The 57105-nt window shown below is 55.2% G+C and carries 55 protein-coding genes and 1 other RNA gene (1 of these 56 only partly in view); 12 read left to right on the top strand and 44 right to left on the bottom strand.

Annotated elements, in window-relative coordinates; translation table 11 throughout:
- Window positions 1–931, bottom strand: the 5' portion of a protein-coding gene (locus DOQ08_RS00280) for an HDOD domain-containing protein (protein ID WP_114332919.1). 323 nt of this gene lie to the left of the window's left edge; the window shows 931 of its 1254 coding nt (coding positions 1–931); its start codon is at window positions 929–931; its stop codon lies off the left edge, out of view.
- Between the two features lie 152 nt (window positions 932–1083).
- Here DOQ08_RS00280 and ilvD point away from each other — a divergent pair, with 152 nt between their 5' ends.
- Window positions 1084–2919: a dihydroxy-acid dehydratase gene (ilvD, locus tag DOQ08_RS00275; RefSeq protein WP_114332918.1), complete on the top strand. Its 1836-nt coding sequence runs from the start codon at window positions 1084–1086 to the stop codon at window positions 2917–2919.
- 65 nt (window positions 2920–2984) lie between these two features.
- Here the strand turns inward: ilvD and DOQ08_RS00270 are convergent, their stop codons facing one another.
- Both DOQ08_RS00270 and DOQ08_RS00265 read right to left on the bottom strand, forming a co-directional pair.
- Window positions 2985–3392 (bottom strand): peptidoglycan-binding domain-containing protein, encoded by a 408-nt coding sequence (locus DOQ08_RS00270; protein ID WP_114332917.1) that lies wholly within the window; start codon window positions 3390–3392, stop codon window positions 2985–2987.
- A gap of 98 nt (window positions 3393–3490) precedes the next feature.
- Complete coding sequence (locus DOQ08_RS00265) at window positions 3491–4582, bottom strand: AI-2E family transporter (RefSeq protein ID WP_114332916.1); 1092 nt, start codon at window positions 4580–4582, stop codon at window positions 3491–3493.
- A gap of 118 nt (window positions 4583–4700) precedes the next feature.
- Here DOQ08_RS00265 and DOQ08_RS00260 point away from each other — a divergent pair, with 118 nt between their 5' ends.
- Together DOQ08_RS00260 and DOQ08_RS00255 are read left to right on the top strand one after the other, a co-directional pair.
- Window positions 4701–5060: a hypothetical protein gene (locus DOQ08_RS00260; RefSeq protein WP_114332915.1), complete on the top strand. Its 360-nt coding sequence runs from the start codon at window positions 4701–4703 to the stop codon at window positions 5058–5060.
- Window positions 5061–5222: 162 nt separating this feature from the next.
- Window positions 5223–6122 carry a haloalkane dehalogenase gene (locus DOQ08_RS00255; protein ID WP_114332914.1) on the top strand — a complete coding sequence of 300 codons (900 nt, stop codon included), beginning with the start codon at window positions 5223–5225 and terminating at the stop codon, window positions 6120–6122.
- A 17-nt stretch (window positions 6123–6139) separates the two neighbouring features.
- Here DOQ08_RS00255 and DOQ08_RS00250 read toward each other — a convergent pair whose 3' ends face one another.
- Complete coding sequence (locus tag DOQ08_RS00250; protein ID WP_114332913.1) at window positions 6140–6928, bottom strand: acyl-CoA thioesterase; 789 nt, start codon at window positions 6926–6928, stop codon at window positions 6140–6142.
- A 195-nt stretch (window positions 6929–7123) separates the two neighbouring features.
- Here DOQ08_RS00250 and DOQ08_RS00245 point away from each other — a divergent pair, with 195 nt between their 5' ends.
- Window positions 7124–8647 carry a DEAD/DEAH box helicase gene (locus DOQ08_RS00245; RefSeq protein WP_114332912.1) on the top strand — a complete coding sequence of 508 codons (1524 nt, stop codon included), beginning with the start codon at window positions 7124–7126 and terminating at the stop codon, window positions 8645–8647.
- An 18-nt stretch (window positions 8648–8665) separates the two neighbouring features.
- Here DOQ08_RS00245 and DOQ08_RS00240 read toward each other — a convergent pair whose 3' ends face one another.
- From DOQ08_RS00240 to DOQ08_RS00225, 4 genes are all read right to left on the bottom strand, one after another.
- The gene (locus DOQ08_RS00240) at window positions 8666–9181 is read right to left on the bottom strand and encodes a dihydrofolate reductase (RefSeq protein WP_114332911.1); all 516 of its coding nucleotides are present in this window, start codon (window positions 9179–9181) and stop codon (window positions 8666–8668) included.
- A gap of 146 nt (window positions 9182–9327) precedes the next feature.
- The gene (locus DOQ08_RS00235; RefSeq protein ID WP_114332910.1) at window positions 9328–10167 is read right to left on the bottom strand and encodes a thymidylate synthase; all 840 of its coding nucleotides are present in this window, start codon (window positions 10165–10167) and stop codon (window positions 9328–9330) included.
- Window positions 10164–10952 (bottom strand): prolipoprotein diacylglyceryl transferase, encoded by a 789-nt coding sequence (lgt, locus tag DOQ08_RS00230; protein ID WP_114332909.1) that lies wholly within the window; start codon window positions 10950–10952, stop codon window positions 10164–10166. The genes DOQ08_RS00235 and lgt overlap by 4 nt, the downstream gene beginning before the upstream one ends.
- 10 nt (window positions 10953–10962) lie before the next feature.
- Complete coding sequence (locus tag DOQ08_RS00225; RefSeq protein ID WP_114332908.1) at window positions 10963–11760, bottom strand: sulfite exporter TauE/SafE family protein; 798 nt, start codon at window positions 11758–11760, stop codon at window positions 10963–10965.
- A 90-nt stretch (window positions 11761–11850) separates the two neighbouring features.
- On the opposite strand from DOQ08_RS00225, the gene DOQ08_RS00220 reads away from it, so the two are divergent.
- From DOQ08_RS00220 to dxs, 4 genes are all read left to right on the top strand, one after another.
- Complete coding sequence (locus DOQ08_RS00220; RefSeq protein ID WP_114332907.1) at window positions 11851–12624, top strand: NRDE family protein; 774 nt, start codon at window positions 11851–11853, stop codon at window positions 12622–12624.
- Between the two features lie 57 nt (window positions 12625–12681).
- Entirely contained in the window at window positions 12682–12936 is a 255-nt protein-coding gene (locus DOQ08_RS00215; RefSeq protein WP_114332906.1) for an exodeoxyribonuclease VII small subunit, read from the top strand.
- Window positions 12936–13832, top strand: a complete 897-nt coding sequence (gene ispA / locus DOQ08_RS00210) for a (2E,6E)-farnesyl diphosphate synthase (protein ID WP_114332905.1) — start codon at window positions 12936–12938, stop codon at window positions 13830–13832. The genes DOQ08_RS00215 and ispA overlap by 1 nt, the downstream gene beginning before the upstream one ends.
- Before the next feature lie 126 nt (window positions 13833–13958).
- Window positions 13959–15890: a 1-deoxy-D-xylulose-5-phosphate synthase gene (gene dxs / locus DOQ08_RS00205; RefSeq protein ID WP_114332904.1), complete on the top strand. Its 1932-nt coding sequence runs from the start codon at window positions 13959–13961 to the stop codon at window positions 15888–15890.
- 42 nt (window positions 15891–15932) lie between these two features.
- On the opposite strand, the gene ribA is transcribed toward dxs, so the two are convergent.
- The 6 genes from ribA to DOQ08_RS00175 form a co-directional block, all read right to left on the bottom strand.
- On the bottom strand, window positions 15933–16544 hold the full coding sequence (gene ribA / locus DOQ08_RS00200) for a GTP cyclohydrolase II (protein ID WP_114332903.1): 612 nt from the start codon (window positions 16542–16544) through the stop codon (window positions 15933–15935).
- Between the two features lie 52 nt (window positions 16545–16596).
- Entirely contained in the window at window positions 16597–17085 is a 489-nt protein-coding gene (gene moaC / locus DOQ08_RS00195) for a cyclic pyranopterin monophosphate synthase MoaC (RefSeq protein WP_114332902.1), read from the bottom strand.
- A gap of 29 nt (window positions 17086–17114) precedes the next feature.
- Window positions 17115–18107 carry a Nudix family hydrolase gene (locus DOQ08_RS00190; protein ID WP_114332901.1) on the bottom strand — a complete coding sequence of 331 codons (993 nt, stop codon included), beginning with the start codon at window positions 18105–18107 and terminating at the stop codon, window positions 17115–17117.
- A complete protein-coding gene (argJ, locus tag DOQ08_RS00185) occupies window positions 18088–19305 on the bottom strand; it encodes a bifunctional glutamate N-acetyltransferase/amino-acid acetyltransferase ArgJ (protein ID WP_114332900.1) in 1218 nt (405 codons plus the stop codon). The genes DOQ08_RS00190 and argJ overlap by 20 nt, the downstream gene beginning before the upstream one ends.
- Before the next feature lie 102 nt (window positions 19306–19407).
- Window positions 19408–22140 carry a preprotein translocase subunit SecA gene (secA, locus tag DOQ08_RS00180; protein ID WP_114332899.1) on the bottom strand — a complete coding sequence of 911 codons (2733 nt, stop codon included), beginning with the start codon at window positions 22138–22140 and terminating at the stop codon, window positions 19408–19410.
- A gap of 89 nt (window positions 22141–22229) precedes the next feature.
- The gene (locus tag DOQ08_RS00175; protein WP_114333852.1) at window positions 22230–23186 is read right to left on the bottom strand and encodes a M23 family metallopeptidase; all 957 of its coding nucleotides are present in this window, start codon (window positions 23184–23186) and stop codon (window positions 22230–22232) included.
- A 216-nt stretch (window positions 23187–23402) separates the two neighbouring features.
- On the opposite strand from DOQ08_RS00175, the gene DOQ08_RS00170 reads away from it, so the two are divergent.
- Window positions 23403–23855: a DUF721 domain-containing protein gene (locus tag DOQ08_RS00170; protein WP_114332898.1), complete on the top strand. Its 453-nt coding sequence runs from the start codon at window positions 23403–23405 to the stop codon at window positions 23853–23855.
- 11 nt (window positions 23856–23866) lie between these two features.
- On the opposite strand, the gene lpxC is transcribed toward DOQ08_RS00170, so the two are convergent.
- From lpxC to rsmI, 18 genes are all read right to left on the bottom strand, one after another.
- Window positions 23867–24784 carry a UDP-3-O-acyl-N-acetylglucosamine deacetylase gene (lpxC, locus tag DOQ08_RS00165; protein WP_114332897.1) on the bottom strand — a complete coding sequence of 306 codons (918 nt, stop codon included), beginning with the start codon at window positions 24782–24784 and terminating at the stop codon, window positions 23867–23869.
- Between the two features lie 213 nt (window positions 24785–24997).
- Window positions 24998–26155, bottom strand: a complete 1158-nt coding sequence (gene ftsZ / locus DOQ08_RS00160) for a cell division protein FtsZ (protein ID WP_114332896.1) — start codon at window positions 26153–26155, stop codon at window positions 24998–25000.
- Between the two features lie 99 nt (window positions 26156–26254).
- Entirely contained in the window at window positions 26255–27490 is a 1236-nt protein-coding gene (ftsA, locus tag DOQ08_RS00155; protein ID WP_114332895.1) for a cell division protein FtsA, read from the bottom strand.
- A 36-nt stretch (window positions 27491–27526) separates the two neighbouring features.
- Window positions 27527–28366: a cell division protein FtsQ/DivIB gene (locus DOQ08_RS00150; RefSeq protein WP_114332894.1), complete on the bottom strand. Its 840-nt coding sequence runs from the start codon at window positions 28364–28366 to the stop codon at window positions 27527–27529.
- Complete coding sequence (locus tag DOQ08_RS00145) at window positions 28359–29327, bottom strand: D-alanine--D-alanine ligase (protein ID WP_114332893.1); 969 nt, start codon at window positions 29325–29327, stop codon at window positions 28359–28361. The genes DOQ08_RS00150 and DOQ08_RS00145 overlap by 8 nt, the downstream gene beginning before the upstream one ends.
- Window position 29328: 1 nt before the next feature.
- Window positions 29329–30774, bottom strand: coding sequence for a UDP-N-acetylmuramate--L-alanine ligase (murC, locus tag DOQ08_RS00140; protein ID WP_114332892.1), 1446 nt, complete (start codon window positions 30772–30774; stop codon window positions 29329–29331).
- Window positions 30767–31852 carry an undecaprenyldiphospho-muramoylpentapeptide beta-N-acetylglucosaminyltransferase gene (murG, locus tag DOQ08_RS00135; RefSeq protein WP_114332891.1) on the bottom strand — a complete coding sequence of 362 codons (1086 nt, stop codon included), beginning with the start codon at window positions 31850–31852 and terminating at the stop codon, window positions 30767–30769. Before murG ends, murC begins: the two co-directional genes overlap by 8 nt.
- Window positions 31845–33044 (bottom strand): putative lipid II flippase FtsW, encoded by a 1200-nt coding sequence (gene ftsW / locus DOQ08_RS00130; RefSeq protein WP_114332890.1) that lies wholly within the window; start codon window positions 33042–33044, stop codon window positions 31845–31847. The genes murG and ftsW overlap by 8 nt, the downstream gene beginning before the upstream one ends.
- Entirely contained in the window at window positions 33044–34384 is a 1341-nt protein-coding gene (murD, locus tag DOQ08_RS00125; RefSeq protein ID WP_114332889.1) for a UDP-N-acetylmuramoyl-L-alanine--D-glutamate ligase, read from the bottom strand. The genes ftsW and murD overlap by 1 nt, the downstream gene beginning before the upstream one ends.
- A gap of 15 nt (window positions 34385–34399) precedes the next feature.
- The gene (gene mraY, locus DOQ08_RS00120; RefSeq protein WP_114332888.1) at window positions 34400–35485 is read right to left on the bottom strand and encodes a phospho-N-acetylmuramoyl-pentapeptide-transferase; all 1086 of its coding nucleotides are present in this window, start codon (window positions 35483–35485) and stop codon (window positions 34400–34402) included.
- Window positions 35470–36867, bottom strand: coding sequence for a UDP-N-acetylmuramoyl-tripeptide--D-alanyl-D-alanine ligase (locus tag DOQ08_RS00115; protein ID WP_114332887.1), 1398 nt, complete (start codon window positions 36865–36867; stop codon window positions 35470–35472). Before DOQ08_RS00115 ends, mraY begins: the two co-directional genes overlap by 16 nt.
- Entirely contained in the window at window positions 36864–38348 is a 1485-nt protein-coding gene (locus DOQ08_RS00110) for a UDP-N-acetylmuramoyl-L-alanyl-D-glutamate--2,6-diaminopimelate ligase (protein WP_114332886.1), read from the bottom strand. The genes DOQ08_RS00115 and DOQ08_RS00110 overlap by 4 nt, the downstream gene beginning before the upstream one ends.
- Before the next feature lie 2 nt (window positions 38349–38350).
- A complete protein-coding gene (locus DOQ08_RS00105) occupies window positions 38351–40093 on the bottom strand; it encodes a peptidoglycan D,D-transpeptidase FtsI family protein (protein ID WP_114332885.1) in 1743 nt (580 codons plus the stop codon).
- A 27-nt stretch (window positions 40094–40120) separates the two neighbouring features.
- Window positions 40121–40525, bottom strand: coding sequence for a cell division protein FtsL (gene ftsL / locus DOQ08_RS00100; RefSeq protein ID WP_114332884.1), 405 nt, complete (start codon window positions 40523–40525; stop codon window positions 40121–40123).
- Window positions 40526–40552: 27 nt separating this feature from the next.
- Entirely contained in the window at window positions 40553–41509 is a 957-nt protein-coding gene (gene rsmH, locus DOQ08_RS00095; RefSeq protein WP_114332883.1) for a 16S rRNA (cytosine(1402)-N(4))-methyltransferase RsmH, read from the bottom strand.
- Window positions 41506–41964 (bottom strand): division/cell wall cluster transcriptional repressor MraZ, encoded by a 459-nt coding sequence (mraZ, locus tag DOQ08_RS00090; RefSeq protein WP_114332882.1) that lies wholly within the window; start codon window positions 41962–41964, stop codon window positions 41506–41508. Before mraZ ends, rsmH begins: the two co-directional genes overlap by 4 nt.
- A 303-nt stretch (window positions 41965–42267) precedes the next feature.
- Window positions 42268–42617: RNase P RNA component class A (gene rnpB / locus DOQ08_RS00085), an RNA gene on the bottom strand.
- A gap of 40 nt (window positions 42618–42657) precedes the next feature.
- A complete protein-coding gene (rsmI, locus tag DOQ08_RS00080; protein ID WP_114332881.1) occupies window positions 42658–43527 on the bottom strand; it encodes a 16S rRNA (cytidine(1402)-2'-O)-methyltransferase in 870 nt (289 codons plus the stop codon).
- Window positions 43528–43669: 142 nt separating this feature from the next.
- On the opposite strand from rsmI, the gene DOQ08_RS00075 reads away from it, so the two are divergent.
- From DOQ08_RS00075 to DOQ08_RS00065, 3 genes are read left to right on the top strand one after another with little or no spacing between them, the layout of a single operon-like run.
- Window positions 43670–45511, top strand: coding sequence for a penicillin-binding protein activator (locus DOQ08_RS00075; RefSeq protein WP_227537426.1), 1842 nt, complete (start codon window positions 43670–43672; stop codon window positions 45509–45511).
- Window positions 45512–45531: 20 nt separating this feature from the next.
- The gene (locus DOQ08_RS00070) at window positions 45532–45903 is read left to right on the top strand and encodes a YraN family protein (RefSeq protein WP_114332880.1); all 372 of its coding nucleotides are present in this window, start codon (window positions 45532–45534) and stop codon (window positions 45901–45903) included.
- A 10-nt stretch (window positions 45904–45913) separates the two neighbouring features.
- Complete coding sequence (locus DOQ08_RS00065) at window positions 45914–46504, top strand: SIS domain-containing protein (protein ID WP_114333850.1); 591 nt, start codon at window positions 45914–45916, stop codon at window positions 46502–46504.
- A 28-nt stretch (window positions 46505–46532) separates the two neighbouring features.
- Here the strand turns inward: DOQ08_RS00065 and DOQ08_RS00060 are convergent, their stop codons facing one another.
- The 12 genes from DOQ08_RS00060 to DOQ08_RS00005 form a co-directional block, all read right to left on the bottom strand.
- Window positions 46533–46937: a ClpXP protease specificity-enhancing factor gene (locus tag DOQ08_RS00060; RefSeq protein WP_227537496.1), complete on the bottom strand. Its 405-nt coding sequence runs from the start codon at window positions 46935–46937 to the stop codon at window positions 46533–46535.
- 59 nt (window positions 46938–46996) lie between these two features.
- Window positions 46997–47632: a glutathione S-transferase N-terminal domain-containing protein gene (locus DOQ08_RS00055; protein ID WP_114332878.1), complete on the bottom strand. Its 636-nt coding sequence runs from the start codon at window positions 47630–47632 to the stop codon at window positions 46997–46999.
- A 107-nt stretch (window positions 47633–47739) separates the two neighbouring features.
- Window positions 47740–48495 carry a cytochrome c1 gene (locus tag DOQ08_RS00050; protein WP_114332877.1) on the bottom strand — a complete coding sequence of 252 codons (756 nt, stop codon included), beginning with the start codon at window positions 48493–48495 and terminating at the stop codon, window positions 47740–47742.
- Window positions 48495–49727 carry a cytochrome b gene (locus DOQ08_RS00045; RefSeq protein ID WP_114332876.1) on the bottom strand — a complete coding sequence of 411 codons (1233 nt, stop codon included), beginning with the start codon at window positions 49725–49727 and terminating at the stop codon, window positions 48495–48497. The genes DOQ08_RS00050 and DOQ08_RS00045 overlap by 1 nt, the downstream gene beginning before the upstream one ends.
- Entirely contained in the window at window positions 49727–50323 is a 597-nt protein-coding gene (petA, locus tag DOQ08_RS00040) for a ubiquinol-cytochrome c reductase iron-sulfur subunit (protein WP_114332875.1), read from the bottom strand. Before petA ends, DOQ08_RS00045 begins: the two co-directional genes overlap by 1 nt.
- A gap of 238 nt (window positions 50324–50561) precedes the next feature.
- Window positions 50562–50954: a 30S ribosomal protein S9 gene (gene rpsI / locus DOQ08_RS00035; RefSeq protein WP_114332874.1), complete on the bottom strand. Its 393-nt coding sequence runs from the start codon at window positions 50952–50954 to the stop codon at window positions 50562–50564.
- A gap of 12 nt (window positions 50955–50966) precedes the next feature.
- The gene (gene rplM, locus DOQ08_RS00030) at window positions 50967–51395 is read right to left on the bottom strand and encodes a 50S ribosomal protein L13 (protein WP_114333849.1); all 429 of its coding nucleotides are present in this window, start codon (window positions 51393–51395) and stop codon (window positions 50967–50969) included.
- 209 nt (window positions 51396–51604) lie between these two features.
- Window positions 51605–52393 (bottom strand): TatD family hydrolase, encoded by a 789-nt coding sequence (locus tag DOQ08_RS00025; RefSeq protein ID WP_114332873.1) that lies wholly within the window; start codon window positions 52391–52393, stop codon window positions 51605–51607.
- Window positions 52394–52414: 21 nt separating this feature from the next.
- Window positions 52415–53995, bottom strand: a complete 1581-nt coding sequence (gene prfC, locus DOQ08_RS00020) for a peptide chain release factor 3 (RefSeq protein ID WP_114332872.1) — start codon at window positions 53993–53995, stop codon at window positions 52415–52417.
- A gap of 59 nt (window positions 53996–54054) precedes the next feature.
- The gene (gene rimI, locus DOQ08_RS00015) at window positions 54055–54537 is read right to left on the bottom strand and encodes a ribosomal protein S18-alanine N-acetyltransferase (RefSeq protein WP_114332871.1); all 483 of its coding nucleotides are present in this window, start codon (window positions 54535–54537) and stop codon (window positions 54055–54057) included.
- Window positions 54534–55328 carry a hypothetical protein gene (locus DOQ08_RS00010; protein ID WP_133297149.1) on the bottom strand — a complete coding sequence of 265 codons (795 nt, stop codon included), beginning with the start codon at window positions 55326–55328 and terminating at the stop codon, window positions 54534–54536. The genes rimI and DOQ08_RS00010 overlap by 4 nt, the downstream gene beginning before the upstream one ends.
- A gap of 44 nt (window positions 55329–55372) precedes the next feature.
- Window positions 55373–56923 carry a 2-isopropylmalate synthase gene (locus tag DOQ08_RS00005; protein WP_114332869.1) on the bottom strand — a complete coding sequence of 517 codons (1551 nt, stop codon included), beginning with the start codon at window positions 56921–56923 and terminating at the stop codon, window positions 55373–55375.
- Window positions 56924–57105 lie beyond the last annotated feature (182 nt).

Below are 57105 nucleotides of genomic sequence, written 5' to 3'. Positions count from 1 at the left end.
CAGCATGCTGTAGGTTCTTTTCATCTGCAAACAAATTGACATGCTTTTCAGCCTGCACCAGCACCGGCACCACACCCACATCGTGCAATAACCCCGCCAGCATCGCTTCTTCCGGATTTACACCGGTTGCATGATCTGCCAGCACCCAACATAAAGCAGCCACCTCGCGCGAATGCTGCCAAAGTGCTTCCATTTCTTTCTTTAACGTTGGCTGCTGGGATTTAAAGACCTCACGCATGGCAAACACCGTCACCAACTGCCGCGTTGTTCGCATCCCCAATCGGATCACCGTTTCCTGCACGCTACGAACGTCACTAAAGCCGCGGTATAACGGACTATTGCAGGCGCGAACCAGTTTCGCAGCCATGGCCGGGTCAGCCGACACGGCTCCGGCCACCTCGGTTGCACCAGTATCCTCACGCTCAACAAGTCGGCGCACTTTCCAGGCAACATCCGGCACACTTGGCAGTTGCAACTGGTTGGACCGAAGCTCCGCATAGAACTCCATTAACAATTGGTGCTCTTCGCTCTGCCCAACTTCATCGACCGTTGATGCCATGCCATCCTGAGCCACTGGCGCATCACGCAAAAGCTGATTGAGGGTTTCCTGCTCAACCACCAGAAACTCACACGGCTCCAATGCTTTGACGTCATACATTCTGGGCTGAAGCCGGGCAATCGGGTTAACCGCCTTGTCTGTCCCGGCCTGAATTTCCGAATGCCGGCCATCATGAGACGCCAACTGCACCGAGCCGGAAATCAAAAAGTAATCCAACCCGTCCCGCACGCCACGTTCGAGGATTTTCGCCCCCCGTTTAAAGGCGCGGCGCTCGGCGCGGTTGGCCAATACCACCAACTGCCCGTCTGTCAGCCGGCCAAGGGGGTTGAAGTCTTTCAATCGACGAAGCGTTAGCCGTTCCTGGCTTCCCATAAACAAACTCTCGAAATAATGAATACCGTTGTTACACATTGTAATCACACACGGCCAAAACAGCCATGCGAACGCGCCGAATCTGGTATCCTCTGGTATCTACTGCGTTAACTATAGTCTCAACAAGATCAATCGGGAGAGAAAAGCACATCATGCCCCAGTATCGTTCGCACACATCGACAGCCGGCCGAAACATGGCCGGAGCTCGCGCCCTATGGCGTGCAACCGGTATGAAAAACGAGGATTTCGGCAAACCCATCATTGCCGTTGTGAACTCTTTTACCCAATTTGTGCCGGGCCATGTTCACTTGAAGGATCTGGGCCAGTTGGTCTGCCGTGAAATTGAAGAGGCCGGCGGTGTTGCCAAAGAATTTAACACCATCGCGGTTGATGATGGCATCGCCATGGGTCACGACGGCATGCTGTATTCTTTACCGTCCCGTGAAATCATCGCCGACTCAGTCGAGTATATGGCCAACGCGCACTGTGCCGATGCGCTGGTGTGCATTTCCAACTGCGACAAGATCACCCCGGGCATGCTGATGGCTGCCCTGCGCCTGAACATTCCCGCTATTTTTGTTTCCGGTGGCCCAATGGAAGCGGGTAAAACCAAGCTGTCCGAGAACAAGCTCGACTTGGTCGATGCCATGGTGATCGCCGCCGACCCAACCGCCAGCGACGAGAAGGTGGCCGAATACGAGCGCAGCGCCTGCCCGACTTGCGGCTCCTGCTCTGGCATGTTCACCGCTAACTCCATGAACTGTCTGGCCGAAGCCATTGGTTTGGCACTGCCGGGTAATGGATCTATGCTGGCAACCCACGCCGACCGCGAGCAATTGTTCCTGAAAGCCGGCCGCCAGATTGTGGAAAACACCCGGCGCTACTACGAGCAGGATGACGACAGCGTATTGCCGCGCAGCATTGCGTCACTCGAATCGTTCAAGAACGCGATGGTGATGGATATCGCCATGGGTGGTTCCACCAACACTATTCTGCACCTGCTTGCTGCGGCCCAAGAAGGCGAAGTGAACTTCGACCTGGCAGACATCGACCGTTTGTCCCGGGAAGTTCCTCAATTGTGTAAAGTGGCGCCAAACTCGCCGAAATACCACATGGAAGACGTGCACCGCGCGGGCGGCATCATGGGTATTCTGGGCGAACTGGACCGCGGAGGGTTGATCAACACTAACCTGCCAACCGTCCACAGCAAGACCATGAAAGAAGCTCTCCAGACTTGGGACATCATGCAGTCGCCCACGCCTGAAGTGATCGAATTCTACAAAGCTGGCCCTGCGGGTATCCCGACCCAGACCGCGTTCAGCCAGAGCACTCGCTGGCCAAGCCTCGACGGTGACCGCGAAAACGGCTGCATCCGCTCGGTTGAAAACGCCTACTCATCCGAAGGCGGCCTTGCTGTGCTTTACGGCAACATCGCACTGGACGGATGCGTGGTGAAAACGGCAGGCGTTGATGAAAGCATCTTTGTCTTCGAAGGTAAGGCCAAGGTGTTTGAAAGTCAGGACTCTGCCGTCGCCGGCATTCTCAACGATGAAGTGAAATCGGGCGATGTGGTTATCATTCGCTACGAAGGGCCTCGCGGTGGCCCTGGCATGCAGGAAATGCTGTACCCCACCAGTTACCTGAAATCCAAAGGGCTGGGTAAAGAGTGTGCCTTATTGACCGATGGCCGGTTCTCGGGCGGCACCTCAGGCCTGTCTATTGGCCACGCCTCACCCGAAGCCGCAGCCGGCGGCGCGATTGGCCTGATCGAAGACGGTGACACCATTCTGATCGACATCCCGAACCGCTCGATCAACGTGCAGCTCAGCGATGACGAGCTAAGTGAGCGTCGCCGTCAACGTGACGCAAAAGGCTGGAAGCCGGATCAGCCCAGAGAGCGCAAAGTTTCAACAGCACTCAAGGCCTATGCTCTGTTGGCAACCAGTGCAGACAAAGGCGCGGTCAGAGATACGTCCAAACTGGACTGACCCGCCCCGACAACAAAAAAGCCCGACTCATTCAGAGCCGGGCTTTTTTATTTCGAGCGGGCCACTCACCAGAGCGACCAGGTATCGTCGTCTTCCGATTTTCCGGATTTCTCGGTAGCCGGTTTAGCATCTGCTTTTTCGGGCTTGGCGGTTGTAGCCGGGGCCGGAGCCGCCGCGCTGCTGGCAGTTGCTGAGGCAGCCTGCTGGACAGGGACCATTCCCAGCACTTTTTTCGTTTCCTCAGTGACCATGCCGCTGGCTTTCAACCCTTGATCTTCTTGAAAGCGAACCAACTCAGCACGCGTACTGTCATCCATGGTTGGGCTAACATTGGTGATGTTATAGCCAGCTCCATAAAGCGCATGTTTGAGGGCAATCGTATCGTTGGCCTGAGCCGCCGAAGCCAGCCCCGCCATTGTGATGGCTCCCACCAACAGCGTCGATTTACCGAAATGACGTGCAACTGTTTTCATGGTTCTCACCTGCTTTACTCCTGATACCTTGCAGTACCTGTCTAGTTATTATGTTGGGCGCACAGCTTAGCTATGACTTAAAAAAACCGTAACATATTTTACGGCTCAGAACTTTGATCACTGTTCGGTTGTCGCGCTTCTTGTTCCGCCCCTTCACTGAACTCCCGGATAAAGATGCCCCAGAAAGCCATGAACAAAGCCGCCACCAAAGGCCCCATGACAAACCCGTTAATACCAAACATGGCAATCCCGCCGAGCGTTGACAGCAGTACCAGATAATCCGGCAACTTGGTGTCGCGCCCCACCAAAATAGGCCGTAGCAGATTATCGGCCAGACCAATCACCACCACACCAAATACCGTGAGCACGACCGCCGAGACAAGGTCACCAACCGCAGCCAGATAGATAGCCGCCGGCACCCATACAATGGCGGCACCAACCGCGGGCAACAACGACACAATCGCCATGACCACCCCCCACAGCAAGGCTCCGGTAATGCCGAGCACAGCGAAAATGATGCCCCCCAGAGCCCCCTGAATGATCGCGATCAGGAGGTTGCCCTTGACCGTCGCCCGGGTTACTTCCGCAAACTTCGCAAACAACAAACGCTCCCGTTCATCTCCTAGCGGCAACGCCTTGATCATCAATTCCACCAGCTTGCTGCCGTCCCGAAGCAGAAAGAACGCCAGATAGATCATCAACGCCAGCCCAAGGAAAAACTGGAACGTATTCTGCCCCACCCCTAACGCCTGCTTGGCCAAAAACTGACTACCCCCCAAAAAGGCACTCACCGTTCGATCCCTAAGTTCTGCAACGTTGATATCAAATTGCGCCAAGAGGGACTGTATCGCCGGGAATGATTTGTTGACCTGATCGATGTATTCGCCGGGGCGGATCTCGCCATCCTGGATTTTCTGGTAGATGCCTACCCCTTCGCCAATCATCGCAGTACCCAGAACGAGAACCGGAATAATGACGATCACCAAACACACAAAGAGTGTTATCAGGGCATTGATATTGGGCCTGTCACCCAGCTTTTTATGAAGAAGCTGTTGGACGGGATGAAAGATCAACGCAACAGCCACGGCCCAAAAAATAGGACCAAAGAACGGTTTCATCAACAAGACGAATGCTAAAGAAACGCCCACCAGCATCGCCAGAAAAGTTCGTGTTTCAAGCTTGGCGTACATATCGGATCAGTCCTACAAACAGGAGTACAAAGGGAAGCTAAGACTACCATGACAGCGTGGCCACTGTGGTCAACTTCGCGTTATAGTTGATGGTTATTGACCAACCATTGAACTTGTTATGCCACTGCCTTCTGAAAACTTCAGCATTGAGACGGCACTTGACGCAGCCACCGAATTGCGACGAGTACTCGCCGCCCGCATGCATCGCCGCAAAGTGATGGGGCAGGAAGTTCTCGTGCCCGGACAGTTGGGAGAAGCTTTGCAGCTTCCCAAAATCATCAACCGCTTGAACAGCAAACAACAACGCTATCGCGAGATGGGGCTAAACGACTTCCAGGAACTCTGGCCAACCCTGTCGGCCCGAACCCGTGAAAAAGTTTTGGAGGCAATTGGCTGGTACGACCCCAATGAACTTGACTGGGATGACAAGCGGTCCAATCGCCGCCCCGTGATCGACCCGAAAGATGGCCTTGATTGACAGCCTTTTTCGCTAAAAAAGCGCAATATGACAAGCTCGGATTCAAACCGACAACGCTCTGTTACGCAACTCAAACAAACAAACGTGCCATCTGTTCTATTCTGGATACCTAAGATTGTCGACCGGCAATCGCGCACCCAATCAGTTAGGACAGTCGATGGCATGCGTATCCTGAGAACCGACGAAGCCCGCTTCGAAGGCCTACCGGATTACCCGTTTCTTCCAAATTACCAAGAGGTCGAACCCGGCCTGCGAATGCATTTCGTGGAAGAGGGTCCCGCTAACGGAGCTCCCGTGATCATGTTGCACGGCGAGCCCACGTGGTCGTACCTTTACCGGCACATGATCCCGATTGTTGCCGCGGCCGGCCACCGAGTACTGGCACCCGATTTGATCGGTTTTGGAAAATCCGACAAGCCCGCATCGCTCAGCGATTATTCCTACGACAACCATCTACGCTGGCTGTCCCATTGGCTGGAAGCCCTAGACATCCGGGGAGCCACGCTGGTTTGTCAAAACTGGGGATCGTTGCTCGGGTTACGATTGGCGACCGATAATCCGGACCGGTTCAACCGCATCATTGTTGGAAACGGCATGCTGCCTACCGGCGACACCCGGGTTTCGACAACGTTTAAAGTCTGGAAAGCCTTTGCCAGCCACAGTCCCTGGTTTCCGGTCAGTAAAATGGTACAACTCGGCACCGAAAGAACACTGACGAAGCGGGAATTAGCCGCTTACGAAGCGCCATTTCCACGGGACGAATACAAAGGCGGCGCCAGAGCCTTCCCTGCGCTGATCCCTACATCACATGCCGATGTATCCGGCGCAGCGAATCGCGAAGCCTGGCGCAAGCTCGAAAAGTGGCGCAAACCCTTCATCACTTGCTTCAGCAGCGGCGACCCCATCACCCGCGGAGTTGATCGCCAAATGCAGCGCCGCATACCCGGCGCGCATGGGCAACCGCACATGACTCTCCCGGGCGGGCACTTCCTGCAGGAAGACTCGCCAAGCTCGTTTGCCAGAGTCATTATTGATGCATTGAAACACGAGATGGCTGCCTGAACGCAGCCATCTACTCTTCAACCAAAAACGGTAACCGCTTGCCGGCTTAAAGCTACCAACTCTCCGCTAGCGGTCCAAATACCCGCATGGGTATGCCCATAGCCTGACCCCGCTTGATCAACCGTAGCCCGGTATAACAACCAGTCGCCGGGGGCGATCACAGGCCTTGGATGAATAATTTCAAGATTCCAGCTCAATGAGCTCGCCGGAGCCGGCCCTTTCAAGTACGGCAAGATAGCGGGCGGCCATGCGTCCGCCAAAGCAATAATGTGGGCATCCGTCATAGCATCCGGCGCTTCCCGGAACTGCATCCAGCCGCCCATCTCGCGCCCACCTTTACCGGAAAACGGCATATTCCCAAACGCCCAGCGCATTTCAATATGCTGAGTAAATTCCGGAGTTACGCCCTTGATGTAAGGAAGCTCCGGACACTCCTCAACAGGTTTGGCAACGGGCCCCTCTATAGGAGTCACCTGAACAGCGGAATCGCGATCACCACCAAAACTCGCCAAACAAACCAAACGAGGCTCGCCATTCTGAACAATACGCCCGGTTACCTGTGAGGCTGCTTTTCCTTCACGAAGAACCTCCACCTCGAAAACCGCAGGAACATCCGCTTCCACCGGCCCAACGAAAGAAACCTGCATGGCACGAACAGGCCGCCCGGGAGCCACCCTGGAAGCCACCACTTCGTAGGTTAGCGCTGCAACCACACCACCAAAACTCGCTCTCCCTTGCCCCCAACTCGCGGGTATCACCACCGCCAGGCCTTGGCGTACGCCCTCTAAAAGCTCATCAATTCTCATACTTTTTCTCCCACCGTTAGCCTGCAAACATCAGAGATTGCCCAAGTTCCTAACAGCTGGCAAGACGGCTGCCCCGGCAACTACCTACCTGACCTACCGCATAAAATATGTCAATAGCGCCACAAAACGACTATAATCCTCGAAAATCATGCATTGCGTTTGCAATGTCATATCCTCCGAATACCGAGTACATTCATGTCAGAATTGTCTTTTGCCGAACTGGGGCTGGACCCAGCCGTCCTGGAAGCCGTATCCGCCGTTGGCTACGAAACACCATCGCCCATCCAGGCGCAATCCATTCCCGCCCTGTTGGCCGGCAACCATTTGTTAGGTGTCGCCCAGACCGGCACCGGGAAAACTGCGGCGTTTGCCCTACCTTTGCTGAGCCGCATTGACCCGAACATTGCCCAGCCCCAGATCCTGGTGCTGGCCCCTACCCGGGAACTGGCTATCCAGGTCGCTGAAGCCTTTACAACCTACGCCAGTAAATTCAAGCAATTCCACGTTCTTCCGATCTACGGCGGCCAGGACTTCGCCCCGCAGATTCGCGGCTTGAAGCGCGGCGCTCAAGTGATCGTTGGTACGCCCGGCCGAATGCTGGACCACCTGCGTAAAGGCACCCTGAGACTGGAAAATCTGAAAGCTCTGGTTCTTGATGAAGCCGACGAAATGCTTCGTATGGGCTTTATCGACGATGTTGAGGCGATCCTGTCCAAAACACCGCCGAACTGTCAGCGTGCTCTGTTCTCGGCCACCATGCCGCCGCAGATCAAGAAAGTTGCCCAGACATACCTGAAGAACGCCACGGAAGTTCGCATTGAGAGCGAAACCCGCACCGTTGAGCGTATTGCCCAGTTTGTATTGCCGGTTTACGCCGAACGTAAGCTCGATGCTCTGACCCGCATTCTGGAAGTGGAGCCATTCGACGCTTCGATCATCTTTGTTCGCACCAAAGCAGAAACCACACTGCTCGCAGAAAAACTGTCAGCCCGTGGCCACGCCGTTGCGCCGTTGAGCGGCGATTTGAACCAGCGTCAGCGTGAGCAAACCGTTGAAGATCTGAAGCGTGGCAAGAAAGACATCATCATTGCCACCGACGTAGCGGCTCGTGGTCTGGACGTTCCCAGAATCACCCACGTGATCAACTACGACGTGCCCTACGACACTGAAGCTTACATCCACCGTGTAGGCCGTACTGGCCGTGCTGGCCGTACCGGTAAAGCCATTTTGCTGGTAACCCCACGGGAGCGTAGCTGGTTGCGTACTCTTGAGCGCGCCACCAACTCGCCCATGGAACCTTACCAACTGCCCTCACCCGCTGCGCTGCAGCAAATGCGTGTCGAGCAGTTTGAAGCACAGTTACTGGGCTTCACTGACGATCCCCGTGCCGCCAAAGCCATTGCTTTGCTGGACGAAATCGCCGAACGCAACGACATGGACATCACCGCAGTAGCCGGCGCTCTGGCCTGCTGGATGGAAGCCTCTCAGCCTGATTCACTGCCACTTGAGCAGCCTGAAGCACTGCCTGAAGTTTCATCTGCTCCGCCACGTCGCAGAGGTGGCCCTTCCGGTAAAGGCAACTTCCGCAAAGGCGGCCCGAACAAGAGCTTCCGCAAGGATGGCAAACCAGGCGGCCCTCGCAAAGACGGCGGTAGAGGTCGTCCCGGCGGCGGCAAGCCCGGCGGGAAACCTGGCCCTAAGCGCGCTCCGCGCTCATAAGCCAGTTGGCGTAACCGGTCAGCTTGACCGGTTGCGCTGATAGACTACAAAGCTGTAGTCGTAAGGATTATTATCAGACGCGGAGAAATCTTCGCGTCCGATCTCTTCCCACTCATCCCAGTTCACTTCCGGAAAGTAGGCATCCCCGTCAACCTCGGCGTGTACCTGCGTGATATAGATCCGATCGACCATTGGCAGGGCTTCTGCGTAGATCTGCCCACCGCCAATAATCATCACCTCTTCACCACCATCCAACTCAGCCTGAGCCTCGGCCTTCACCAATGCTGCATCCAATGAAGTCGCCGCTACTGTACCCGCTGGAGCTTCCCACTCCGGGTTTCGGGAAATAACCACGTTCATCCGCCCCGGCAATGGCCGACCAATGGAATCCCAGGTTTTCCGCCCCATGATAATGGGCTTACCCATGGTAGCTTCTTTGAAATAACGCAAATCCCCTGGCAAATACCAAGGCAGCGCATTGTTGCGACCGATAACCCGGTTTCGGGCCATGGCTACGATTAGTGCTTTTCTCATTTCGTCTAATCCCCATTTGAATTTGGAGTTAGCAAAGGGCGGGGTGTGCTTTTCAAAACACGCTCGAGCACATCCATGTGGCGAAGGAGCAGTTTTTTGGAGGGCTTGCCCCGCTTATCCGCCACCATCCAAGTCCACGATAAAGGTCAAATAGCGATAGGCGCCTTAATGCCCGGATAAGGGTCATAGCCCTCAAACTCGAAATCTTCCAACTCGTAATCAAAAATCGAATCAGGCTTACGCTTGATCACCAGCTTCGGCAAAGACCTTGGCTCACGCTTCAACTGCTCAAACACAATGTCGTCGGTCAGGTGATTCTGATACAAATGACAATCGCCAAACGTATGAACAAACTCACCCACATCCAGATCACACTGTTGAGCAATCATATGCGTCAGCAACGCATAAGACGCAATGTTAAACGGCACCCCCAGGAACAAATCCGCACTGCGCTGATAAAGCTGACAAGAAAGCTTGCCGTCCACCACATAAAACTGGAACAAACAGTGGCACGGCGCCAACGCCATACGCCCTTCCCGCACGTTATCCTGCGGACCAATAGACTCATCAGGCAACTCAGCCGGATTCCAGGCTGAAACAATCAAACGCCGGGAGTTTGGCTTGTTTCGAATCTGATCGATCACTTCGCTGATCTGATCAATCACACCGCCATCGTGACACTGCCAGCTACGCCACTGCTTACCGTAGATAGGGCCCAGATCGCCATTCTCCAGCGCCCACTCGTTCCAGATGGATACCTTGCGCTCTTTCAGCCAGTTGTTGTCTGTGGAGCCTTTCAGGAACCACAACAACTCGTAAATGATACTGCGCAGGTGCACTTTCTTGGTGGTCACTAACGGAAAGCCTTCCTGCAGATTGAAACGGATCTGCCGGCCAAACACCGAACGAGTTCCCACGCCGGTGCGATCACCCTTATCGAATCCGTTATCAACCACGTCTTGCATCAGGTCGAGGTAAGCTTTCATGATTTTTCTCTCCGATAAGCAATGGCAATCAAGGCAGCGCCGGCGATGATCATGGGCAACGACAATACCTGCCCCATAGTGACCCAATCAAAGGCGAGGTAACCCAGATGCGCGTCTGGTAGGCGGACAAACTCGACCAGAAAACGGAACACGCCGTAACACAGCAAAAACAGACCCGAGACCGCCATTTTCGGCCGCTCTTTCGCCGAGAACCACCAAAGAATGACAAACAGTGCCACGCCTTCCAACGCGACCTGATACAACTGAGACGGATGCCGGGCCAGCGCGTCTTGCGCCTGCGGGAATACCATGCCCCAAGGCAAGTCAGTGGGTTTGCCCCAAAGCTCGCCATTAATGAAATTACCGACACGGCCTGCGCCTAACCCCACTGGCACCAGCGGAGCCACGAAATCGGCGATTTTCCAGAACCCGGCACCGGTTTTGCGGCCAAACCACACCATGGCGACCATGACACCCAGCAAGCCACCGTGGAACGCCATTCCGCCTTCCCAGACACGCAACAACCAGAGCGGGTCCGCCACGAAGGCATCGAAGTTATAAAACACCACATAGCCAAAACGGCCGCCGAGAATGACCCCGAGGGCCATATAGAAAATCAGGTCACCCACTTGTTCTTCTTTGAGCGGCGACCAAGGCTTCCGGCTGCGGATATTGCCCAACCACCAAGCTGCCGCAAAGCCAACCAGATAGGTCAGGCCATACCAATGAATTTTGAGGGGGCCGATCGCGATTGCGACCGGATCAATCTGTGGGTATTGCAACATGGAAAGACTCTTAGCTCAGCAGGAATCGTAGGCCGACGATAATCAGCACAATGGCAAATATACGTTTCAGCAGGCGACCATCAAGGCGGTGTGCCAATTTGGCCCCTAAGCGGGCAAAAATCACACTGGTAGCAACAATACCAATGAGCGCGGGCAAGTAAATAAAGCCGAAACTCATTTCCGGCAACTCAGGATGCTGCCATCCGGTCCAGATATTCCCGACCGCTCCCGCCAGAGCTATCGGAAAACCGCAAGCGGCAGACGTTGCAACCGCCTGCTGCATACGCACGTTGGACCAGGTCAGGTAAGGCACCGAAATTGTGCCCCCACCAATACCAAAAATCGCGGAAGCCCAGCCGATGAAACCACCAGCTACGCCCAATCCGGCCGTGCCCGGTACGTCCCGCCCCGGCTTCGGATTCACTTCCAGAATCATCTTCAGAGCCACCAGAATAGCGAACACGCCAATGATCGTTTCAAGTAACGGCCCGCTCAACATCGCAGCTGTCCAAGCGCCCAACAGTGCACCCGCAATGATTCCGACCGTCATAGGGCGGAAAAGATCCCAGCGCACCGCTCCATGCTGGTGATGGGTACGAATGGAACTGATTGAGGTAAACAAAATGGTCGCCAGCGAGGTGCCAATCGCCAAATGCGCGGCAATCTCCGGGCTGAATCCCATAAAGTTGAAACTGAAGATCAGCACAGGCACGATCACCAGACCGCCGCCAATACCAAACAGGCCAGCCATAGTGCCAGCAAGTGCACCCAGCAACAGGTACAGAACAAGTACGCCAATCAGGGTCATAATAAACATGGGTCCGGGGAAGTATTCAGGCTGGTATGATACGCATTGTTGCGAAGCGCTGCACGCCGATCATGAGGATCACTACCTGCTATGTGCACCATCATTTTCTCCCTTGGCCAAAGCCGCCAATATCCCTTGGTTGTTGCCGCCAATCGTGACGAGTTTTACCGGCGCCCGACTGCGACAATGGACTGGTGGGCAACCGACAATGGCTTGGAAATTCTAGCGGGCCGCGATTTGGAATCCGGGGGCACTTGGCTGGCCGTCTCACCTGAGGGCAGAGTGTCCGCAGTCACCAATGTCCGCGAGGGCAGCCCGGAAGCAGGCCGTTGCAGCCGAGGTGAATTGCCCCTGAAAGCACTCAGCCTGCCCTATCCGGAATTGAAAGACACGCTAACCTCGGATCCCGGGCGCTATTCAGGCTTTAATCTGGTTTCGCTATCCCCCGACAACGGCTGGTATTACAGCAATCGGGATGCCCACCCGGGAAGGCAGGTTTTCAGGGGCATCTACGGTCTCAGCAACCATCTACTCCAAACGCCCTGGCCCAAGCTTTTGCGTCTGCGCACGGCCGTCGGCCAATCCATAGACACAGCTCGCGCTGATACTGACGCACTGCACAGCCAACTGATTTCCGTGCTACAAGACACCACACCGGCCCCCGACAACCAGCTACCAGACACTGGCGTAGGGTTGGATACCGAACGCTTCCTTTCGTCGCCGTTTATCAGTGGCGAGCACTACGGCACCCGCGCAACCACCATCGTAACGCTGTCGACTCTGGGCGAAATACAGGTAACAGAGCAGTCGTGGGGCCCCTTCGCGCAGAAGCTCGAAAAGCGAGAGTTTCGCTGGCAGCGATAGCTCAGGGACTCTGTTATAATCCGCGCATTTCCTGACACATTGGAGCGGAGGACGCCCATGGCCGGTGACAAAGACAAGACATCGATAGCCGACTTTGAAAAATCTTTGGACGAGCTTGAAAAGCTGGTTCGGGATCTTGAGCAGGGCGAACTGCCTTTGGAACAGTCCCTGGCGGCGTTCGAGCGTGGCATAAAGCTGACTCGCGAGTGCCAAAGCGCCCTGAAATCGGCCGAACAGCGGGTTGAGCAACTGATTCAGAACAGTGATGGCTCCCTGGAAACACGCCCTTTCGCTCCGGATGATACCCACTGATGACTGATCGCACCGCTCTGGCGATTGACTACATTGAACAGTGCCGCCAACGCATCGATGCTGAACTTGATCGCAGTATCCGCCAGGATTCTGCGTCTGAACGTCTGCAAGAAACCATGCGCTACAGCGTGCTCGGTGGCGGTAAACGTATCCGCCCCGCTCTTTGCCTGGCCGCGGCGCGGGCCGTCGGCTGCGACGAGGAAGTCGCACTGGTCCCGGCCTGTGCACTCGAACTCATTCACGCCTACTCTCTGGTGCATGACGATCTGCCCGCCATGGACGACGATGACCTGCGCCGAGGCCGACCGACAGCTCACATAGCATTTGACGAAGCCAGCGCCATTCTCGCCGGCGATGCACTACAAACACTGGCCTTCAGCTTGCTGGCGGGTGCGCCGGGCTTATCCGATACGCAGCGGATCGCGATGATCACCAAACTGGCTCAGGCCAGCGGCCACGCCGGCATGGTTGGCGGCCAAGCCATTGATCTGGAGTCCGTCGGTATTAAGTTAAACCTCGATCAACTTGAAACTATGCACCGCCACAAAACCGGCGCACTGATTGAAGCCAGCGTTGATCTTGGCGCCCTAACCTCAGCCGGCGTCAGTCAGGAGCAAAGAGTCGCTCTGGCAAACTACGCCCGGGCACTGGGTCTGGCCTTTCAGGTGCAAGATGATCTGCTGGACATTGAAGGTGACACAGCCATCATCGGCAAACGCCAGGGTTCCGATGCCGCCAAAGCGAAACCGACCTACCCGGCACTGCTTGGCCTTGAGGGTGCTCGCGAGCACCTTGCCACCCTGCTGGAACAGGCCCAGCGGGCGCTGGGCGTATTTGGGGCAGAAGCGGAGCCGCTTCGTGCTATGGCCGATTATGTGGTGACACGAAACCACTGACGCCCCGCATGAACACATGGCAATGCGCCGTTTTGTAACATCTGGCCCGGGAAGCATGAAACAGCCTCCGCTGTTCCCTATAATGGCCCGCCAGAGAACTCATATTTTCGAGAAAGACCCGAGCTGATGCAGGACACTTATATCTTCAGGGAAATCCCCTCACAGCGGCCCAACACACCGCTGCTGGACCGTATTGACGCTCCAGCTCAATTACGTGAACTGCCACCGGAGAATCTGCCCCAACTGGCCAGGGAACTTCGGTCGTTCCTGCTTTGGACAGTGGGCCAAACCGGCGGGCACTTTGGTGCCGGCTTGGGTGTTCTGGAGCTAAGTGTTGCCCTGCATTACGTATTTAACACGCCGGAAGACCGCCTGGTGTGGGATGTGGGGCACCAAGCTTACCCCCATAAAATCCTGACCGGTCGCCGGGAGCAGATGGGCAGCATTCGCCGCAAAGGCGGCCTTGCCGGCTTTCCAAAACGGGCCGAGAGCGAATACGACACCTTTGGCGTGGGACATTCGAGCACCTCGATCAGCGCCGCCCTGGGCATGGCCATCGCGGCACGCATGCAGAACACCGGTCGCAAGAGCATCGCCGTGATTGGTGACGGCGCAATGACTGCAGGCATGGCATTTGAAGCCTTGAACCACGCGGGCCATCTACACGCTGACATGCTGGTGATCCTGAACGACAACGACATGTCGATTTCACGCAACGTTGGCGGCCTGTCTAACTATTTTGCCAAGTTGCTGGCGAGCCGCACCTACAATCAGGTTCGCGACGGTAGCAAAAAAGTGCTCGCTGGCACCCCCAATCTGATGGCGCTGGCGAAAAAGACCGAAGAGCACTTCAAGGGCATGATCGCCCCCGGCACCCTCTTCGAAGAACTGGGCTTCAACTACATCGGCCCCATTGATGGTCATGACCTGCCGTTACTGGTAGAAACTCTGGAGAACATCCGGGATCTCGACGGCCCGCAGTTTTTGCACATCGTGACCACTAAAGGTAAAGGCTTTGCGCCCGCCGAAGCGGACCCGATCGGCTACCACGCCATCAATAAAATTGAGCCAGTACCGGCCAACAAGCCGGAACCGGTAGCCCCAAAACCGGCCAGCCCCAAGTACGCCAACGTGTTCGGCCAATGGCTGTGTGATGCCGCAGAACAGGACGAACGCATTGTCGGCATTACGCCGGCCATGTGCGAAGGTTCGGATTTGCTGGCCTTCTCCGAACGCTTCCCGGATCGTTATTTCGACGTTGCCATTGCCGAACAGCATGCAGTGACACTGGCCGCCGGGCTTGCCTGTGATGGTGCCAAGCCGGTTGTCGCCATTTATTCAACCTTCCTGCAGCGGGGCTACGATCAGCTAGTTCATGACGTTGCCATTCAGGACCTCGATGTTCTGTTTGCGATAGACCGCGCCGGACTGGTGGGTGAAGACGGCCCAACTCACGCAGGCGCGTTCGACATCAGCTATCTGCGCTGCATCCCCGGCATGGTCATCATGACCCCGTCCGACGAAAACGAAACCCGCCAACTGCTGCATACCGGGCTAGTACACGAAGGCCCTGCAGCGGTTCGTTACCCCCGAGGAACGGGACCGGGCGCCGAGATCTCGCAAGAGCTGACCTCGTTACCGATCGGAAAAGGCCGCCGCATTCGTGAAGGGGCACGCATTGCTATCCTGAACTTTGGCCCACTACTCGAGCCCGCATTAAGAGCGGCTGAAGAGCTGAATGCCACGGTTGCCGACATGCGCTTCGTTAAACCACTGGATGAAGCTCTGGTACTGGAACTTGCTGAACAGCACGACTTACTCGTTACTCTGGAAGAGAATGCGATAGCAGGCGGCGCAGGCAGTGCAGTCACTGAGTTCCTATGCGCCAATGAAGTGACCTTGCCCGTCATGCATCTCGGCCTACCCGACCGGTTTGTTGACCACGGTAAACCGTCGGAGCTGCTGGCCGAATGCGGATTGGATGCTGAAGGAATCAAAAACGCGATCGCAGGGCGGCTGGAGCGCATGCTCGAACGGCCGGTTAGCGCCGCCAAATAAAAAACGCTGGCCTCGGCCAGCGTTTTTTTATTTCAAGACAAATCAGGCCGGGTCGTCGTCCTGATGGGTTTCAAGCCAGTGTCCAAGCTTGCTTTGCTTGGTATTGAGGTAGTGTTCGTTGTGGGGGTTTCGGCCCACATGCAGGGGCACCCGCTCAACGATATTCACACCGTAAGACTCAAGCGCCTTCACCTTCCTCGGGTTATTGGTCATCAATTTCAAACGACCGATGCCCAAGTGCTTCAACATGTCCTGACACATGCTGTAATCCCGCAAATCTGCGCCAAACCCCAGCTGCTCATTGGCTTCAACCGTATCAGCGCCTTGATCTTGCAAGCGATAAGCCCTGATTTTATTCAACAGGCCAATGCCGCGACCTTCCTGGCGAAGGTACATCAACAAACCACGACCTTCTCGCGCAATACTGCGCAAGGCTTCTTCAAGCTGGTAGCCGCAATCGCAGCGCATGCTATAAAGCGCATCACCGGTCAGGCACTCGGAATGCGTTCTTGCCAGCACCGGCTCATCGGTGCTGATATCACCCAACGTCAGGGCCACGTGTTCCTTCCCGGTTTCGATCTCTTCAAAGCCGTGCATATCGAAGACACCAAAGGGGGTAGGCAAACGGCAGGTCTCAATGTAACGAACAGCCACTGTAATTCCTCGTGGTTCTGACAAATGGGGCGGGCATTCTATCACGTGGCCGCTAGCTGGGCGTAGTCTCAGCCAACCAATGACCGGAACGGCCGCCTTTTTTTTCCAGCAGCCGAACGTTATCGACCACCATCCCTTTATCCACAGCCTTACACATATCGTAGAGCGTAAGCGCCGCCACCGAGGCGGCCGTCAACGCTTCCATCTCGACACCGGTCTGGCCAGACAGCTTGCAGCGGGTTTCAATATGAACTGACGCACCGTCAGCACCCGCAGACAACAGCACTTTGGTGGAGGTCAGATTCAAGGCATGGCAAAGCGGAATCAAATCATGGGTTTTCTTGGCCGCCATGATGCCCGCAATTCGGGCCGTAGCCAACACATCGCCCTTCGGGTGCTCGCCATCGACAATCATTCTGAGAGTTTCCGGCAGCATACGCACCGTTGCCTCGGCCCGCGCTTCACGTTCGGTGACGGCCTTTTCCGTCACGTCTACCATTCGCGCTTCACCTTTCTCATCAAGATGGGTCAGTTTGCTCACGCTTGGCTCCCTCTGAATTTAGTTTCAGCCTACCGATCATCATGGGACGGCCACCAGAAACTGATGCCTGCAACACCTTGACCGCCACATGCCTGCGCCTGAGTTTGATGCTCAAGCGCCAAGCCACCCAATCCATAAACGGGGACCACGGCCATCGATACCTGCCGCTCGAACTCCTCCCAACCCAAGCCCGGTTCACCGGGGTGGCTGGCCGTTGGCAAGACTGGCCCAAATACCGCGTAGTCCGCGCCCAGACGCTCTGCCTGGCGCAATTGGTCAGCGCTATGGCAAGACACACCCAACAACCGATTCACAGGCACAGGGCGCTCAGGCAGCCCTTCAGCTTCACGCCAAGGCAAGTGCACCCCTGCCGCTTCTGGAAACTCGGCGGCTAAATCCGGACAGCCGTGCAGCAACACGCCTACTCCGGAACCTTCGCTCTCGGCCAGGACTGCCTGCGCTAACTGCCGGTAATCATGAGCCGGCAACTCTGGCGCCCGCAACACAACCAACCCGGATTTGAGCGAAGGCAATGCCGCAACAAAACGATCCCGACCATTTTCCCACGATGCCATAGCGCCGGTTATCGGTAGATTCCCGGGTAAGCTCAAGGCCCGAATGATTGGCCTGTTAGCAGCCGGGAAGTCTTCATCCTGCAACGCATCAGGCCGCATCCAATCGATCGGCTGGCCCTCCCGGCCCTCGGGTTCGCCTTTTGCGGCCGAGGTTTTCCAGACATCCAGAAAAACCTGCTTGTCACCGTAGTCGTGACGAATACCAATAACCGGCTGAAGACTCTCCAAAGGCACCGTTAACCCGGTTTCTTCCTCAATCTCGCGCACCAGTGCCTGCTGAACACTTTCCCCCTGCTCCACCTTACCACCGGGGAACTCCAGCAAGCCGCCCTGATGGACATGATCCGGGCGGCGCGCGATCAGCACGCGACCGTTCCGGATAATCACTGCAACGGCAACATGAACCTGCTTAGGCACAGACAAACGGTTAGCTGCGGTATTCGGCATTGATGGTCACATAGTCATGGGAAAAATCGCAGGTCCATACCGTCTCGCGAACATCGCCACGCTTGAGGTCAATCGCGATGGTAATTTCTTCCTGATCCATCACCGCCTGACCACGTTCCTCGGAATAGTCATCCGCCCGGCCGCCATCACGCACCAAGCACACATCGCCCAGATAAATCTCCAGAGCCTTCAGGTTCAGATCAGCAACACCTGCACGACCAACCGCAGCCAGAATCCGGCCCCAGTTCGGGTCTGAGGCGTAAAGCGCGGTCTTCACCAGTGGAGAGTGAGCCACCGTGTACGCCACATCCAAAGCTTCTTGCTGGCTTGCGGCGCCCGACACATCGATCGTGACAAACTTGGTAGCACCCTCACCGTCCCGAACAATGGCATGGGCCAGGTCCAGGTACACCGTGCGCAAGGCTTCTTTAAGCTTGGCAAACAGCGGGCTATCCTCGGTAATTTCAGGCCCATCGTAGCAACCGCTGGCAATCAGCATGCAGGCATCGTTGGTGGAGGTATCGCTGTCGATGGTAATCCGGTTAAAGGACTTCTCTCCCAACTCAGAGGCCAATGTCTGCAACGCCTCGGGCGCCACCTTGGCATCGGTAGCAATGAAGCCAAGCATGGTCGCCATGTTCGGGCGAATCATACCGGCGCCCTTACTGATGCCCGAGATCGTAACCTTGTGGCCGTCCAAATCAATCTGGCAGGACGCACCTTTCGGCCGGGTGTCGGTCGTCATAATGCCACTGGCCGCTTCTGCCCAGCGGTCTTCGCGGGTATCCGCCAGCGCTTCCGGCAACGCCCCTACGATTTTTTCCACTGGCAGGGGTTCACCAATCACACCGGTGGAGAATGGCAGCACATTGACTGTATCCACGCCGGCTTTTTCTGCGAGTGCCGCACAGCAACGTTCCGCATTCACCAGCCCGGCATCGCCGGTACCAGCGTTGGCGTTACCCGTGTTGATCAGTAGATAACGAGGTGCTGCACTTGCCAGATGACGTCGGCTCAGCACGACAGGGGCCGCGCAGAACTGGTTCTGGGTGAAGATGCCGGCTACCCGGGCCTCGGGGGCCAGCTCAAACACAACAACATCCTTACGGCCAGGCTTCTTGATGCCAGCACTGGCAATACCGATTTTAACCCCTGCTACCGAATGAAACTCCGGCAAAGTTCCGGGACCTACCGCCATGCTTGTCTCCTTGAATTAGCGCCAATCTGTAAACGACAAAACCCGCAAGCTGCTCACGGTCAGGCAGTTTGCGGGTTCTGGTTCGTGCGTTTTGGTGTCGGTTTAACTCACCTTACCGCAGCATTGCTTAAACTTCTTACCAGACCCGCAAGGGCAAGGCTCGTTTCGGCCTACTTTGCGCTCTTGGCGAACAAAGGTATCCGGCGTTGCCTGCTGCCCCTCTTCCCCTTCGTTTTGAGCAGGAGCGGCTGCACTGGTTTCGTCGTGTCGAAGGTTCGCCCGGGCCATTTCGCGCTCAAGCTCTTCCTTGCGGCGACGCTCTACTTCTTCCATCTCTTCACGACTCTGCACGCGAACGTGGCTCAATACCCGCGCAACATCCCGCTTCATGCCTTCCAGCATGTTTTCAAACAGATTAAACGCTTCGCGCTTGTATTCCTGCTTGGGGTTCTTCTGGGCATAGCCACGCAAATGAATACCGCGACGCAGGTGGTCCATATTGGAAAGATGCTCTTTCCAGAGCGTATCCAACACTTGCAAGAACACCTGCTTCTCGAATTTGCGCATGGACTCGGCACCGGCGATCTCTTCCTTCGCCCTGTACTCGGCCACGATGGCATCCAGTATCTTCTGGCGCAGGTTATCCTCAAACAGCTTGCTGTCTTCCTCCAGCCACTGCTGAATCGGCAGATCAATCGCCATCTCAGACTGCAGCTGCGCTTCCAAGCCCGCCACATCCCACTGCTCGGGCATGCTCTGAGGCGGAATGAATTCGCTGATCAGCGAGTCAACCACATCTTCCCGAATGGTATCCACCATTTCGGATACGTCTTCGGAGGCCATAACCTCGTTACGCTGTTCATAGATAACGGTACGCTGATCGTTAGCAACGTCGTCGTACTCCAACAGCGTCTTACGCATGTCGAAGTTGCGACCTTCCACTTTTCGCTGGGACTTCTCGATGGCGTTTGTGACCATCCGATGCTCGATGGCCTCACCCTTCTTCATACCCATTGCTTGCATCAGGTTCTTCACACGCTCGGGCGCGAAGATTCGCATCAGGTTATCTTCCAGCGACAGGAAGAAACGAGACGAGCCCGGGTCGCCCTGTCGGCCCGCACGACCTCGCAGCTGGTTATCGATCCGGCGAGATTCGTGACGCTCGGTACCGATAATGTGCAAACCACCGGCTTCCAGAACCTGATTGTGGCGTTCGGTCCACTCGGCCTTCAAGCGGCCAATTTCTTCTTCCGAGGCCTCAGACATGCCAGCGGCTTCAAATTCCCAGTTACCCCCCAACACGATGTCGGTACCACGACCCGCCATGTTGGTAGCGATGGTAACGGCTCCCGGGCGGCCAGCCTGAGCAATGATCTGTGCTTCGGATTCGTGCTGTTTGGCGTTCAGAATTTTGTGATCGATACGCGCTTTCTTCAGCAACATCGACAGCAGTTCAGACGCTTCAATGGAGGCGGTGCCCACCAGAATCGGCCGCCCTTCAGCGGTTACGTCTTTAATCTCGTCAATGATTGCGTGGAATTTTTCTTCCTGCGTCAAATACACCAGATCGTTGTAATCAATACGCTGGATTGGCTTGTTGGGCGGAATCACCACCACATCCAGACCGTAGATTTGGCGGAATTCGAACGCTTCGGTGTCTGCTGTACCGGTCATGCCGGCCAATTTTTCATACAACCGGAAGTAGTTCTGGAAGGTGGTTGAAGCCAGAGTCTGGCTCTCTGCCTGAATCTTGAGGCCTTCTTTGGCTTCAATCGCCTGATGCAGGCCTTCACTCCAACGGCGGCCCGGCATGGTGCGCCCGGTGTGCTCGTCAACGATAACCACTTGCCCACCCTGAACGATGTAATCTACATCTTTCTGGAACAAGTGGTGCGCCCGAAGGCCGGAGTGAACATGGTGCAGCAAACCCAGGTTGGCGGCGGAATAAAGGCTTTCACCTTCCTGCAGCAAGCCACGACTGAGCAGAAGCTCTTCTACTTTTTCGTGACCGGTTTCGGTTAATTCCACCTGACGGGATTTCTCGTCAATGGTGAAGTCACCAGTGGATTCGCCTTCTTCGCTGACCTCGCCCTGTTCCAAGCTCGGAATCAGTGTGTTGATGGCTTGGTACATTTTGGACGAGTCTTCCGCAGCGCCGGAAATAATCAGCGGCGTGCGGGCCTCATCGATCAAAATAGAATCGACTTCGTCGACAATGGCGAAGTTCAGCCCGCGCTGGACTTTATCTTCAATACTGAAGGCCATGTTGTCGCGCAGGTAATCGAAACCGAATTCGTTGTTTGTGCCGTAGGTGATGTCCGCCTGGTACGCGGCCTTCTTTTCTTCCGGCGCCTGGCCGGCAACGACAACACCCACTTCCATACCTAGGAAGCGGTAGAGCTTGCCCATCCACTCGGCATCCCGTCGGGCAAGGTAGTCGTTCACGGTAATAACGTGTACGCCTTTACCCGGTAGAGCGTTCAGATACACCGCGGCGGTCGCGACCAGGGTTTTACCTTCACCGGTTTTCATTTCCGCGATACGACCCTCGTGCAGCGTCATACTGCCCACCAACTGCACATCGTAGTGGCGCATGCCCATCACACGACGGCTGGCTTCACGAACGGTAGCAAAGGCTTCTGGGAGGATGGCATCTAACGTTTCACCCTCGTCCAAGCGGCGGCGAAACACAGCCGTTTTGCCCTGCAATTCGGTATCCGACAGTGCACTAAACTGCTCTTCAAGTTCGTTGACACGCAAGACAACCTTGCGCATCCGCTTGATTTCTCGAGCGTTCTTACTGCCAAACATCTTGGTTGCGAGCTTTGTGAACATAGACCACGGCTTCTTCAGTTAAACGGAGGAAGCCGGCATTCTAACCTTATTTAGGCGAAGGACAAAAGGAGGGCTTCACGGGAATGAAATCAGCGGCTTGCGCGGCGGATATATTTTTCGGGGTTTTCGGGTTTTCCGTTGCGGATAACTTCAAAATGTACGTGCGGGCCGGTAGAGCGACCGGTACTGCCCATTAGCGCAACACTCTGCCCCTTTTGGACAATTTCGCCAACCTTCACTTTGATCGTTTTGGCGTGGGCGTAACGAGTCACCAGCCCTTCGCCATGATCAATCTCCACCAAATTGCCGTAACCGTAACGCTCATCCGCGTAGGTAACCACGCCACTGGCAACGGCGATGATATCGCTGCCATCTTTACCGGCAAGATCTACACCGCTGTGCCAAGTGCGCTTTCCGGTGAAAGGATCAGACCGGTAGCCATACTTCGACGACAGCCAACCCCAGGTGATCGGGCGCCCCTGAACGTATAAATCGTCTTCCAGCTTCTGGCGCGAAGCCACCTTTTCCAACAGGCGTAATTGCTTTTCGCGATCTTCAATTTGCGCTTCGATCTGATCGATCATATCGGTCAGTTCAGGCGCACTGAAGGAATCTGCCGACAGCCCACCCTCTTCCGGACCGCCCACTGCAGCGGGCTGATCAAAATTAAACTCGTCGCTGGTCACAATACCGGACTCAACAAACCGCTGCCCCAGAGCATCCAGCCGCAATAAACTGCCCTGAATACGGCCCAGCCGCAGAGTCAGGGCATCGATCTGCAGATCAACATCCTGCCGCACCCGGTCCATTTCAGCTTTTTGTTCTTGCAGCTTTGCCCGCCATTCAGCCACCAGCTCAGATTCGGTCGGTTCCGCTGCTGCCACTCTTTCCATGGCAAAGCGATAGCCCCCCCAACCCGCGGCAAGCACCACCGCCATCACGCCCAAAAACAGGCCGGCTATCGTAGCTGCGTTAAGGTTCAGCGTCCGGGGCTGCCCATGGCTTTTGCCAACGAAAATTACATTCATATCGTCGTTCGGTGTCATATAGGGAGTCGCAACCATATCCATGTAGTGCTGCGACCCGGAGAATTTCCGAGCGGGTCTGCTATCCTTAGCAACAACTACGCACTGAAAAAAGTCGTAGCATCCGGTAGACATTGCCTTCCATCACAATGTAAAACGGCCGTGTAATAGACGCTACGCATAAAACGTGCCGAAGTGTAACCAATCGTAAACCGCAGAGTCGAGCAAAACCCGGCAATGAGCAAAAAAAACGATCAAAAAATGATCTTCAGCACAGTTTCGTCAAGCTCCGGGACAACCCTTAAACAACTTGTCGCGAAAGCCGGCATGCACCTCGAGGCTGAGCAGATTGTGCTCGCGGCTATTCCTGAAGGGCTTACGGAAGGCACTCGTTTTGTAGCCTGCCAGGATGGAGAGTTGGTGCTGTCAACAGATACCGCCAGCAAAGCCACCCGGCTGAGGTTCCGCCAACATGAAATTATGGAGGCCTTGAGGGAAAACGAGCTCTTCCGATTTGTCTGGAAGGTGCGCGTCAAAGTCGCGCCTGCCCGGTACAAGGCTCGCAAAAAAGCCGAAAAGGTGCCTCTCAGCAAAGAAAATGCCCGACTCCTCGCAGAGGAAGCCGGGCACACGAAGGATAAAGCTCTACGCGAGGTTCTCGAAAAACTCGCAAGCCACGTCCGAGATTAAGGCCTCCCGCCTTAGCCCTCGACCGCCAGCACTGGCTTCATGTAAGAAATCGGAGCCGTCGCTTCGTCTTCGAAGGTCACGACTTCCCACGATTCTTCTTCAGCTTTGAGCTTGCGCAGCAGCTTGTTGTTTAAATCGTGGCCTGATTTCACACCACGGAACTCACCAATCAAACTGTTGCCAAGCAGGTACAAATCCCCGATTGCGTCCAATACTTTGTGTTTGACGAACTCGTCGTCGTAACGCAAACCGTCTTCGTTCAGGATTTTGTAGTCATCAACCACAATCGCGTTATCGACACTACCGCCGAGGGCCAGGTTCATGGCCCGCAGTTTCTCGATATCACGCATGAATCCGAACGTACGGGCACGGGACACTTCTTTCACGAAGGACGTGCTTGAGAAATCGACCGTTGCGGTTTGGGCGCGGCCCTTGAATACCGGGTGATCGAAATCAATGCCAAAGCTGACCTTGAAGCCTTCGAAAGGCAGGAAGGTGGCTTTCTTGCCATCTTCTTCAACGGTCACTTCCCGCTTGATACGGATAAAGCGCTTGGCGGCTTCCTGTTCGGCTATGCCTGCAGATTGCAGCAAGAACACGAACGGGCCAGCCGAGCCGTCCATAATCGGAACTTCAGCAGCGCTTAGCTCTACGTAACAGTTATCGATTCCGAGACCAGCCATAGCAGACAGCAAATGCTCTACTGTTGCCACACGCACACCGTCTTTTACCAGCGTCGTGGACAGCGTGGTCTCACCCACATTTTCCGCACAGGCACGGATTTCAACCACTGGGTCGAGGTCCGTGCGCCGGAAAATGATTCCGGCATCGACCGGGGCCGGTTTCAGAGTCAGGTAAACCTTTTCCCCTGAGTGCAGGCCAACACCGGTCGCGCGGATGGTGTTTTTGAGTGTGCGTTGTCTAATCATCGGTCATTATTCCGTCACAAAAGAGCGATATTCTGAGCAAAAAACTGCCCGAAGAATATCAGAATTCAAGACTGAGCACCATTTAACCAGCACAAGTTTACTTAACTTATGCAATAGCCTATGGCTATGATCAACCAGCTCGTCTTTGACAAAGGCTTACAACCTTGCATCGGTATCGAATGCGCGCCTATTTGTCAGCATCGAGCCAGACTATCAATCAGCCTGCCTACGAAGGAATGCGGGAATATCGAGATAGTCCACGCCTTGCTCTTCGCTTTCTTTGCTCTGATCCAATGCTACGTTGCCTTGTGTAACCGCGCGGCGACGCAGAATGGCCGGACGATCCAGCTGGTTATAATCGGTTTTGCCATCCAATGTGCGGGAGTTATCCACCACTTTGGTCGGCTTTTCGCGATCACCACCCAGGCCGGTCGCCACAACAGTGACCTTCAATTCTTCCGTCATTTCCGGATCAATCACAGTACCCACAACAACCGTGGCGGATTCGGAAGCAAATTCACGGATAATGTCACCCACTTCAGTGAACTCACCCAAGTTCAGGTCCATACCAGCGGTGATGTTAACCAGAATACCTTTCGCACCCTGCAAGTTAACGTCTTCAAGCAGCGGACTGCGAACGGCAGCTTCGGCAGCTTCCTGAGCACGGTTTTCGCCGGTTGCGCGAGCGGTACCCATCATGGCCATACCCATCTCGGACATCACCGTCTTCACGTCGGCAAAGTCGACGTTGATCATACCGTTACGGGTAATCAGATCGGCGATACCCTGAACGGCACCCAGCAGAACATCGTTGGCTGCTGCGAAGGCGTCCAGAAGACTGGTTTTCTTACCCATGACCGCCAGCAGTTTTTCGTTCGGGATGGTGATCAATGAGTCAACGGTTTCTTCCAGCTCTTTCAGGCCGGATTCAGCGACACTCATGCGCTTTCCACCCTCAAACTGGAACGGCTTGGTAACCACCGCCACCGTCAGAATACCCATTTCGCGGGCCACTTCGGCAACGATCGGAGCTGCTCCGGTACCGGTACCGCCACCCATGCCCGCGGTAATAAATACCATGTCTGAACCGCTCAGCGCTTCAGCGATGCGGTCACGATCTTCAAGAGCGGACTGACGTCCTACTTCCGGGTTCGCACCCGCACCCAGCCCTTTGGTGATGTTGCCACCCAGCTGAATGATTTGACGAGCGTCCAGGTCTGTCAGTGCCTGGGCGTCTGTGTTGGCGCAAATAAATTCTACGCCTTCAATGTCGCTGTTAAGCATGTGACGAACGGCGTTACCACCGCCACCGCCAACACCGACAACCTTAATGACTGCGCTTTGTTGAACATTATCGACGAGTTCAAACATATCCCCTACTCCTTCGTGCTGTTTCCGATCTATCCAGACCGGTTATTTCATTGGTTTTGTATTTTCGAGAAACCTTCGTGTACTGCTTCCTGATTGCCGTCAGAACTGACCGGTGAACCAGGCTTTCATGCGCTCAATCAATGAGGGAGCATCCTCAGCTTTGAGCACCGGTGTCCGACCAAGGTCCATTTGCCGGAAACCATGAATCAACAACCCGACGCCGGTGGCGTATATCGGATTGTTGACTACCTCCGTCATGCCGGAGACCGCCTGAGGACAGGCCAGCCTTACCGGCATGTGGAAGATCTCTTCGGCCAGTTCCACCACCCCTTCCATGGTGGAAGAACCGCCTGTAATAACGATGCCCGCAGGAATCATGTCTTCGAATCCCGAGCGGCGTAATTCGGACTGCACCAAGGTAAACAGCTCTTCGTAGCGAGGCTCCACGACTTCCGCCAATGCTTGTCGGGAAAGATCGCGTGGCGCACGATCGCCAACACTGGGCACCTTGATGGTGTCTTCAGCGCCGGCTAGCTGAGTCAACGCGCAGGCGTACTTGATCTTGATTTCTTCCGCATTCTGAGTCGGTGTGCGCAGAGCCATGGCGATGTCATTGGTCACCTGATCACCAGCGATGGGAATCACCGCGGTATGACGGATTGCCCCGCCTGTAAACACCGCAATGTCGGTCGTTCCGCCACCGATATCGACCACGCACACTCCCAGTTCCTTCTCGTCTTCGGTCAGAATCGCGTGGCTGGAAGCCAATTGCTCCAGGATGATGTCATCCACTTCCAGTCCGCAGCGCTTTACGCACTTATCAATGTTCTGAGCCGCGTTGACAGCACAAGTCACCAAATGAACCTTGGCTTCCAGCCGAACGCCGGACATGCCCATCGGTTCTTTAATGCCTTCCTGGTTATCGATCACGAATTCCTGCGGAAGAATGTGCAGCACTTTCTGGTCTGCAGGGATCGCAACTGCCTGAGCCGCGTCAATAACCCGATCGATGTCCGCTTGGGTCACTTCCCGATCCCGAATAGCCACGATGCCATGGGAGTTCAGGCTCTTGATGTGGCTACCTGCGATTCCCGCATACACGGAATGAATCCGGCAGCCTGCCATCAGTTCAGCTTCTTCCACCGCCCTCTGAATGGCTTGAACAGTAACCTCAATATTCACCACCACTCCGCGCTTTAGGCCGCGGGATGGGTGAGAGCCAATTCCGACGACTTCAATGGTTCCATCCATTTTGCGTTTGCCGACGATCGCAACCACCTTGGAGGTTCCGATATCCAGGCCGACAATCATGTTTTCCGTTTCAACCGATGACATGTGATTCACCAAACCCCAAGTTCGTAATAATCGTTATCAGGACTTCGGTGCAGCAACCGCTGCATCCGCTTTCCACTGCACCGCTATACCGTTTGTATAGCGAGCATCTACCCGGCTGACCTCGTCCACACGGGACGCCAACCGGTTCTCGTACACTGTGATGAAGCGTTCGAATCGCTGTTCGACTTTGTCGCGCCCCAACACCACTTCTATTCCGTTGGCCAGCGTGAGCGTCCATGCACCTCGGGCTTCGAGCGCAAGCCCGGCAAACCCAAGGCCGTAGCCATACAGCTTTTCGCTCATGCTGCGCGCCATGGTGATAACCTCTCTCACCCGCTCATCCGGCCCGGACAGCTTTGGCAAACGCCCAGCCACCTCGGGATTCGGCGGAGAGAACAGTTCGCCGGAACGACTGACCAACCGCCCGTCACTCCAATAGGCCAGCGGCTTCTTCTCGCGAATATCAATCACCAAACGCCCGGGCCACACGCGCTTAACCGCCGCAGACTCCACCCATGGCCGCTGCTCCAGCGCGGCTTTGATGTCTGCCAGATCGGTCGAAAAGTAGCTTTTACCGATCCAGGCACCCGCTGCGCGCTCAACGCCTACCCGGCTATCACCAACGAACTGGCCCTGAACATCCACGGCCAGAATCTGTTGATCCATCGCCGTCAACAGGCGATCGGTTCCCCAGGGAACCAAAGCCGCCAGCAGAACCACTGTTGCTCCCAAACCAACCTGTAACCAAGGCACCGCTGCCAAAATCGCTTTCAACACTCCAAACCGGTCTTGCCCTGGCTCTACGGTGGTTGCCCCCCGTCGCCGGGGCTGCTCGGGCGGTACCGCCCGGCTCCGGATCAGTAGTGTTTCAAGCATTCGGCGCCTCCACCAACGTGTCTTCCAGAATCCTCACCACCAGCTCCTGAAAACTGATGCCAGCCGCTTTCGCCGCCATGGGGACCAAGCTGTGATCGGTCATTCCCGGTACGGTGTTAACCTCCAGCAACCAGAACTCCCCTTGCGCATCCTGCATGATGTCTACACGGCCCCACGTTCGGCAGCCGACCACACGAAACGCATCCAGCGCCAGCTGCTGAAGCTGCAATTCTTTTTCCACCGACAAGCCGCAAGGAATGCGGTAGCGGGTGTCGTCCGCCAGATACTTTGCGTCGTAATCGTAGAAATCGTGATCGGTGCTCAGACCAATCGCCGGCAGTGCTTTGTCTTGCAGCAGGCTGACGGTAAATTCCGGGCCTTCAATCCACTGCTCCACCAAAACCAGGTCATCCATGGCTGCGGCCGTTTCGTAGGCTTCCACCAGCTCACTGACACTGCGCACCTTGCGAATTCCGATGCTGGAACCCTCGTGAGCGGGCTTTACGCTCAGCGGAGTGCCCAGTTTGGCCACGATATCGTCTGCTTCGTCAGCGGACTTCATCGCACGAAACGCTGGTGTTCGCAGGCCACAGCCTTCAAACACGTACTTGGTGCGCAATTTGTCCATTGCCAGAGCAGAGGCCAACACTTCACTTCCGGTATAGGGAATACCCGCCTGCTGCAGAATTGCCTGTATGGTTCCGTCTTCACCACCCCGGCCGTGCAGAGCGATAAACACCCGGTCAAACTCCGGGGATTCTACGGTGCTCAGTAAGCAACCCTGAACATCGATCCCATGGGCATCCACACCAGCCGACTGCAGGGCTGACAACACCGCTTCGCCACTATTCAGGGATACCTCCCTCTCGGCAGAGTTGCCTCCCATAAAGACCGCAACCCGGCCCAAGGCTTTCACCAGCTCGGGCGATGCCAAATAGTTATCGGAGTCGGTATGGCTCATATCACTCACTCTTCGCTACTCCTGCTGCGGCCAGGCGTGCAGCCACGCCGCCAATGTCACCGGCGCCTTGGGTAATCAACAAGTCGCCGTCTTGAAGCATTTTTTCCAGAAGACCTTCGATTTCTTGATTATCTTCAACAAATACCGGCTCAACGTTTCCGCGCTGACGAATGCTGCGGCACAGTGCCCGGCCATCCGCGCCAGGAATCGCAGGTTCACCTGCCGAGTAAACGTCCATCAACAGCAGTCCATCCACCTCGGAAAGCACTCGAACAAAATCTTCGTAAAGGTCACGTGTGCGAGTGAAGCGGTGCGGCTGATACAGCATCACAATGCGGCGATCCGGCCATGCACCTCGGGCTGCCTTGATAACGGCTTCCACTTCCGTGGGATGGTGGCCGTAGTCATCCACCAACGTGGCCTGCGCTTTGGCTGTCTTGTACTCTCCATAAACCTGGAAACGTCGACCCACACCGGCGAAGCCTGCCAAGCCACGACAGATAGCCGTGTCATCTACACCTTCATCGGTGGCCACAGCGATCACTGCGAGCGCGTTCAGCACGTTGTGCCGACCCGGCATTTTCAGTTCCACATCCAGATCAGGGCGACCGCCCGGGCGACGCACCACAAAACGGGTCTTGAGGCCGTCCGAAGAAATATTCTCGGCCCGATAGTCTGCATCCGGGTTGTCTATGCCATAGGTGATGATGGCCCGGGAAATGCGCGGGATAATTTCCCGAACGTACGGATCATCCACGCACATCACGGCGATGCCGTAGAACGGCAGGTTGTGCAGGAAGTCCACGAAAGTCTGCTTCAGCTTCTCGATATCGCCGCCATAGGTTTCCATATGGTCCGCTTCGATATTGGTGACCACCGAAATCGTTGGGGTCAGATGCAAGAAAGACGCATCGCTTTCATCAGCTTCCGCCACCAAGTAGCGCGAACCACCCAGCTTGGCGTTGGTGCCGGCGCTGTTAAGCTTGCCGCCAATCACGAAGGTGGGATCCAAACCGGCTTCGCCAAACACCGATGCAATCAGGCTGGTGGTCGTGGTTTTACCGTGGGTACCGGCAACGGCAATACCGTGGCGATACCGCATTATCTCGGCCAACATCTCGGCACGAGGTACGATGGGTACCCTGCGACTGCGTGCTGACACCACTTCCGGGTTATCTGAAGACACCGCAGAGGACACGACCACCACATCGGCGTTCGCACTGTTTTCTTCACGGTGGCCAATGAAAACCTGAATACCCATGGCCCGAAGGCGGTCGGTGACCACGCTCTCCTTGATATCCGAGCCAGACACGTCATAGCCTTGGTTCTTCAGAACCTCGGCAATACCGCTCATACCTGCGCCGCCGATACCAATAAAGTGGATACCGCGAATACGGCGCATTTCGGGAACCTGATACACCAGTGGCGTATTGTTCGAATCAGCCATTGGCGGCCTCCAGACAGTAATTCACAACTCTCTCCGTTGCATCAGAGCGCGCCAGCGAACGGGCGGCCTGTGCCATGTTCAGAATGCGTTCTCGGTTACCCGTCAAATCTTTCAAAGTGTCGGCCAGTACGTCCGGTGTCAGCTGAGACTGGGGCACCAAAATGGCTGCACCCGCTTTCACCATATGCTGCCCATTGCGCGTCTGATGATCGTCCACAGCGTGTGGGAACGGCACTAACACGGCACCCACACCGGCTGCACACAACTCCGAAACGGTTAAAGCTCCGGCTCGGCAAATCACAAGGTCAGCCCAGTTATAGGCTTCTGCCATATCACGGATAAACGGCTCTATGCTGGCGTTAATACCAGCGGATTCGTAGGCTTCGCGGGCGGCGTCGGCGTTCTTCTCGCCGCACTGGTGGCGAACTTCCGGCCGTTCGTCCTCAGGCAAGATCGCCAACGCCTTTGGCAGCTGTTGGTTGAACACCTGAGCCCCCAGGCTTCCGCCCACCACTAAAATTCTTGCCGGCGTGCTTCTTCCCGCCAAGCGCTGCTCCGGTGCCGGTAGCACCGCCAAATCTTTGCGTACCGGATTGCCCGTGCAGCGAGTTACCGTCTTATCACCAAAACTGCCCGGAAACGCTTCCAGTACAATGCTCGCAAAGCGCGTTAGAAGGCGATTGGTCATACCCGCTACGGCATTCTGTTCATGAATGATCAGCGGCTTGCGCAACAACCAGGCAGCCAAACCGCCCGGCCCGGTAACAAACCCACCCATACCAACAACGCAGTCGGGGTTGATTTTGCGCAACAGCGTGTAGGCTTCACCGAGCGCCCGCATCAAGCGGAACGGAGCCAGCAACAGCGCCAGTTTGCCCTTGCCTCGCAGGCCCTTAATATGAATTAAAGACAGCGGTATCTCGGTTTCTCCAATCAAACGCTCTTCCATGCCGCCTTTAGCACCGAGCCAATGCACTTCGTGGCCCTGCTCTTGCAGAGCCCGAGCGGTGGCCAGCGCAGGAAATACGTGGCCGCCTGTTCCACCGGCCATCATCAGGAAGCGGCGAGGACTAGTCATAAACCGCGCCTCCTTTTACTTTTCGGGCAGGTTTGTCTGCCGCCATTTTCTCTCGATCCAAGCGTTCCATTTCGACCCTGGCGATGATGCCCAAACCCACACACGTCACCAACAAACTGGAACCACCGTAGCTAACCAATGGCAACGTGAGTCCTTTGGTTGGCAGCAGGCCAGTCGTAACACACATATTGATGGCAGCCTGCAAACCAACCAGCATCGAGATGCCGTAGCTGAAACATGCGCCAAACGGCATGCCGCTTCGTTCGGCACGGCGACCAATCACAAAACCGCTCACCACCAACGCGGTAAACAGGCCGACTACAATCAGCGCCCCTATCAGGCCGAATTCTTCGGCAATGATCGCGAAGATGAAGTCCGTGTGAGCTTCTGGCAAAAAGAACAATTTTTGCACTGAGTTGCCCAGCCCCACGCCAGTCCACTCGCCGCGGCCAAAGGCGATTAACGATTGCGTGAGCTGATAACCACTATCGAACTGATCTTTCCAGGGATCGAGATAACTCACGACCCGCTTCAAGCGGTATGGCGCACTGACAACCAATACCGTGCCGGCAACGACCATCAAGCCAATCAGCGGAAGAAAGCGCGTGAGCCGAACGCCGCTCAGGAAAATCACGCCTGCAGCCGCGGCACTCAATACCACCGAGGCACCAAAATCCGGCTCGATCATCAACAGGCCAACCGCCAGCCCCAAAACGATTAATGGCCGGAAAAAGCCCGACCAATCATTCAGCAAGGCTTCCCGCCGGCGCACAACGTAACCCGAGAGGTAGGCGATCAAACACAGTTTGGCCACTTCGGAAACCTGAACGTTAAAGAAAAATACCGGTATCCAGCGGGTGGACCCATTGACCGTGCGACCAAGTGGGGTCAAAACCAAAACCAGCACAAACAAACCAACACCCAGCAACAACCAACCACTGCGCTCCCACCAAGAAATCGGGATGTTCACGGCAACCAGAGCCGCCAAACAGCCCAGCATGGCGAAAATTACTTGTCGTACCACGTAGTGGTAGCTGTTACCCATCGTCGCAGCAGCCACGTCCATCGAGGCTGACGAGATCATCACCATGCCGATAACCAGCAAAGCCACAGAGGTCAGCACTAATACCGGCAGTGGCTGGAATTCGAAACCGTTGGTTTGATACTGGGGAATACGGGCAGCTACTTGCATCACAGCCCCTCCACCAACGCACGGAACTGATCTCCGCGATCGTTATAATCTTTGAACATGTCGAAACTGGCGCAAGCAGGTGACAACAGCACACGATCCCCCGCACACGCCACCTCGCGAGCTTTCGCGACGGCTTGCTCAAGAGACCCGGCTTGAATTTTTGTCATGCTTTGCCCCAGCGCTTCGGAAATAGCGCTCGCGTCCCGGCCAATCAACACAACCGCACGGCACAACGTATTAACGGGTGCCGCTAAGGGTGCAAAATCAGCGCCTTTACCATCGCCGCCAACGATCAAAACCACCTTGCCGTGATCCGGAGCCAGACTTTCAATAGCAGCGACGGTTGCGCCTACATTGGTACCTTTGGAATCGTTGATGTAATCAACGCCATCCAGATTACGGACAAACTCACAGCGATGCGGCAAACCACGAAACTCTCGTGCCACATCCAACATGACCGCCATAGGCAAACCGGCAGCATGTCCAAGTGCCAAGGCAGCCATCACGTTGCTGATGTTATGGCGCCCCATCAGCTTCAATTCGCTGGCCAGCAGCAAGTTGTCAAAACCAAAGGTAATCCACGTACCCTGGTCGTCATCCCGGGTGCTAAAGGTATCGGGGTTGACCCGATTGAAGCCAAAACACAGAAAACGCAGGTTATCCCGCGCCATCGGAGTACTCAGGGCATCGTCTAGATTGACAATGGCATTCTTGCAACCGCGGTATACCCGTTGCTTAGCCTGAAAATACGCCATTTTGTCCGGGTAACGATCCATGTGATCGTCACTGACATTCAGTACGGTCGCGGCCACGGCATTAAGCGCCTCGGTGGTCTCCAGCTGGAAACTCGACACCTCGAGGATATAAAGGTCTGCTCCTTTACCCAGCAAATCCAACGCTGGCGTACCAATGTTGCCGCCAACTTGCACGTTTCGACCCGCTGCTTTGGCCATTTCACCCAACAGGCTTGTCACGGTGGTTTTTCCGTTTGACCCGGTGATGGCTATTACAGGCGCATCGGCTGCTGCCGCAAACAGGTCAATATCACCACGAATAAGTGCACCCTGATCGGCAGCTGCGGCTATCGCCCGCTCCGCGATACTGATGCCCGGGCTGACGACAAGTTCGCTGAACCCCGCAAACAAGCTCGTATCGAATTCACCTAAATGCACCGGCACTTCCGGCCAACGCGCCTTCATCTCTTGCAGCCCCGGCGGGTTAGTCCGGCTATCAGCCACGGCTACAGTGCGGCCTTGTTCGGACAAATAGCGCACGCACGAGAGCCCGGTTTTCCCGAGCCCTACGATCAATGTGCGACGATCCGAAACAATGACACTCATAGCAACGTTACTTTCCTATCGGAGTTTCAGACTGGCCAAGCCAATCAGAACAAGAACCACGGTGATCACCCAGAACCGCACGATGACTCGCGGCTCCGGCCAACCCTTGAGCTCAAAATGATGGTGCAAAGGCGCCATACGGAAGATCCGGCGCCCGGTCAGGCGGAAGGACGCCACCTGAAGGATGACCGAGATGGTTTCCATCACGAACACACCACCCATGATGAACAGCACAATTTCCTGCCGAACAATGACAGCAACCACACCCAGCGCTGCCCCCAAGGCCAATGCGCCGACATCCCCCATAAATACCTGGGCGGGATAAGTGTTAAACCACAAGAAACCAAGCCCCGCGCCCACAAGCGCGCAACAGAACACGATCAGCTCACCGGTGCCCGGGAGGTGCGGAATCAACAGATAATTGGCAAATTGGGCGTGCCCGGATACGTAAGCGAAAATGGCGAGCGCGCCTGCCACCATCACGGTGGGCATAATAGCCAGCCCATCCAGTCCATCGGTCAGGTTCACCGCGTTGCTGCTGCCCACAATCACGAAGTAGGTCAACAGAATGAACAGAACCGGCCCCAGAGTGAGGGACACATTTTTAAGAAACGGAAGATACAACGACGTTTCCTGCGGCAAAGTCGATGTAGCATAAAGAACCACCGCGGCCGCCGCCCCGATTACCGATTGCCAGAAATACTTCCAGCGCCCGGGCAAGCCACGGGGATTGCGTTCAACCACTTTGCGGTAATCATCCACCCAGCCGATCGCGCCGAACAAAATGGTAACCAGCAGCACAGTCCAGACATAGCGATTACTCAGGTCTGCCCACAGCAAAGTTGAAATCGCGATGGCCACAAGAATCAATGCACCCCCCATGGTGGGCGTGCCGGCCTTACTCAAATGAGTTTGAGGGCCGTCATCTCGAACCGCCTGCCCAATCTGGTACTGGCTGAGTTTGCGGATCATCAGCGGGCCGATCATCAGAGAAATCAGAAGTGCCGTCAGCACACCGAAAATAGCGCGCACGGTCAGGTACTGAAACACCGTCAGCGCAGAAAAATATTGAGATAAAACCTCTGTCAGCCAGAGCAGCATGCGTTTTTCACCTTTGTCTGCATTCCCTCCACCACGCGATCCATGGCGGAACTTCGAGAACCTTTGACCAGCACAACCATGGCACCCTGTCGGCCACCAACGATGGCGTCCACAGCTTGCTCATGGGTCTGGAACAGTTCAGCACCTTGTCCGAAGCCCTTGGCGTAGCCCTCACAACCCGGGCCCACCAGCAACAAACGTTCAATACCTTGTTCTTTAGCGTGAGCCCCGACCTCGGCATGCAGGTCGTCGCCCTGCTCACCCAGCTCGGCCATCGCACCCAAGACAGCCACTCGCTGCCCTTGGTATCCGGAAAGCACATCAATCGCCGCTTTCATGGATGCCGGATTGGCGTTGTAGCTATCATCAATTACCGTGAAGTCCGGTGCGGGCTCGAACACTTGCAAGCGTCCTTTCACAGCCTGCACACCACTCAATCCCTGAATCAGCTGCTCGTCCGTTGCGCCCAACTCCCGGCAGGCGGCAATGGCGCACAATGCGTTACTGATATTGTGTTCACCAACCAGAGGCAGACTGAACGCGCAGCGCCAGCCATTCGGCCCTTCGGCTTTAACCGCCATGGTTTGATCGGACGCAACCTGAGCCTCTGCCCGATAGTCGGCCTCCGGATGCCCCATCCGTGAGACGCTTACCACCCGGCGCCCGCCGGCCCGCTCAAGCCACTGATCGAAAGCTGGGTCATCCCGGTTGAGCACAACCAAACCCTGCTCGGCGACACCATCAATGATTTCGCCTTTCGCCGTGATGATGTTCTGGTAACTACCAAACCCTTCAAGGTGCGCCTGACCGGCATTCGTCAAAATGACCACTTGCGGACGGACAATGGCCACGGTGTGAGCAATTTCACCCAAACCACTGGCACCCAGTTCAACCGCACCGTATTGGTGTTCCGGCGACATCCGAAACAACGTTAACGGCACACCGATGTGGTTATTCAAATTACCTTCGGTCGCCAGCACCTCGCCCATTTGCTCAAGAATGGCTGCGGTTAACTGACGCACTGTGGTCTTGCCGCTACTCCCGGTGATGGCCACCAACTGCGCGCTGCTTTCATTGCGATTTCCTGCCGCCAACGCTGCAAGTGCATTAACCGTGTCATCGACCACCAATTGCGGCAATTGAACCGAATCGTCTGCGCTGTCTACTACTGCAGCGACGGCTCCTTGCGAACGCGCTTGTTCAAGAAACTCATGGCCATCAAAACGCTCACCACGCAGAGCTACAAATAACTGCCCACCACCTACCGCGCGGGTGTCAGTGGAGACGCCCTTGAACTGTACTTTTTCCGCATCAACCGGCTTACCCGCCAGCGATGCGCCAAGCCAGGATTTGGCTTCGGCCAGCGAAAAGGCGCGCATCATGCCACACCTCCATGGAGGTGCAACTGATTCTTGACCTGTTCGGCATCGCTGAAAGGAATTTTTTGGCCAGCCACTTCCTGCCAGCTTTCGTGGCCCTTTCCGGCAACCAGAACCAAGTCCTTTGGACCAGCCATGGCAACAGCCACAGCAATGGCAGAAGCCCGATCATGAATGACCTGATACTCAACGCCTTCAGAAAATCCTTTCTCGATATCCTGGGCGATTTGCTCCGGACTCTCAGACCTCGGGTTGTCATCCGTCACGATGACCACATCGGCTCTTTTTTGCGCTTCGGCTGCCATCTCAGGGCGCTTACCCGGGTCCCGGTCGCCGCCGCAACCAAACACGCAGATTAATTTTCCTTCCGCGTGAGGGCGCAGAGCCGCCAGCGCATTGGCTAGCGCGTCTGGAGTATGTGCGTAATCAACCACGACACAACGCCCGTCTGCGCCGGTGTACTTTTCCAACCGTCCTGCAGGAGGTACCAATCTGGAACAGGCATCTACTGCACGATCCACCGGTACACCCAGCGTCAACACCGTCGCCATAGCGGCCAGAACATTACTCGCGTTGAAACTGCCTAGCAGAGGCACTTCCAATACAAACTCTCCCCACAGACCATCGACCGCCGCCCGAAAGCCCGATGCCGTCGGCGTAAATTCTTTCAGCCACAATTCTGTCTGAGCTTCATGGAGGCTGTACCGTACCCGATCACACAACCCTTCCGTCTGTTCGTATAGCTGGCGCCCAAACGGGTCGTCGAAATTGATCACCGAAAAGTGCAACTCTTCGCGCCGGAACAAACGAGCCTTCGCCTCACCATAAGCTTCCATGGTGCCGTGATAATCCAGGTGGTCCCGGGTCAGATTGGTAAAAACAGCTCCCGTCATGGCAACTTTGTTAATACGCCCTTGCGCCAAAGCATGGGAAGACACTTCCATAACTGCGGCGCGACCGCCGTCCCGGCGAATCTGGTGCAATATCCGGTTTACCTGCACGACATCCGGTGTGGTATGGGTTGCCGGCTGCAAACTACCGGGCAGACCATAACCCAAAGTGCCAAGCACCCCGCAGGGCGTGCCAGCCTCTTGCAGCAGCGCCGAGATGTATTGGGTGACCGAGGTTTTCCCGTTGGTACCCGTCACGCCTATAACCCGCAAATGCCGGGAGGGATGCTCGAAGAAACGCGTGGCGATTCTGCCCATTTGATCTCGAAGGCCCACAATCGGAACGATCAGAGCCCCCTGCCGCTCATGACACTCTTGCGGAATGTTTGCTTCCAACAGAACCGCCGTCGCACCAGCCGAGATTGCTTGATCCAGATAGGCATCTGCCGGCGTTGTCGCACCCGACACCGCAATGAACGCGTCACCCGAAGCAACCTTGCGACTGTCCGTTTGCAAGCCATGAATCGTGACATCAAACACCGAAGGCACATCAACAATGCCTTGCAACAGGGTACTGATCGACGTGATGCACATAGCTACCCCCTATCCCCTGTTGCCGCAGCGGAAGCCCCAACATCGGAAACTTCCAACTCCGGCTTCACGTTCAACAAACGCAACGCATCACCCATGACCCGGGCAAACACTGGCGCGGCCACTTCACCGCCGTAATACTCTCCGGACTGAGGCGCATCTACGGCCACGACTGTTACGATCTTCGGATCATCAATGGGTGCCATACCCGCAAAAATCGCCTTATACATGCTGTCTTCATAACCGTGAGCACCAACCAGGTGCACCGTTCCGGTTTTACCGCCAGCCGCGTACAAGCCGGGCTGAGCTCGACCACCCGTGCCTTTCGCTACGGCGTCTTTCAGCATCTGCCGGACTTCGAAGGTCACTTTTTCGCTGAGAACCCGCTGTCCTTGCGGCGGCTGCTCTTGTTTCAGCAGACTAACCGGATAGCGAATGCCGCCGTTGGCCAACACCATATACGCCTGAGCCAATTGCAGCGCGTTCACGCTGAGGCCATAGCCATAGGACAGCGTGGCCTCCTCAACCGGCCGCCATTTCGGGCGCGCGGGCAACACACCGACGGCTTCACCGGGAAATCCAACACCCGTTGCCTGTCCTAACCCCATCCGCGAAAACAAATTGCTCAGGACATCGCCGCCCAGATCATTCGCGATTTTACTGACCCCAACGTTGCTGGATTTAACGATGATTTTGGTCAGATCCATCATGCCGTAGTTGCGATGATCGCGGATGGTGAAACGCCCGAAGCGACGATAGCCGGGAGAGGTATCGATCGTACTATTGGCGCTGTACTGACCCGACTCCAGAGCCGCTGCAATGGTCAACGGCTTGATTGTGGAGCCCGGCTCAAACAAGTCGGTTATGGCCTTGTTGCGCAAATTCTCAACCGCCAACTGAGAGCGGTCGTTCGGGTTATAGGAGCCCTGATTGACCATCGCCAACACCTCACCGGTACTGACATCAAGCATGACCAAGGTGCCGCCACGGGCCTTATGAGCCCCAACAACGGCTTTCAATTCTCGGTAAGCCAGGTACTGGAGCCGAAGATCAATACTCAGTTCAAGATCTTTGCCGGGGCGGGCTTCACGTACCAACATCAAATCTTTAATGAGGTGACCGCGACGATCCTTAAGTACACGCTTTGCACCCGGCTCGCCTTCCAGCCATTGGTTATAGGCGAGCTCGATACCTTCCTGCCCCTCCTCGTCGATGTTGGTAAAACCAACAACGTGGGCAGTCACTTCGCCCGCGGGATAGTAACGGCGATATTCCTGGCGTGCATAAATGCCGCCGAGCCCCAATGCCAGAGCCTCTTTTGCCATCGCAGGCTGAACTTTACGACGCAGATAGATAAATTCACGACTGGCGTAATCACGAAGACGCTGGCGAAGCTCCCCTTCGGGCAACTCCAACAGCCTGGCAAGCACCGCCAACTTGGGGTGCTCGGGATCGATCTCTGACGGGTTCGCCCACACCGTCTGAACCGGAGTGCTCACCGCTAACGGCTCTCCATGGCGGTCCGTGACCACACCGCGGTGAGCGTCAATGGACTCCATGCGAATGGTGCGCACGTCGCCTTGCTGGCGCAGAAAATCATTATCCACAACAAGCAAGTCGGTCAGACGCCAACCAATGCCCAGCATCACCAACAGAAAAACGCCCAGCACAGAGTAAAAGCGCCAGGCTTTCAAGCCTGCCACCAGTCGCTGCACCCTGCTGCTTGTCTGTTCGCTTCGAGCGGACAAATTGGTCACCTTGCTGCTGTTCTAGTTTTAATTAGCCGCAATCGGCGTCATCAACGGCACCAGCACGATATCCTGGCGCCCGGGAACCCTCATACCAAAACGTTCTGCAGCCAACTTCTCAACACGACCATGAGCACTAAGAGCACTCTGCTCCAGTAACAGCTGACTCCATTCACGCTCATGAGCGTCGCGCTGCTGCTGCAGAGTCGATAGCGTATTAAAAAGCTCACGATTCTCGTGCGCACTTACAACCACGCCAATGGCCGATACCGTCAACACCAATATCAGCACCAAAGACACGAGCACTTGCCTTTCACGTGCAGCCTCAAAGACTTCTCTGGAAACACGAACCGCCGAGACAACACCGTCTCTGACTTTCTCTTTATTGAGCTTTGCGGTTTTCGTTGGTTGTTCTATAGCTACGGCGCCCATGGCGTCTCGCTCCCTTGCGAATTCGCTTCAGTGTGTTCTTCGTTCCAGCACTCGCATAACAGCGCTGCGAGCCCGAACGTTCTCGTCTATTTCGTGATCGCTGGCCTTACTGGCCTTGCCGATCAGACGGTAAGAAGACTGCATCTGCTCCGCCGTCACTGGCACACCCTTTGGAATCTTCGGCCCTTGAGCCAAATCTCTCATAAACCGCTTTACCAAACGGTCTTCCAGAGAATGAAAACTGATCACCACCAAGCGGCCACCGGGGGCCAGACGCTCCGCAGCAACCTTTAACCCGATCTCTAAATCTTCCAACTCCCGATTGATAAAAATCCGGATAGCCTGAAAGGTGCGTGTCGCCGGGTGCTTGTGCTTCTCTTTCTTCGGCACAGCTTCAGCCACAAGCTCGGCCAGCTGTCGCGTTGTTTCCAAAGGCTCTTCCGCGCGGCGCTGAACCACCAAACGCGCAATACGGCGAGAGAAGCGCTCTTCGCCGTACCGAAAAATTACATCTGCAATATCTTTTTCATCCGCACTGGCCAACCACTGGGCCGCACTTGGCGCCTGCTGCGGATTCATCCGCATGTCTAAAGGGCCGTCTCGCATGAAGGAAAACCCGCGCTCCGCATCATCCAACTGCGGCGAAGACACTCCAAGATCCATCAACACACCGTTGACCGCCGGCCACTGCTGGGCATTTAGGGCTTCATCCAGTTCGGAAAACGAGCCGTGAAACCAATCAAAACGCTGATCGCTGGCCGCTAATTCATCTGCCACACGAATCGCCTCAGGATCTTTATCGATACCGAGCAAGCGACCCTGTTCGTTGAGCTGGCTCAGAATGAGCCGACTGTGGCCTCCGCGCCCGAACGTGCCATCGACATAACAGCCGGCGCTGTCATTAATCAGATAGTCGACTGCTTCATCGAGCAACACGGAACGATGCCTGAAACCTTCAACTGAGTCAGAATCCGGCTTGGTCATAGTGACAACGCCTCCATTTCAGGTGGCACATCGTCATCGTCAGAAGACTCATCCAGCCAGGCCATCCAACGCTCTTCGCTCCAGAGCTCCCATTTATTACCCTGACCGATCAACATCAATTTCTTTTCCAAATAGGCGTAACTTCTGAGCGTAGGCGGCACCAAAATACGGCCTGCCGAATCCAGCTCCATCGGTGCGGCATTACCCAGCATCAAACGCTGAAGGCGACGAACCGGCTTCTTGATGTTGGGAAGGGCTTCAATTTTGGGGCGCAAGGCCTCCCACTCAGGTTCCGGGTACAACAGCACGCAACGCTCTTCATCGGTATTCGCACTGGCAGTCAAAACAATACGGCCACCACAAAGCTGCGCGAGTTCTTCGCGCAGCTTTGTCGGGATCGCCAAGCGACCCTTCGCGTCCATATTGATGGCATGACTGCCAAGAAAGTTGCTCATTTACGCCGTATCCAAGGGTGCTAATTCCACAAAAAACCACTAGAAACCACTTTTTCCCACTTCCGCACACTATAGAAACACGCAAAAGACAATGCAAGCGCCGCTTTAGCCGCCACAAGACGAAAACTTCCTTTAATGACAAGAGGTTACGAAATAGAAATTTATGAAGAGACTGAAATGGAAGCGAGAAGTAGTGAAAAAACAAGAACCTGCAGGGCGTTCTGAACACCTAACCTAAAGTATAAGATCTTTTGGCTATAACCGCAGGGTTGTGAGAAGTACGCACATTAAATAATGATAGGAAAAGAGAGCTCGCCGATAAGCCGGGTTCTGTCGTGGACAGTCATTCATCTAGGGCCTGCGTCACCACAGACCTCAAGCAACCTACCCGAATCCAGCGCGGGCCACGCCAACGGATTCCTATTTGGTCTTGCTCCAGGTGGGGTTTACCATGCCGTGAACTGTTGCCAGTCACGCGGTGCGCTCTTACCGCACCATTTCAACCTTACCGGCGCCCGAAGGCACGTAGGCGGTGTATTTTCTGTTGCACTTTCCGTCGACTCGCGCCGCCCAGGCGTTACCTGGCACCTTGCCCTATGGAGCCCGGACTTTCCTCCCCCGGTAAAACCGGCGGCGACTGTCTGGCGAGCTCGGGGCTGACAATACCCCTGCAGCCGTCTACGCGCAAGCGCTTTAGCCTTCCTTCATCTCCAAGGCCCGCTGATAGAGCTCATTCTTCCCCAGGCCACAGACATCCGCCACGATTCTAGCCGCCTTTTTCACCGGCAGCTCTTTAACCAGCATCGCCAGCAGCTTATCAGCATCGACAGATGCCTCTGCCCCCTGCTCACCTTCCCAGCCCCGAATCATCACCACGAACTCCCCCTTGGAACCATGCGGATCGGCTTTCAGCTCCGACAACAACTCTCCAGCAGGGCCGGCGTAGAAGGTCTCGAAGGCCTTGGTCAGCTCCCGGCCTAGCACGCACTCGCGATCCGCGCCCAGAACGTCAATAAGATCTTCCATAAAGTCGGCGATTCGGTGAGGAGACTCATAGAACACCAGGGTCGCCGGCTGATGCTTAAAACTTTCCAGCGCGGTCTTTCGCCCCACCCTCTTGGCTGGCAAAAAGCCTGCGAACAAAAACTGATCGGTCGGCAATCCGGCTGCCGAAAGCGCAGCCACCAGAGCGCATGCGCCGGGTATCGGTGAAACCGGATAGCCAGCCGCCCGGGCCTCTCGTACCAGTATGTAGCCAGGATCTGAAATCAGAGGCGTACCCGCATCAGACACCAAAGCGACACTCTGCCCTTGCGACAAGGCATCAAGAATCTGACTAACCCGAGCGCGTTCGTTGTGATCATGGAGCGCAAGCATCTGCTTGTTTAGCCCGAGATGATTAAGCAGCCTGCCGCTGTGGCGGGTATCCTCGGCCGCCACCAAATCCGCCTTGGCCAATACCTGGCGCGCCCGCTCCGTTAAATCATCCAGATTTCCGATCGGCGTTGCGACAACATACAGCTGTCCACCGGGACTAACGGGCGTTCGCTCAGAACTGGGCATAAAATGACTCCGGAGAATTGATAACATAGTCTTATAGCCGGCCCATGACAGGCACGTCATGTGAAATAGGCTGGGAGCTGGTAAACTTGCCAGCTAATTAGCGGCATCACAAGCCCAATGATCCGGAGACACCGAGCCTGCCATGATGACATACCGCAACTCATTACCTACGTTTACGCTACTGGCCGTGCTAATCACCCTGTTTAGCGGCTGTGCTTCCATTAATCTGGACACCCATGTTGCTGAAACGCCGGAACAGGCCCTAACAATAGCGGCCGATGAAAACGACCCGCAAAGCGCCCAGCGTTACCTGCTCCGCATAGCCAGCGATTACCAGACGAAAGGCAACCACACCGCGGCCAGAAAAATACTTCGGCACGACCTGCTGAAGTCAGCCGAAGGCCAGCCTCTCGAACAGCGACGGCTGCTTGCCATGGCAAGCGCGATCGAGCTTGAAGACCGAGGCTGGGCCAAAGAACTCGCCGCCACGGGCAACACTGAAGACTTCCTGAATTACCCGAGCGATTTATTGCCCCGGGCTGCAAACCTGCAAGCACAAACCTACGCGCTGGCGGGGAAATCTCTTGATGCAGCCACGACACTGATCTTGCTTGGTCAGACCGACAGCAGCACAAGCCCTCAGAGTATTCATGACAAAATCTGGAGCCAACTGAAAAACGTTGATTCATCAGAATTGCAGGCCAGCACGAACAACGCCATCGGGTTTGAAAATCAAGGCTGGCTTGAATTGGCAATGACACTCCGGAATACAGACGGCAACCTCGATGCGCAAGGCCGGCTCATTCGCCAATGGCAAAATAACTGGCCGGGGCACCCCGCCGCCCAAACCCTGCCGATAGAACTGGCCCTTATGGCTGACATCTCGTCGTCACGGCCCGAAAACATTGTGTTGGCGCTACCCCTCAACGGCCCCTTGGCCAGCGCAGGAAAAGCGATTCGAGATGGCTTCATCGCGGCCTATTACAACGACACCAGCGCCAATCGCAGCAAAACAGATATCCGCGTTGTGGATACGGCTAACCAGCCTTTCCGAGACCTCTACAGCAAGCTCAGTAGCAGTAAAGTGGACCTGATTGTTGGCCCACTCGAGAAAGAGGGCTTAACCGAACTCGCCGACATGAACACCCTCCCGGTACCCGTGCTGGGCCTGAATTACCTACCAGCCGGCCGCAAAGCACCTAACGGCTTATACCAATACGGACTGTCTGCTGAGGACGAAGCACGACAAATTGCCGAGCAGCTAGCGGAAGACAACATCACCCGCATTCTGGCCCTGATCCCGAACGGTGAGTGGGGCGATCGGGTTGCCGCGGCCCTGACCAACAAGCTTCAGGAAACCGGAGTAACGGCACTGCACGTTCAGCGATTCTTTCCGGAAGACAACCTGCGCGCCATTACCGCAGACGTTCTCGGCGTAACGGCGTCTCGCCAGCGCGCAATCGACGTCGAACGCACAATTGGCCTGAATGTGGAATTCGAACCCCGGCCACGCCAAGATGCTGAGGCTATCGTGATGGTTGCAGCCCCGACTATCGCAAGGCAATTCAAGCCTCTATTCGCGTTCTATTTTGCCGGAAACCTCCCCGTTTACGCGCCATCCATCACCTATGAAGGTGTACCTAACCCCAGCAGGGATCGCGATCTGAACAACGTGATCTTCACCGATATCCCTTGGGTTCTCGCAGAAAACAGCCCGCTTCGCAGCGATGCCGAACAGTATCTCACCGGTACCAAAGGCCAGCTAGGACGACTGTTTGCGATGGGCGCCGATGCCTGGCAGCTCAGCAAGCGCCTACCGCTTCTTCAGCAAGTCAACGATGCGGCTATAAACGGTCATACGGGCACACTGACCATGACGCAAACTGGCTCCATACACAGAGAGCAACTGTGGGCCAAGTTCGTTAATGGCACGCCCGAAATACTTGAGACAAAATCCCCCGACGCTCTCGTAACGGGCGAATAACAACCAGCTAACGACAAATCATGGCCAAGGAAGGCAAAAAGGCGTTAGGCGACTTCTACGAAGGAGTTGCCGCCCGTTACCTTATTAGCCGGGGCGTTTCCATAATTGAACGCAACGTCTACAACCGGGGTGGAGAGATTGACCTCATCGGACTCGATGGCGGCGCGTTAGTGTTTTTTGAAGTCCGCTACCGCAAAGCCGAAAGCCTGGTGGACCCGCTGGACTCGATCACTCCGACCAAGCAGAAGCGATTGATTCGAGCCGCCTCGTTTTATCTACACCGAAACAACCTTTGGGATGCAGTAACGCGCATCGACGTGGTCGGTATTACGCCGGGAACTACCAGCAAATACCGGGTACAATGGGTTAAAAATGCAATTCAGGCAGATTAATACCGGCACCATGACCAATACCGAAGAAAGAATCAATTACTGGTTTGCAAACCACATGGAACAGACAGCACAAGCCGCTGTCACCGCAGGCCCCGCCATCGGGGGTGTGGCTGATGCGTTCGTTAGCACGCTTCTTCAGGATGGCAAAATAATCGCTTGCGCGAACGGCAATGCCAACGTGCTCACCCAATACCTATGCACAGCGCTTTTATCCCGCTTTGATCAGGACCGACCAGCATTGCCGGCCATTAATTTGGGTGCCGATGCCACCACTTACTCTGCCATCTGCCGAGACAACCGCTTTAACGATACGTTTTCAAGACAAGTGAGAGCTGTAGGTAAGCCCGGTGATCTGCTATTTGTGGTCGTTGACGACGGCCATAAAGCGAATTTGATTCAAGCAATCCAAGCCGCCCACGACCGGGAAATGATGGTCGTGGTCCTTAGCGCACGAGAGAAGTCTGATATTACCTCGTTGATGCACCCCGAAGACCACGAAGTCGCATTGAATGATCTGGCGCCACACGAAGCCACACCACTTATGATGGTGATCATCAACGCCTTGTGTGACCAGATAGACGCAAAACTATTTGGCGGGTAAGAAAAAAGCCGGCGAACCGGCTTTTTTCTTATTTCACTACTTTCAGCGTTGGCCTGCCCGAAGGCCGCTCATCCGCTTTTTGGGCTGGAGCATCATCCCCACCCCCTTCCGGATCAGGAAAACCAGGCTCGCTGCCGAACACCATTCCTTCACCGTTTTCTTTTGCGTAGATTGCTAGCACCGCCTGCAGCGGGATAAACACCTGCATTGGCACACCGCCAAACCGGGCGCTAAACTCGATCGCCCCATTACCAATCACCAGACCTCTTACGGCGCCAGTGCTGATATTCAGGACAATCTGACCATTAGCCACGTGCTCTGTTGGCACCTGAACGCCCTGAACGCCCGCATCCACCACGATGTATGGCGTGCAGTCGTTATCCAGGATCCATTCATTGAGCGCCCTAACCAAGTAGGGGCGGCTGGAGGTCATGGTAACATTTAAATCAGACACTACAACAACTCCTGATCTGGAACCCGGGCGCTAAATCATCAACTGCGAATGTCTTCTTCAAGATCAGAGAGACTCGCCTTAAAGCCTTCGCGGCTAAAGATACTCTCCATATACTTGAGCAATGGCTTGGCCTGCTTGTCTTTATCGCTCAGGTCGATACCCAGAGCTGGCAGACGCCACAGGATCGGCGCAATGCAGCAATCCACAATGGTGAACTCTTCAGACAAGAAGAACGGCATTTCTGCAAACAGAGGGCCGGTTGCCAGCAAACTTTCTTTCAGCTCTTTACGAGCAGCATCTGAAGCCTTGCCAGTTGGCTGAGCAACTATCTGGTCAACCAGAGCACACCAGTCTTTTTGAATCCGGTGGATCATCAAGCGACTGTTGGCTCGTGCAACGGGGTACACAGGCAAAAGCGGTGGATGCGGGAAACGCTCATCCAGATACTCCATCATGATGTTCGGTTCGTACAGAACCAAATCACGATCCACCAATGTCGGTACGGCGTTGTACGGGTTCAGATCCGCCAATTCTGCCGGAGGGTTGTCCGGCTCCACATCAACAACATCAACGGTAACACCCTTCTCTGCCAATACAATACGCACACGATGGCTGTAATGACTGTTCGGGTCCGAGAAAAAAGTCATTGATGACCGCTTGGTCACAACGCCCATATAAGCTACCTCACGATTCTAAAATCGAAACAATCCAATAAACGCAAAAAACCAGCGGTCCTTTGAGGGACCGCTGGAATCTAGGATCAAGGATTATACCCTAAATCTTAATGTACGTCTTTCCAGTACTCGCGATTGAGCAAGTATGCGAAGACGAAGAAGATGGCCACGAAGATCAGCACGAAAATACCGAGACGCTCGCGCTCAACTTTTACCGGGTCACCCATGTAGGACATGAAGTTGGTCAGATCCCACATTGCCTGATCGAACTCAGCACCACTCATGCTGCCTTCGATAGCGTACTCAGGACACACATCACCGTTATTGATGTTGCCACTGAGGGGCTCGACACTCGCCTTAACGCCAACATTGGGCTTAACTGCGCACAACCCCTGCAAACCCACCATCACATGAGGCATACCAACCAGGTCAAAGACCACGTTGTTCACGCCCAAAGGACGACTGTCGTCTTTGTAGAACCCACGCAGGTAAGAATACACCCAGGATTCACCACGCAGACGAGTCTCCAGCGTCAAGTCTGGTGGCGGAGCACCAAACCAACCTGCAGCCATACTCTTGTCCATAGAGTTCTTCATCAATTCACCGATCTTGGCACCGGTGAAAATCAGGTTCTCTTCGTACAACGCTGCCGGAATTTCCAGATCGTCAGAAACACGCTTGTAACGAGCGTACTCCATAGAGTGGCAACCCATGCAGTAGTTGGTAAACAACGCTGCACCGCGCTGCAAAGACGCTTTATCGGTGTGATCCGGGGTCATCTCGTCCAGAGGAACCGCGGCACCCGCTGCCAGCCCGAGAGCCGGCAGGATCGCTATGAAAAGACCAAATATCAGCTTTCTCATTATCCTGTCACCCTCTCTGGCACTGGCTTGGTTTTCTCCATGCGCGTGTAGAACGGCATGAGAATAAAGTACGCGAAGTACAGCACGGTCAGGATCTGGGCAACAGTGGTGCGACCTTCCGTTGCCGGAACGATACCCAGGTAACCCAATACTACGAAGCTGATTACAAAAATCGTCAGTGCGATCTTGCTCAACCAACCTTTGTAGCGAATGGACCGAACCGGACTTCTATCCAACCAAGGCAACACGAACAGGATTGCGATGGCCGCGCCCATAACAACCACACCCCAGAACTTGGCATCGAGACCGAACAGATCAACGGTTACCGCGCGCAACATGGCGTAGAAGGGCGTGAAGTACCATACCGGAGCAATGTGTTCCGGAGTCTTCAGGTTGTTAGCCGGCTCGAAATTTGGCTTCTCGAGGAACAGACCACCCATTTCTGGGAAGAAGAACACCACAATAAAGAAGATAAAGAAGAACACCGCCACACCCAGCAAATCGTGCACTGAGTAGTACGGGTGGAACGGAATACCGTCTTTCGGAATGCCGTTTTCGTCTTTGTTTTTCTTGATGTCGATGCCGTCAGGGTTATTGGAACCCACTTCGTGCAACGCCAGAATGTGCAGCACAACCAGCGCCAGCAGAACGATCGGTAGCGCAACCACGTGCAGTGCGAAGAAGCGGTTCAGCGTGATACCGGAAATCAGGTAGTCACCACGGATCCACAAAGACAGATCTTCGCCGATCACCGGAATAGCGCCAAACAGGTTAACGATAACCTGAGCACCCCAGTAGGACATCTGACCCCAAGGCAGCAGGTAACCCATAAAGGCTTCTGCCATCAGCACCAGGTAAATCAGCATGCCGAAGATCCAGATCAGCTCGCGAGGCTTCTGATAAGAACCGTACATCAGCCCACGGAACATGTGGAGGTAAACCACCACGAAGAACGCTGACGCGCCCGTAGAGTGCAGATAACGCAGCAACCAGCCCCACTCGACATCACGCATGATGTACTCAACGGAGGCGAATGCACCCTCACCAGACGGGTTGTAGCTCATGGTCAGCCAGATGCCGGTAACCAACTGGTTAACCAGAACGAGCATGGCCAGAGAGCCAAAGAAGTACCAGAAGTTAAAGTTTTTGGGCGCGTAATACTTCCCAACGTGCTTATTCCAGGCATCAATGACCGGTAGACGCTCATCTACCCAATTTAGAAGTTTTTGCATTACGCTGCCTCCGGATCAAGACCAATCGTCAAGGTCGCATCGTTATCGAACCGGTAAGGCGGTACTTCCAGGTTCAGAGGCGCAGGCTGCCCGCTGAGTACGCGGCCCGACAAATCGAACTTGGAGCCGTGACATGGGCAAAAGAACCCACCCAACCACTCTTCACCCAGATCTGCTGGAGCCACCTCAGGACGATAAGTAGGCACACATCCCAGGTGCGTACAGATACCCACAAGAACCATAAACTCCGGATTAAGGGAGCGATAGGTTCCTTTGATGTACTCCGGCTGCTGACTGGACGCAGTCGATTCTGGATCTTTCAACCGAGGGGTCATTTCTTCAACGCGATCCAGCATATCTTTGGACCGGCGCACAACCCACACAGGCTTGCCCCGCCATTCAACAGTGACCTGCTGACCTGGCTCAATTTTGTCGACATTCATTGTTACCGGTGCACCGGCCGCTTCCGCTTTTGCGCTGGGGTTCCAGGACGCTACGAAAGGAACAGCTGCACCGACGACGCCGACACCACCTACCACGGATGTGGCACCGATTAGAAATCGGCGCCGACCTTGGCTCACGTCGCCATTACTCATTATGGTTTTCTCCCATCAGGCGAGGCACAGACGCGGAAACACCGATACTGCGCTTCGAAAAGGACTTCACAACCCAAAATTATAAGCGAGGAAATGGTAATGAAATTAACCTTAGCTTACAAGTTAGAAAGGCCCAGTGCTGGCCCTATCCCTGCGCCAGATCAAAATTTTTTACAGTCTTCAGACACAAAAAAACCCGACCAAAAGATCGGGTTTTTCCATCGGCACGAAGTGCTGATTAACGCTTGGAGAACTGCGGACGCTTACGCGCTTTACGCAGACCAACCTTCTTACGCTCAACCTTACGTGCGTCACGGGTAACATAACCCGCTTCGCGCATCGCTGGGCGCAGAGTTTCGTCGTAGTCCATCAGTGCGCGAGTCAGACCGTGGCGGATAGCGCCCGCTTGACCACTGATACCACCACCCTTAACAGTGATGTTGATATCGAAACGATCTTCAGAACCCGCAACAACCAGAGGCTGACGAACGATCATCCGAAGTGTCTCACGACCGAAGAATTCTTCGATGGTGCGACCATTGATAGAGATGTTACCGCTTCCCGGCTTGATAAAAACCCGAGCCGTGGATGACTTGCGGCGACCAGTACCGTAATTTTGTGCTACAGACATATTCGCCTTCCGTTAAATGTCGAGTTCTTTGGGCTGCTGGGCGGCATGCGCATGCTCAGCGCCGGCGTACACTTTCAGCTTCTTGAACATGGCACGGCCAAGCGGACCTTTCGGAAGCATGCCTTTCACAGACTTCTGAATGATTTGCTCGGGAGCCTTGTCAACCAGCTTCTCGAAATTGATGGATTTGATTCCACCTGGAAAGCCGGTATGGCTGTAATACATCTTATCAGATGCCTTGTTGCCGGTAACCTTCACCTGGCTGGCATTGATAACAACGATATAATCGCCAGTGTCCACATGAGGGGTATACTCAGGCTTATGCTTGCCCCGCAGACGAAGGGCGATTTCGGTTGACAGACGACCCAGCGTCTTGCCGGCTGCGTCTACAACGTACCAGTCACGTTTTACAGTTTCTGGTTTCGCACTCAGAGTCTTCATTGATTCCGCCTTGAACGCTAAAAGAAACGTTAAAAACCACCACCGGTACATGCAAGGCATCCGGAGGAGGTCCATACCTAGTTTGCGCTGGCACTATTCGGGGCTGAGATAGTGACATCGCCTTGAAAAGCCAGGGCGCGAAGTATACTCGAACCCCGAAAGAAAGCCAACCCTACGTCGCGTTGTCTCGTAAATCCCCTACGCGACCTTTAATTTGGCGCTAACACATCCGCAGCCAGGCCATAGAGCCTGCCAACATTTGCCATCAGTGCCTCGGCAAGGTCATCCTCGCATTCACCCCGAAGCCCGGCCAACCGGGCTAGAATATCCGGAACATACACCGGCGAGTTTTGCCCTTTAGGCACTCCCGCAGGCGACATGTCCGGGGCATCGGTTTCCAGAACCAACACGTCCGTTGGCAGCCTGGCAATCACATCTCGGGTTTTCTTGGCCCGGTCGTGAGTGATGACGCCGCCCACTCCAATATAGCAGCCCAACTCGATAAAGTGACAGGCTTGCTGATAGCTTCCCGAAAAGCCGTGAATCAATGCGCGCCCCTGCCAACGCTCTGAACGCAGCAAAGCGGCTACTTGATCGTGAGCTTTAACGGAGTGGATCACCAGCGGCAGACCAAAACGAGCAGCGATTTGCACTTGCGTCGCGAACCACGGTTTCTGATCATCGATCGAGCCTCGCAAACTGTCGAGGCCGCACTCTCCCACGCCGAGACACCCTGGCACAGCACTCTCAAGCGCCGCCTCCAAAACCTCCAGATCTTCCGGGCCGTGCTCGGCCACGAACCAAGGATGAATACCTAAGCAATACCACAACCCTGCCCCGGGCTCTGATAAAGACTCCAAACGGCCCCAATCTCGCCGCCGAACCCCGGGCATCACCAAACCATGCACGCCTGCCGCCTTCGCACATGCCAACACCTGCTCCCGGCGCCCATCAAACTCCGGAAAATCGAAATGGCAATGGGCATCAAACAGGCGCATTTTCAGCTCCGCTAAGTTAGGTTAGTGCTCTCGGGTTTTATGGAACTGAATATCCGGGTAGCGCTCCTGAGCCAAACTCAGGTTCACCATCGTGGGCGCGATATACGCCAGTCGATCACCACCGTCCAAAGCCACATTTTCCTGATTCTTGCGCTGGAATTCTTCCAGCTTGCGTTCGTCGTCACAGGTTACCCAACGTGCAGTCGCGACGTTGATAGGCTCATAGATAGCCTCTACCTTGTACTCACTCTTCAATCGCGCAACCACCACATCAAACTGCAGCACCCCGACAGCACCTACTATCAGGTCGTTGTTCTTAAATGGCCGGAACACCTGAACCGCGCCCTCCTCAGAGAGCTGAATCAAACCTTTCTGCAGTTGCTTAGCTTTCAACGGATCTTTCAAACGAATCCGACGGAACAGCTCCGGAGCGAAGTTCGGAATGCCGGTGAACTTCATATCTTCACCCGCGGTGAACGTATCACCAAGCTGTATGGTTCCGTGGTTGTGCAAGCCAATGATGTCGCCTGCAAACGCCTGCTCGGCGTGCTCTCGATCACCAGCCATGAACGTTAATGCGTCGGAAAAACGAACATCCTTACCAATGCGTACGTGCCGAGCTTTCATGCCCTGCTTATAGCTGCCTGAAACGATGCGAACAAACGCTATCCTGTCACGGTGCTGAGGGTCCATGTTCGCCTGGATCTTGAAGACAAACCCGGAGAACCCCTCTTCCTCCGGATCAACCGTGCGCACATCGGTGGCTCGTGGCTGGGGTGTGGGAGCCCATTCAACCAGGCCATCAAGCATATGGTCGACACCAAAGTTACCCAGCGCGGTACCGAAGAATACGGGCGTCAGCTCACCTGCAAGGAAGGCCTCTTGATCAAACTCATGGGAAGCGCCTTTCACGAGCTCGATTTCATCTCGCAGATCTGCGGCATAGCCACCAAGCGCCTCGTCCAACTCAGGGTTATCCAGCCCTTTAATTACGCGCCGCTCCTGAATGGTGTGGCCCTGACCGGTTTGATAAAAGATCACCTCATCACGAATCAGGTGATACACACCCTTGAAACTTTTACCCATACCTATCGGCCAGGTCACCGGAGAGCAGGCAATCTTAAGTACGTCTTCCACTTCATCCATTAGCTCAATCGGATCACGCGTATCCCGATCGAGTTTATTCATGAAAGTAAGGATAGGGGTATCTCTAAGGCGCGTGACTTCCATCAGCTTGATAGTCCGTTCTTCAACGCCTTTAGCGCTGTCGATGACCATCAGGCACGAATCGACGGCGGTCAACGTACGGTAGGTATCCTCAGAGAAATCCTCGTGGCCCGGGGTGTCCAGCAGGTTCACCAGCTTGCCCCCATAGGGGAACTGCATCACCGAGGTGGTTACCGAGATGCCACGCTCTTTTTCCATTTCCATCCAGTCAGATTTTGCGTGCTGACCAGACTTCTTACCCTTTACCGTACCGGCCCTCTGCAGCGCTTGCCCGAACAACAGAACTTTTTCAGTAATGGTGGTTTTACCGGCGTCCGGGTGCGAGATAATCGCAAAGGTATGGCGATTGGCCACTTCCTTCGATAGGTTAGACATAAGACAACAGCCTGAATGGAATGGATGATAAACGGGGTATTATACGGGCTAGCGTGGGGTTAGGTGAACTGCAACTCCATGACTCTGGCATCTTCCCCTCCGGAAGGACCGGGATAGTATTTCGGCCTGACACCAATCTGCTGAAAACCTTCACTTCGATACAGCAACGTTGCCGCACGATTGCTTTTACGAACTTCCAGAATCATACACGCGAGATCGTCGTCCCTGGCAACCGCTATCGCATGTTGAAGGAGCTTTCGCCCCATCCCCATGCCCCGAAAATTCGGATGCACACACACATTGAGCAAGTGGGCCTCGTCAAACTGATAGCTGACGATGGCATAGCCAACCAACTCATCTTCGTAAACGAACGCCCACACTCGATAACTGCCTTTGAAACAATCCCGGAAGATGCCCTCAGTCCAAGGGTGCGAATGCCCAAGTCGCTCCAACTCCATGACTCGAGGAAGATCATCCTGGGTGAGCGGACGTATGCCGGAATCCGCCACCCCAACCGAGATAGTCGCTTGGCCGTCGTTCATAGAGCGGCTAACGGCTTAATCATTTGCCATAGCTCTCGCTTCAGCTGAGCATCCGATGCGAGCTTCGCCAAGCTTTCCGAAAAGCGAATCTCGGGCGCCTTTCCAAACGCCTTTTCAACCCAATCCGCGCCCTTCCCGAGCACAATCACCTGCCGCCCCGCCCCTTTGCCGTAGCTTTCGGAAATCGCCTCCAACAAATTATCAACACGGTTCAGCGAAACCTTCAGGTTATTGAATAATGGCCAATGGATAGCCCCGAGCCTCTTGATCGATGACTCACCCAGACTTTTCACTATGTTCGCCGCCAAAGTCTCTTGTAGTGACAAGCTAGCATCTTCGGACATCTCGGCGATCAATAAGATACGCTGGCCCTGCCACGCCTGGATAAAAAGGCGCGGCACAGCTTCGACTGCAAGAACCGGAACGGCAGCACGCTTTTCCGCCGGGGCTGGTCGCTCCTGAGAGGAATCCGCGCTTACTTCAGCCGCAGCTTGTTCAGGTTCAGGCTTAACCGGCTCTGCTGGCCGAGGCGTTTTAGCTGGCGCCTCAACCGCCGACATCAAACTCTGGAGATGCGCAATTTTGTCTCGACTGCGGGCCGCTTGTTCCGGATCTTTCTGCACGGGCAATGCCGCAGCGGCCACCGCAAACTCTGGCGCCTCCGCCTGATCGTCGAGGTCACTGAAGTCATACTCCGGGCTAGGTGCGGCTCCCGGAAGGGGCTCGCGCGCATACCACATCCTGACCCCGGCAACGCCGAGATAGAATTGCCTTGCCGCTTCCGTATGCATATCAACGAGACCCTATCGTTAGTGGTGAAGCTAACGGTGTTATATCAGACATCCGCAACCTGCGGGTGTTGCCGTATACCACCCGACGTCACCAGGTTTAGCGCCTCGATGTAAGCCTTCGCCGAAGCAATGATGATATCGGTATCCGCGCCTACGCCATTAACGATTCGACCACCACGTTCAAGCCGAACAGTCACCTCACCCTGGGCATCAGTACCACTGGTGATGTTGTTGACCGAGTACAGCTGCAGGTTACATCCAGAATCTACCAGCGACTCAATCGCCTTAAATGCCGCATCGACAGGACCACTGCCTTCGGACGTGACCGTGTGCTCAGTGCCATCAACCGTCAGGGTCAAGGTGGCTTTTGGCACAACACCCGTTTCTGATGCCACTTTCATACACACCAGACCGTAGCGGCCAATCTCTTCTTTCTGCTTGGTATCACTGGCAATGGCCTGAAGGTCTTCGTCAAAGATTTCATGCTTAAGATCGGCCAAGGCTTTGAAACGAGTGAACGCCTCGTTCAACTCGGTTTCTGTCTCGAACTGGATTCCCAATTCCTGCAAGCGAGTGCGGAAAGCATTTCGGCCAGAATGCTTGCCCAGAACCAGACTGTTGGTATGCCAACCAACATCCTGCGCCCTCATAATTTCATAGGTTTCCCGATGCTTCAGTACACCGTCCTGATGAATGCCGGACTCGTGGGCAAAAGCATTCGCGCCAACAATCGCCTTGTTAGGCTGAACAGGGAAACCGGTAATTGTCGACACCAGACGCGATGCCGGAACAATGTGCTCGGCATTCACTCGGGTATCGATATTGAACAGGTCTTTGCGAGTACGCACGGCCATTACAATTTCTTCGAGGGAGGCGTTACCAGCACGCTCACCCAAGCCGTTAATCGTACACTCCACCTGCCGTGCGCCGTTGGTCACGGCGGCAATAGAGTTCGCGACGGCAAGTCCGAGATCGTTATGGCAGTGAACCGAGAAAATCGCCTTGTCGGCATTGGGTATGCGGTTCAGCAACTGACGTATCGTCTCTCCGAACTCTTCAGGAATGGCATAACCTACGGTGTCGGGGATGTTAATGGTGGTCGCACCCGCATCGATCGCCGCTTCGATAATGCGACACAGGAAATCAAGCTCAGAACGCCCCGCATCTTCACAGGAGAATTCCACGTCATCAACGTGACTTCTCGCCCGTTTGACCGCACGCACTGCTTGCTCAACGACTTCATCTGGTTTCATCTGCAATTTGTGCTGCATGTGAATGGGCGAAGTGGCGATGAAGGTGTGGATGCGACCTTGAGCCGCCGGGCGAATAGCCTCTGCCGCTCGGTCGATGTCTTTATCGAGTGCGCGTGCAAGGCTACATATGGTCGATTCTTTGATGGTTTCAGCAATGGCTTTGACGGCTTCAAAGTCTCCTTGGCTGGCGATGGCGAAGCCTGCCTCGATCACGTCGACTCTCAGCTTTTCCAGCGCCTTGGCGATACGAAGTTTTTCATTCTTATTCATTGTTGCTCCGGGACTTTGTTCGCCGTCACGGAGAGTAGTATCGAAAATCACCAAATGATCAGGTGCAGCCATTGCCGGGCTCCCATCAGAAACTAAGTGTTGGTTATTGGCGTGAGTATATCACTTCTTAGTTTTAGGAGCGTACGCCGGTGAGTAGCCAGAAATGAAAAAACCCCAGCCTCTTTCGAAGCTGGGGTTTTGGTATTAAGAGTCTGACGATGACCTACTCTCACATGGGCAAGTGCCACACTACC

It is taken from the genome of Marinobacter litoralis, assembly GCF_003336705.1.
GTDB lineage: Bacteria > Pseudomonadota > Gammaproteobacteria > Pseudomonadales > Oleiphilaceae > Marinobacter > Marinobacter litoralis.
This window is presented reverse-complemented; position numbering and strand designations above follow the sequence as displayed.

Excerpts from the sequence above, each read along its gene's own strand:
- ilvD (WP_114332918.1), top strand. The coding sequence starts at position 1,084 with ATGCCCCAGTATCGTTCGCACACATCGACAGCCGGCCGAAACATGGCC.
- DOQ08_RS00270 (WP_114332917.1), bottom strand. The coding sequence starts at position 3,392 with ATGAAAACAGTTGCACGTCATTTCGGTAAATCGACGCTGTTGGTGGGA.
- DOQ08_RS00265 (WP_114332916.1), bottom strand. The coding sequence starts at position 4,582 with ATGTACGCCAAGCTTGAAACACGAACTTTTCTGGCGATGCTGGTGGGC.
- DOQ08_RS00260 (WP_114332915.1), top strand. The coding sequence starts at position 4,701 with ATGCCACTGCCTTCTGAAAACTTCAGCATTGAGACGGCACTTGACGCA.
- DOQ08_RS00255 (WP_114332914.1), top strand. The coding sequence starts at position 5,223 with ATGCGTATCCTGAGAACCGACGAAGCCCGCTTCGAAGGCCTACCGGAT.
- DOQ08_RS00250 (WP_114332913.1), bottom strand. The coding sequence starts at position 6,928 with ATGAGAATTGATGAGCTTTTAGAGGGCGTACGCCAAGGCCTGGCGGTG.
- DOQ08_RS00245 (WP_114332912.1), top strand. The coding sequence starts at position 7,124 with ATGTCAGAATTGTCTTTTGCCGAACTGGGGCTGGACCCAGCCGTCCTG.
- DOQ08_RS00240 (WP_114332911.1), bottom strand. The coding sequence starts at position 9,181 with ATGAGAAAAGCACTAATCGTAGCCATGGCCCGAAACCGGGTTATCGGT.
- DOQ08_RS00235 (WP_114332910.1), bottom strand. The coding sequence starts at position 10,167 with ATGAAAGCTTACCTCGACCTGATGCAAGACGTGGTTGATAACGGATTC.
- lgt (WP_114332909.1), bottom strand. The coding sequence starts at position 10,952 with ATGTTGCAATACCCACAGATTGATCCGGTCGCAATCGCGATCGGCCCC.
- DOQ08_RS00225 (WP_114332908.1), bottom strand. The coding sequence starts at position 11,760 with ATGACCCTGATTGGCGTACTTGTTCTGTACCTGTTGCTGGGTGCACTT.
- DOQ08_RS00220 (WP_114332907.1), top strand. The coding sequence starts at position 11,851 with ATGTGCACCATCATTTTCTCCCTTGGCCAAAGCCGCCAATATCCCTTG.
- DOQ08_RS00215 (WP_114332906.1), top strand. The coding sequence starts at position 12,682 with ATGGCCGGTGACAAAGACAAGACATCGATAGCCGACTTTGAAAAATCT.
- ispA (WP_114332905.1), top strand. The coding sequence starts at position 12,936 with ATGACTGATCGCACCGCTCTGGCGATTGACTACATTGAACAGTGCCGC.
- dxs (WP_114332904.1), top strand. The coding sequence starts at position 13,959 with ATGCAGGACACTTATATCTTCAGGGAAATCCCCTCACAGCGGCCCAAC.
- DOQ08_RS00190 (WP_114332901.1), bottom strand. The coding sequence starts at position 18,107 with ATGCCGAATACCGCAGCTAACCGTTTGTCTGTGCCTAAGCAGGTTCAT.
- argJ (WP_114332900.1), bottom strand. The coding sequence starts at position 19,305 with ATGGCGGTAGGTCCCGGAACTTTGCCGGAGTTTCATTCGGTAGCAGGG.
- secA (WP_114332899.1), bottom strand. The coding sequence starts at position 22,140 with ATGTTCACAAAGCTCGCAACCAAGATGTTTGGCAGTAAGAACGCTCGA.
- DOQ08_RS00175 (WP_114333852.1), bottom strand. The coding sequence starts at position 23,186 with ATGACACCGAACGACGATATGAATGTAATTTTCGTTGGCAAAAGCCAT.
- DOQ08_RS00170 (WP_114332898.1), top strand. The coding sequence starts at position 23,403 with ATGAGCAAAAAAAACGATCAAAAAATGATCTTCAGCACAGTTTCGTCA.
- lpxC (WP_114332897.1), bottom strand. The coding sequence starts at position 24,784 with ATGATTAGACAACGCACACTCAAAAACACCATCCGCGCGACCGGTGTT.
- ftsZ (WP_114332896.1), bottom strand. The coding sequence starts at position 26,155 with ATGTTTGAACTCGTCGATAATGTTCAACAAAGCGCAGTCATTAAGGTT.
- ftsA (WP_114332895.1), bottom strand. The coding sequence starts at position 27,490 with ATGTCATCGGTTGAAACGGAAAACATGATTGTCGGCCTGGATATCGGA.
- DOQ08_RS00150 (WP_114332894.1), bottom strand. The coding sequence starts at position 28,366 with ATGCTTGAAACACTACTGATCCGGAGCCGGGCGGTACCGCCCGAGCAG.
- DOQ08_RS00145 (WP_114332893.1), bottom strand. The coding sequence starts at position 29,327 with ATGAGCCATACCGACTCCGATAACTATTTGGCATCGCCCGAGCTGGTG.
- murC (WP_114332892.1), bottom strand. The coding sequence starts at position 30,774 with ATGGCTGATTCGAACAATACGCCACTGGTGTATCAGGTTCCCGAAATG.
- murG (WP_114332891.1), bottom strand. The coding sequence starts at position 31,852 with ATGACTAGTCCTCGCCGCTTCCTGATGATGGCCGGTGGAACAGGCGGC.
- ftsW (WP_114332890.1), bottom strand. The coding sequence starts at position 33,044 with ATGCAAGTAGCTGCCCGTATTCCCCAGTATCAAACCAACGGTTTCGAA.
- murD (WP_114332889.1), bottom strand. The coding sequence starts at position 34,384 with ATGAGTGTCATTGTTTCGGATCGTCGCACATTGATCGTAGGGCTCGGG.
- mraY (WP_114332888.1), bottom strand. The coding sequence starts at position 35,485 with ATGCTGCTCTGGCTGACAGAGGTTTTATCTCAATATTTTTCTGCGCTG.
- DOQ08_RS00115 (WP_114332887.1), bottom strand. The coding sequence starts at position 36,867 with ATGATGCGCGCCTTTTCGCTGGCCGAAGCCAAATCCTGGCTTGGCGCA.
- DOQ08_RS00110 (WP_114332886.1), bottom strand. The coding sequence starts at position 38,348 with ATGTGCATCACGTCGATCAGTACCCTGTTGCAAGGCATTGTTGATGTG.
- ftsL (WP_114332884.1), bottom strand. The coding sequence starts at position 40,525 with ATGGGCGCCGTAGCTATAGAACAACCAACGAAAACCGCAAAGCTCAAT.
- rsmH (WP_114332883.1), bottom strand. The coding sequence starts at position 41,509 with ATGACCAAGCCGGATTCTGACTCAGTTGAAGGTTTCAGGCATCGTTCC.
- mraZ (WP_114332882.1), bottom strand. The coding sequence starts at position 41,964 with ATGAGCAACTTTCTTGGCAGTCATGCCATCAATATGGACGCGAAGGGT.
- rsmI (WP_114332881.1), bottom strand. The coding sequence starts at position 43,527 with ATGCCCAGTTCTGAGCGAACGCCCGTTAGTCCCGGTGGACAGCTGTAT.
- DOQ08_RS00075 (WP_227537426.1), top strand. The coding sequence starts at position 43,670 with ATGATGACATACCGCAACTCATTACCTACGTTTACGCTACTGGCCGTG.
- DOQ08_RS00070 (WP_114332880.1), top strand. The coding sequence starts at position 45,532 with ATGGCCAAGGAAGGCAAAAAGGCGTTAGGCGACTTCTACGAAGGAGTT.
- DOQ08_RS00065 (WP_114333850.1), top strand. The coding sequence starts at position 45,914 with ATGACCAATACCGAAGAAAGAATCAATTACTGGTTTGCAAACCACATG.
- DOQ08_RS00060 (WP_227537496.1), bottom strand. The coding sequence starts at position 46,937 with ATGACCTCCAGCCGCCCCTACTTGGTTAGGGCGCTCAATGAATGGATC.
- DOQ08_RS00055 (WP_114332878.1), bottom strand. The coding sequence starts at position 47,632 with ATGGGCGTTGTGACCAAGCGGTCATCAATGACTTTTTTCTCGGACCCG.
- DOQ08_RS00050 (WP_114332877.1), bottom strand. The coding sequence starts at position 48,495 with ATGAGAAAGCTGATATTTGGTCTTTTCATAGCGATCCTGCCGGCTCTC.
- DOQ08_RS00045 (WP_114332876.1), bottom strand. The coding sequence starts at position 49,727 with ATGCAAAAACTTCTAAATTGGGTAGATGAGCGTCTACCGGTCATTGAT.
- petA (WP_114332875.1), bottom strand. The coding sequence starts at position 50,323 with ATGAGTAATGGCGACGTGAGCCAAGGTCGGCGCCGATTTCTAATCGGT.
- rpsI (WP_114332874.1), bottom strand. The coding sequence starts at position 50,954 with ATGTCTGTAGCACAAAATTACGGTACTGGTCGCCGCAAGTCATCCACG.
- rplM (WP_114333849.1), bottom strand. The coding sequence starts at position 51,395 with ATGAAGACTCTGAGTGCGAAACCAGAAACTGTAAAACGTGACTGGTAC.
- DOQ08_RS00025 (WP_114332873.1), bottom strand. The coding sequence starts at position 52,393 with ATGCGCCTGTTTGATGCCCATTGCCATTTCGATTTTCCGGAGTTTGAT.
- prfC (WP_114332872.1), bottom strand. The coding sequence starts at position 53,995 with ATGTCTAACCTATCGAAGGAAGTGGCCAATCGCCATACCTTTGCGATT.
- rimI (WP_114332871.1), bottom strand. The coding sequence starts at position 54,537 with ATGAACGACGGCCAAGCGACTATCTCGGTTGGGGTGGCGGATTCCGGC.
- DOQ08_RS00010 (WP_133297149.1), bottom strand. The coding sequence starts at position 55,328 with ATGCATACGGAAGCGGCAAGGCAATTCTATCTCGGCGTTGCCGGGGTC.
- DOQ08_RS00005 (WP_114332869.1), bottom strand. The coding sequence starts at position 56,923 with ATGGCTGCACCTGATCATTTGGTGATTTTCGATACTACTCTCCGTGAC.